The 57,025-nt window shown below is 68.8% G+C and carries 50 protein-coding genes and 1 pseudogene (2 of these 51 only partly in view); 24 read left to right on the top strand and 27 right to left on the bottom strand.

What is annotated here, in order from left to right:
• Both ACLIVD_RS06985 and ACLIVD_RS06980 read left to right on the top strand, forming a co-directional pair.
• Positions 1–2,508, top strand: partial view of an ATP-binding protein gene (locus ACLIVD_RS06985; RefSeq protein ID WP_491932162.1) — the 3' portion only. The gene continues 777 nt to the left of window position 1, outside the view; the window shows 2,508 of its 3,285 coding nt (coding positions 778–3,285); its start codon lies beyond the left edge, outside the window; it ends in the stop codon at positions 2,506–2,508.
• 57 nt (positions 2,509–2,565) lie between these two features.
• On the top strand, positions 2,566–4,671 hold the full coding sequence (locus ACLIVD_RS06980; protein ID WP_491932161.1) for an MMPL family transporter: 2,106 nt from the start codon (positions 2,566–2,568) through the stop codon (positions 4,669–4,671).
• Here ACLIVD_RS06980 and ACLIVD_RS06975 read toward each other — a convergent pair.
• Together ACLIVD_RS06975 and ACLIVD_RS06970 are read right to left on the bottom strand one after the other, a co-directional pair.
• Positions 4,631–5,002, bottom strand: a complete 372-nt coding sequence (locus tag ACLIVD_RS06975; RefSeq protein WP_283330767.1) for a tail fiber domain-containing protein — start codon at positions 5,000–5,002, stop codon at positions 4,631–4,633. The genes ACLIVD_RS06980 and ACLIVD_RS06975 overlap by 41 nt on opposite strands.
• A 4-nt stretch (positions 5,003–5,006) precedes the next feature.
• Positions 5,007–5,135 carry a hypothetical protein gene (locus tag ACLIVD_RS06970; protein WP_009478066.1) on the bottom strand — a complete coding sequence of 43 codons (129 nt, stop codon included), beginning with the start codon at positions 5,133–5,135 and terminating at the stop codon, positions 5,007–5,009.
• Positions 5,136–5,287: 152 nt separating this feature from the next.
• Here ACLIVD_RS06970 and ACLIVD_RS06965 point away from each other — a divergent pair, with 152 nt between their 5' ends.
• Positions 5,288–5,728 (top strand): cupin domain-containing protein, encoded by a 441-nt coding sequence (locus ACLIVD_RS06965; RefSeq protein ID WP_105414350.1) that lies wholly within the window; start codon positions 5,288–5,290, stop codon positions 5,726–5,728.
• A 68-nt stretch (positions 5,729–5,796) separates the two neighbouring features.
• Here the strand turns inward: ACLIVD_RS06965 and ACLIVD_RS06960 are convergent, their stop codons facing one another.
• Complete coding sequence (locus ACLIVD_RS06960) at positions 5,797–6,645, bottom strand: aldo/keto reductase (RefSeq protein WP_283330766.1); 849 nt, start codon at positions 6,643–6,645, stop codon at positions 5,797–5,799.
• Positions 6,646–6,782: 137 nt separating this feature from the next.
• Between ACLIVD_RS06960 and ACLIVD_RS06955 the strand changes: the two genes are divergently transcribed.
• Together ACLIVD_RS06955 and ACLIVD_RS06950 are read left to right on the top strand one after the other, a co-directional pair.
• Positions 6,783–7,376, top strand: a complete 594-nt coding sequence (locus ACLIVD_RS06955; protein WP_005260540.1) for a class I SAM-dependent methyltransferase — start codon at positions 6,783–6,785, stop codon at positions 7,374–7,376.
• A gap of 15 nt (positions 7,377–7,391) precedes the next feature.
• On the top strand, positions 7,392–9,032 hold the full coding sequence (locus tag ACLIVD_RS06950; RefSeq protein WP_317570947.1) for an ABC-F family ATP-binding cassette domain-containing protein: 1,641 nt from the start codon (positions 7,392–7,394) through the stop codon (positions 9,030–9,032).
• On the opposite strand, the gene fdxA is transcribed toward ACLIVD_RS06950, so the two are convergent.
• A complete protein-coding gene (fdxA, locus tag ACLIVD_RS06945) occupies positions 9,033–9,359 on the bottom strand; it encodes a ferredoxin (RefSeq protein ID WP_005244047.1) in 327 nt (108 codons plus the stop codon). It lies immediately after the preceding gene.
• Positions 9,360–9,537: 178 nt separating this feature from the next.
• Here fdxA and ACLIVD_RS06940 point away from each other — a divergent pair, with 178 nt between their 5' ends.
• From ACLIVD_RS06940 to ACLIVD_RS06920, 5 genes are all read left to right on the top strand, one after another.
• Positions 9,538–9,840 (top strand): helix-turn-helix transcriptional regulator, encoded by a 303-nt coding sequence (locus ACLIVD_RS06940; RefSeq protein WP_280778572.1) that lies wholly within the window; start codon positions 9,538–9,540, stop codon positions 9,838–9,840.
• A complete protein-coding gene (locus ACLIVD_RS06935; protein WP_283330764.1) occupies positions 9,833–10,372 on the top strand; it encodes a hypothetical protein in 540 nt (179 codons plus the stop codon). Before ACLIVD_RS06940 ends, ACLIVD_RS06935 begins: the two co-directional genes overlap by 8 nt.
• A gap of 31 nt (positions 10,373–10,403) precedes the next feature.
• A complete protein-coding gene (locus ACLIVD_RS06930; RefSeq protein ID WP_491932160.1) occupies positions 10,404–11,300 on the top strand; it encodes an ABC transporter ATP-binding protein in 897 nt (298 codons plus the stop codon).
• Positions 11,297–12,490, top strand: coding sequence for an ABC transporter permease (locus ACLIVD_RS06925; RefSeq protein WP_283330762.1), 1,194 nt, complete (start codon positions 11,297–11,299; stop codon positions 12,488–12,490). The genes ACLIVD_RS06930 and ACLIVD_RS06925 overlap by 4 nt, the downstream gene beginning before the upstream one ends.
• A gap of 90 nt (positions 12,491–12,580) precedes the next feature.
• Positions 12,581–15,760 (top strand): multicopper oxidase family protein, encoded by a 3,180-nt coding sequence (locus ACLIVD_RS06920; RefSeq protein WP_491932158.1) that lies wholly within the window; start codon positions 12,581–12,583, stop codon positions 15,758–15,760.
• Between the two features lie 10 nt (positions 15,761–15,770).
• Here ACLIVD_RS06920 and ACLIVD_RS06915 read toward each other — a convergent pair whose 3' ends face one another.
• Genes ACLIVD_RS06915 through ACLIVD_RS06900 form a run of 4 tightly spaced genes read right to left on the bottom strand, consistent with a single transcriptional unit; the run spans position 15,771 to position 20,802 of the window.
• Positions 15,771–16,238: an SRPBCC family protein gene (locus ACLIVD_RS06915; RefSeq protein WP_144285353.1), complete on the bottom strand. Its 468-nt coding sequence runs from the start codon at positions 16,236–16,238 to the stop codon at positions 15,771–15,773.
• Between the two features lie 21 nt (positions 16,239–16,259).
• On the bottom strand, positions 16,260–17,243 hold the full coding sequence (locus tag ACLIVD_RS06910) for an antibiotic biosynthesis monooxygenase (protein ID WP_280778577.1): 984 nt from the start codon (positions 17,241–17,243) through the stop codon (positions 16,260–16,262).
• 17 nt (positions 17,244–17,260) lie between these two features.
• Entirely contained in the window at positions 17,261–19,978 is a 2,718-nt protein-coding gene (locus ACLIVD_RS06905; protein WP_283351521.1) for a molybdopterin-dependent oxidoreductase, read from the bottom strand.
• Positions 19,975–20,802 carry an FAD binding domain-containing protein gene (locus tag ACLIVD_RS06900; RefSeq protein ID WP_283330760.1) on the bottom strand — a complete coding sequence of 276 codons (828 nt, stop codon included), beginning with the start codon at positions 20,800–20,802 and terminating at the stop codon, positions 19,975–19,977. The genes ACLIVD_RS06905 and ACLIVD_RS06900 overlap by 4 nt, the downstream gene beginning before the upstream one ends.
• 216 nt (positions 20,803–21,018) lie before the next feature.
• Between ACLIVD_RS06900 and ACLIVD_RS06895 the strand changes: the two genes are divergently transcribed.
• Positions 21,019–22,515: an acetyl-coenzyme A carboxylase carboxyl transferase subunits beta/alpha gene (locus tag ACLIVD_RS06895; RefSeq protein WP_280778580.1), complete on the top strand. Its 1,497-nt coding sequence runs from the start codon at positions 21,019–21,021 to the stop codon at positions 22,513–22,515.
• Here ACLIVD_RS06895 and asnB read toward each other — a convergent pair.
• The 3 genes from asnB to ACLIVD_RS06880 form a co-directional block, all read right to left on the bottom strand.
• Positions 22,512–24,353, bottom strand: a complete 1,842-nt coding sequence (asnB, locus tag ACLIVD_RS06890) for an asparagine synthase (glutamine-hydrolyzing) (protein ID WP_283330759.1) — start codon at positions 24,351–24,353, stop codon at positions 22,512–22,514. The genes ACLIVD_RS06895 and asnB overlap by 4 nt on opposite strands.
• Before the next feature lie 171 nt (positions 24,354–24,524).
• Positions 24,525–25,994 (bottom strand): HNH endonuclease signature motif containing protein, encoded by a 1,470-nt coding sequence (locus ACLIVD_RS06885; RefSeq protein ID WP_491932157.1) that lies wholly within the window; start codon positions 25,992–25,994, stop codon positions 24,525–24,527.
• Between the two features lie 59 nt (positions 25,995–26,053).
• The gene (locus tag ACLIVD_RS06880) at positions 26,054–26,728 is read right to left on the bottom strand and encodes a GOLPH3/VPS74 family protein (RefSeq protein ID WP_283330757.1); all 675 of its coding nucleotides are present in this window, start codon (positions 26,726–26,728) and stop codon (positions 26,054–26,056) included.
• A gap of 146 nt (positions 26,729–26,874) precedes the next feature.
• Here ACLIVD_RS06880 and ACLIVD_RS06875 point away from each other — a divergent pair, with 146 nt between their 5' ends.
• Both ACLIVD_RS06875 and ACLIVD_RS06870 read left to right on the top strand, forming a co-directional pair.
• Positions 26,875–27,912 carry an alpha/beta hydrolase gene (locus ACLIVD_RS06875; protein WP_283330756.1) on the top strand — a complete coding sequence of 346 codons (1,038 nt, stop codon included), beginning with the start codon at positions 26,875–26,877 and terminating at the stop codon, positions 27,910–27,912.
• A gap of 68 nt (positions 27,913–27,980) precedes the next feature.
• Positions 27,981–29,915 carry a propionyl-CoA synthetase gene (locus ACLIVD_RS06870; protein ID WP_491932156.1) on the top strand — a complete coding sequence of 645 codons (1,935 nt, stop codon included), beginning with the start codon at positions 27,981–27,983 and terminating at the stop codon, positions 29,913–29,915.
• Between the two features lie 4 nt (positions 29,916–29,919).
• On the opposite strand, the gene ACLIVD_RS06865 is transcribed toward ACLIVD_RS06870, so the two are convergent.
• The gene (locus ACLIVD_RS06865; RefSeq protein WP_317571030.1) at positions 29,920–30,495 is read right to left on the bottom strand and encodes a TetR/AcrR family transcriptional regulator; all 576 of its coding nucleotides are present in this window, start codon (positions 30,493–30,495) and stop codon (positions 29,920–29,922) included.
• A gap of 96 nt (positions 30,496–30,591) precedes the next feature.
• Between ACLIVD_RS06865 and ACLIVD_RS06860 the strand changes: the two genes are divergently transcribed.
• On the top strand, positions 30,592–31,815 hold the full coding sequence (locus ACLIVD_RS06860; protein WP_477954220.1) for an MFS transporter: 1,224 nt from the start codon (positions 30,592–30,594) through the stop codon (positions 31,813–31,815).
• Between the two features lie 21 nt (positions 31,816–31,836).
• Here the strand turns inward: ACLIVD_RS06860 and ACLIVD_RS06855 are convergent, their stop codons facing one another.
• Entirely contained in the window at positions 31,837–33,177 is a 1,341-nt protein-coding gene (locus ACLIVD_RS06855) for a cryptochrome/photolyase family protein (protein WP_491932155.1), read from the bottom strand.
• Between the two features lie 29 nt (positions 33,178–33,206).
• Positions 33,207–34,124, bottom strand: coding sequence for a mechanosensitive ion channel family protein (locus ACLIVD_RS06850; protein ID WP_105414289.1), 918 nt, complete (start codon positions 34,122–34,124; stop codon positions 33,207–33,209).
• Between the two features lie 82 nt (positions 34,125–34,206).
• Here ACLIVD_RS06850 and ACLIVD_RS06845 point away from each other — a divergent pair, with 82 nt between their 5' ends.
• Both ACLIVD_RS06845 and ACLIVD_RS06840 read left to right on the top strand, forming a co-directional pair.
• The gene (locus ACLIVD_RS06845; protein ID WP_005263316.1) at positions 34,207–34,923 is read left to right on the top strand and encodes a response regulator transcription factor; all 717 of its coding nucleotides are present in this window, start codon (positions 34,207–34,209) and stop codon (positions 34,921–34,923) included.
• A complete protein-coding gene (locus tag ACLIVD_RS06840) occupies positions 34,920–36,284 on the top strand; it encodes a sensor histidine kinase (protein ID WP_491932154.1) in 1,365 nt (454 codons plus the stop codon). The genes ACLIVD_RS06845 and ACLIVD_RS06840 overlap by 4 nt, the downstream gene beginning before the upstream one ends.
• Positions 36,285–36,314: 30 nt before the next feature.
• Here ACLIVD_RS06840 and ACLIVD_RS06835 read toward each other — a convergent pair whose 3' ends face one another.
• The 5 genes from ACLIVD_RS06835 to pdxH form a co-directional block, all read right to left on the bottom strand.
• Entirely contained in the window at positions 36,315–36,677 is a 363-nt protein-coding gene (locus ACLIVD_RS06835; protein WP_280778592.1) for an FKBP-type peptidyl-prolyl cis-trans isomerase, read from the bottom strand.
• 47 nt (positions 36,678–36,724) lie between these two features.
• Positions 36,725–38,020, bottom strand: a complete 1,296-nt coding sequence (locus ACLIVD_RS06830; RefSeq protein WP_005244092.1) for a citrate synthase — start codon at positions 38,018–38,020, stop codon at positions 36,725–36,727.
• A 428-nt stretch (positions 38,021–38,448) separates the two neighbouring features.
• Positions 38,449–39,408: an aldose 1-epimerase family protein gene (locus ACLIVD_RS06825; RefSeq protein WP_280778593.1), complete on the bottom strand. Its 960-nt coding sequence runs from the start codon at positions 39,406–39,408 to the stop codon at positions 38,449–38,451.
• A gap of 52 nt (positions 39,409–39,460) precedes the next feature.
• A complete protein-coding gene (locus ACLIVD_RS06820; protein ID WP_283330749.1) occupies positions 39,461–40,747 on the bottom strand; it encodes an MFS transporter in 1,287 nt (428 codons plus the stop codon).
• A 42-nt stretch (positions 40,748–40,789) separates the two neighbouring features.
• A complete protein-coding gene (gene pdxH / locus ACLIVD_RS06815; protein ID WP_477954227.1) occupies positions 40,790–41,461 on the bottom strand; it encodes a pyridoxamine 5'-phosphate oxidase in 672 nt (223 codons plus the stop codon).
• Positions 41,462–41,731: 270 nt separating this feature from the next.
• On the opposite strand from pdxH, the gene ACLIVD_RS06810 reads away from it, so the two are divergent.
• Complete coding sequence (locus ACLIVD_RS06810) at positions 41,732–42,862, top strand: citrate synthase 2 (RefSeq protein WP_280778595.1); 1,131 nt, start codon at positions 41,732–41,734, stop codon at positions 42,860–42,862.
• A 41-nt stretch (positions 42,863–42,903) separates the two neighbouring features.
• A complete protein-coding gene (gene serC / locus ACLIVD_RS06805; protein WP_280778596.1) occupies positions 42,904–44,025 on the top strand; it encodes a phosphoserine transaminase in 1,122 nt (373 codons plus the stop codon).
• Between the two features lie 64 nt (positions 44,026–44,089).
• On the opposite strand, the gene ACLIVD_RS06800 is transcribed toward serC, so the two are convergent.
• From ACLIVD_RS06800 to ACLIVD_RS06775, 6 genes are read right to left on the bottom strand one after another with little or no spacing between them, the layout of a single operon-like run.
• Positions 44,090–44,575: a nucleoside deaminase gene (locus ACLIVD_RS06800; RefSeq protein WP_280778597.1), complete on the bottom strand. Its 486-nt coding sequence runs from the start codon at positions 44,573–44,575 to the stop codon at positions 44,090–44,092.
• Positions 44,572–45,552, bottom strand: a complete 981-nt coding sequence (locus ACLIVD_RS06795; RefSeq protein WP_283330747.1) for an ornithine cyclodeaminase family protein — start codon at positions 45,550–45,552, stop codon at positions 44,572–44,574. Before ACLIVD_RS06795 ends, ACLIVD_RS06800 begins: the two co-directional genes overlap by 4 nt.
• Before the next feature lie 23 nt (positions 45,553–45,575).
• Positions 45,576–46,499, bottom strand: coding sequence for an ABC transporter permease (locus ACLIVD_RS06790; RefSeq protein WP_491932153.1), 924 nt, complete (start codon positions 46,497–46,499; stop codon positions 45,576–45,578).
• Complete coding sequence (locus ACLIVD_RS06785) at positions 46,496–47,614, bottom strand: ABC transporter permease (protein ID WP_491932152.1); 1,119 nt, start codon at positions 47,612–47,614, stop codon at positions 46,496–46,498. The genes ACLIVD_RS06790 and ACLIVD_RS06785 overlap by 4 nt, the downstream gene beginning before the upstream one ends.
• The gene (locus ACLIVD_RS06780; protein WP_491932151.1) at positions 47,611–49,158 is read right to left on the bottom strand and encodes an ABC transporter ATP-binding protein; all 1,548 of its coding nucleotides are present in this window, start codon (positions 49,156–49,158) and stop codon (positions 47,611–47,613) included. Before ACLIVD_RS06780 ends, ACLIVD_RS06785 begins: the two co-directional genes overlap by 4 nt.
• A gap of 1 nt (position 49,159) precedes the next feature.
• On the bottom strand, positions 49,160–50,176 hold the full coding sequence (locus ACLIVD_RS06775; protein WP_317571025.1) for a BMP family protein: 1,017 nt from the start codon (positions 50,174–50,176) through the stop codon (positions 49,160–49,162).
• Between the two features lie 176 nt (positions 50,177–50,352).
• Between ACLIVD_RS06775 and ACLIVD_RS06770 the strand changes: the two genes are divergently transcribed.
• From ACLIVD_RS06770 to ACLIVD_RS06760, 3 genes are all read left to right on the top strand, one after another.
• The gene (locus tag ACLIVD_RS06770; RefSeq protein ID WP_317571038.1) at positions 50,353–51,099 is read left to right on the top strand and encodes a GntR family transcriptional regulator; all 747 of its coding nucleotides are present in this window, start codon (positions 50,353–50,355) and stop codon (positions 51,097–51,099) included.
• Between the two features lie 117 nt (positions 51,100–51,216).
• Positions 51,217–52,074, top strand: a complete 858-nt coding sequence (gene sepH / locus ACLIVD_RS06765) for a septation protein SepH (RefSeq protein WP_009478031.1) — start codon at positions 51,217–51,219, stop codon at positions 52,072–52,074.
• 72 nt (positions 52,075–52,146) lie between these two features.
• Positions 52,147–52,938, top strand: coding sequence for a DUF6928 family protein (locus tag ACLIVD_RS06760; protein WP_317571024.1), 792 nt, complete (start codon positions 52,147–52,149; stop codon positions 52,936–52,938).
• 25 nt (positions 52,939–52,963) lie between these two features.
• On the opposite strand, the gene ACLIVD_RS06755 is transcribed toward ACLIVD_RS06760, so the two are convergent.
• Positions 52,964–53,254, bottom strand: a complete 291-nt coding sequence (locus ACLIVD_RS06755; RefSeq protein ID WP_491932150.1) for a DUF2537 domain-containing protein — start codon at positions 53,252–53,254, stop codon at positions 52,964–52,966.
• A gap of 2 nt (positions 53,255–53,256) precedes the next feature.
• Positions 53,257–54,063, bottom strand: coding sequence for a TrmH family RNA methyltransferase (locus tag ACLIVD_RS06750; RefSeq protein WP_317571023.1), 807 nt, complete (start codon positions 54,061–54,063; stop codon positions 53,257–53,259).
• A 70-nt stretch (positions 54,064–54,133) separates the two neighbouring features.
• Here ACLIVD_RS06750 and ACLIVD_RS06745 point away from each other — a divergent pair.
• From ACLIVD_RS06745 to ACLIVD_RS06735, 3 genes and pseudogenes are all read left to right on the top strand, one after another.
• Positions 54,134–54,972: pseudogene (locus ACLIVD_RS06745) on the top strand (SDR family NAD(P)-dependent oxidoreductase).
• A gap of 61 nt (positions 54,973–55,033) precedes the next feature.
• Positions 55,034–55,927, top strand: a complete 894-nt coding sequence (locus tag ACLIVD_RS06740) for an AAA family ATPase (RefSeq protein ID WP_283330738.1) — start codon at positions 55,034–55,036, stop codon at positions 55,925–55,927.
• Positions 55,924–57,025, top strand: the 5' portion of a protein-coding gene (locus ACLIVD_RS06735; RefSeq protein ID WP_491932149.1) for a vWA domain-containing protein. Its footprint extends 23 nt past the window's final position; only the first 1,102 of its 1,125 coding nucleotides appear in the window; the start codon lies at positions 55,924–55,926; its stop codon lies beyond the right edge, outside the window. The genes ACLIVD_RS06740 and ACLIVD_RS06735 overlap by 4 nt, the downstream gene beginning before the upstream one ends.

The following is a 57,025-nucleotide window of genomic DNA, read 5'->3' as shown; positions in this document are numbered from 1 at the left end:
ACGCCGGACCCCTGGTTCCTCGGCCGCAGCGAGGAATTGGCGACCCTGACCGACCTGATGACCGACCCCGGCACCCCCGTGGTCCTCCTCGGAGGCGACGCCGGATCCGGGAAGTCGTCCCTGCTGCGCCGGTTCCGTCGAACACTGCACGACGCGGGGTGGCAGGTGGCGGTGGGTCGCTGCCCCGAAGTGGACGGCGCCCCACCCGCCTGGGCGTGGGTGGAGATCCTGCGCGCACTGCGCGAAACGGTCGACCCCGGCGCCGAGACCGACGCGCTGGCACCCCTGCTCTCCGACGACCGTTCGCACGCGGCGCGACCGGACGATCCGAGCGGACGGTTCCTGCTGCACCGCGCCGTCGCCGACTACATCGGGACCGTCCGCGAGCACGGCCCTCTCGCCGTCGTCCTCGACGACATCCACCGCGCCGACGAGGACACCCTGTCGATCCTCGTGCGGCTCGCGCAGCAGCGGTCGCCGATCCTGCTGCTCCTCGCGTTCCGCCCGGACGAGGTGGACCCGAACCTGGAGAGCTGCTTCGCCGATCTCGCGGCGCTGCAACCGACCCGCATCCGCCTCGGCGGACTCGGACCCGACGATTCGGCGGAGCTGATCCGGCAGGTGGCGGGACGCGACCCCGATCCCGACACCCTCCGCGCGCTCGCCGATCGGACCGGCGGAAACCCGTTCTACCTGCAGGAGAGCGCGCGGCTCCTGGCCAGCGAGGGCGACCTGGTGGCCACGTGGGAGGTGCCGGAGGGGGTCCGGGACGTCCTGCGCCGGCGGATCGCCCGTCTCCCCGAACTCGCCGTCTCCGTCCTGCGGCTGGCCGCGGTCGTGGGCCGCGAATCCGACATCGACGTCCTCACCCGCGCCGCCGAGGTCGACGAGGACACCGTGTTCGACGCCCTCGAGTCGGGCGTGATCGCCGGTCTTCTCGGCGAGCCGCGCGCCGGGACGGTCCGGTTCACGCACGCCCTCGTCCGCGACACGCTCTACTCCGACCTCACCCGGCTGCGCAGGAGCCGCTGGCACGCGCGGGTCGGGACGGCACTCGCGGAGTTGCGGCCGCACGATGTCGCGGCTCTCGCCCACCACTTCACCGAGGCGCTGTCCGCCGCCACCGCACGGCAGGCCCTCGACCACAATGTCGCGGCCGCGGCGCAGGCCGCCGACCGCTATGCCCACGACGCGGAGATCGGCTTCCTCGACAACGCCCTTCGAGCGGCCGACCGGTTGCCGCCGGACGCGGCGGCGTCCGTGGACGAGCGCGTCGAAATCCTCACCGAGCTGAGTCGCACGCAACTCGCCGCCGGCATCGGACTGGCGGGATCCCGCTCACGGAACCGGGCTCTCGCGCTCGCCCGGGACGCGGGACGCACCGACCTGGCGATCCGGGCGCTCGCGTTCGTCGACACCCCGACGCCGTGGATCAATCGGCGATACGGCGAAGTGGACACGGCCGTCGTCGATCAGATCGAGGCGTTGCTGCGGGACGAGGAACTGGAACCGGCGGTGCGGTGCCGGCTGCTGGTCACCCTCGTCCACGAGATCGGGGCGGAGGACCACGAGCGCACCGGTTCCGCGGTCCGGGAGGCCGAGACTCTCGCCCGTGACCTGGACGATCCGGTGCTGCTCGGGCTGGTGCTCTGCGCCGTCCACGCCGGCACCGGTTCCCCGACCAGCACGCTCGGCCACCACGTCATCGGCGACGAGCTGCTCCGGATCGGTGACCGGACGCAGCTTCCCGTATTCACCATGCTCGGCCACCACCTGCTGGCCGAGATCGCGTCCGGCAACGGTGACATCCCGGCGATCGAACATCACATGGGCATCCAGTCGGAGCTGGCGGACCGGTATCAGTTCCAGCAGGCGCAGGCGACCCGGGAGATGAGCCGCGCAATGGTCGCACACCTCACCGGCGATCTGGCCACGGCGGAACGACACTACGGGCGCGGCCACGAGTTGATGACCCGGGCGGGCCTCGACGCGGACAGCGTCTTCGCCCTCGCCCTGTTCACGCTCCGGCTCACCGAGGGACGCGCCGGAGAACTGGAGGCTGTGATCGAGACCGTCGACAGTGCCGCGATGGACGTGATCGCCGATCTGCACGCCCTCGCACTACTCGGCAACGGCAAACCGGACCGGGCGCGGCAGGTCCGGCGTCACCTCCGCCCCGTCCGCCGCGACTTCTTCCATTCCCTGATGATGTCGCTGCGGGGCATCGTCGTCGCGGGGCTGGGTGAGCGGGACGAGGCTGCCGCGGTGCACGCGGAGCTGAGCCCGTACAGCGGCCAGATCGGCGGCGGCGACACGGCGGCGTTCGCGGTCGGCCCCGTCGACACCATTCTCGGCGACCTCGAGATGCTCCTCGGCCGCCCCGAGGACGCCCGCAGGCACTACGCGGCGGCACTCGAACTGGCCGAACGCTGCGGTTGCCCGGCGTGGGTGGAGGCCGCGCGCACCCGGGTGACCACCCGCCCAAGCGAGTTCCAAGTGGGCCACTAGCCGCCGGGCGCAGAGTCGGAGGCGACAGAACCAACCGGCTTTCCTGGAGGCTCCCCCATGAGTTCCCTGCTCGCGCGCCTCGGCTCGGCTGCCGCCACCCGTCCTTGGCGGGTGATCGCCACGTGGCTGACGCTGCTCGTCCTGGTGCTTGCCGCCGCGTCCGCGTTCGGCGGAACCAACCACGACGACTACAACGTGCCCGGTCTGCCGTCGCAGCAGGGGACGAATCTGCTGACCGAGCGATTCCCGGAGATGTCGGGAGCGGACGCGCGGGTGGTCGTGCACTCCGAGAAAGGCCCGCTCGACCCCGTGGTCCTCGCCGATCTCGGCACCAGGCTGGCGGAGGTGACCGGCGTGAGTTCCGTGTCGCCGCCCCGCCTGTCCCAGGATTCCGACACCGCGGTGATCAGCCTCAACTACCGCATCCCGGTCACCGACTTCCACGGCAGCGAAGGGGTCGACGCCCTCGACGCCGCGGTGGCCGACACTCAGGCGCAGGGACTTCAGGTGGAACTGGGCGGGCAGGTCCCGGAGAACATCTCCAAGCCGTCGGGTACCGCCGAGGCGGTGGGCATGGTCCTGGCGCTGATCATCCTGGTGTTCGCGTTCGGTTCCGTGGTGGCCGCCGGACTGCCCCTGGCCGTCGCGCTCGTCGGCGTGGGCATCGGGTCGGGGCTCATCGCGATCATGGCCGGGTTCACCAGCATCAGCACCATCGCCCCGACCATCGCCACGATGGTCGGCATCGGCGTCGGGATCGACTACGCGTTGCTGCTCGTCACCCGGTACACCGATGGCCTGCGGTCCGGGATGTCGGTGCGGGACGCCGTCGCCGCGGCCAACTCCACGGCCGGGACGTCGGTGATCTTCGCCGGCACCACAGTCCTCGTCTCCCTGTTCGGGCTGCGACTGTCCGGGCTGCCGATGTACGCGTCGTTCGGCTACGCCACGTTCGCGATGGTCGGCATCGTCATGCTCACCTCGGTCACGCTGGTGCCCGCACTGTGCGGGCTGGCGGGCACGCGGGTGCTGGGCAAGCGGTCCCGTGCCCGGGCCGAACGTCGCCCGACGTCGCCGCTGACGGAACGGTGGGCGATCCGGGTGAGCCGCCGCCCGTGGCTGTGGGCCCTGACGGCGCTCGGCGTGCTGCTGCTCCTGGCCGCTCCGGTTCTGGGCATGCGGACGTGGCCGCAGGACGCAGGTAGCGCACCGGCCGCCAACACGATCCGTCAGGCGTACGACCTGATCGACACCGAGTTCGGGCCCGGCGCCAACGGACCCCTGATGGTGGCGGTCGACCTGAACAAGATTCCGGCAGCCGAACTTCCGGCCCTCGCGCGTGAACTGGCAGCCGAACCGGGGGTGGCGTCGGTGACGCCCGTCCTGACGAACGCCGACGCGACGGCCGCGCTGATCTCGGTGCAGCCGACCACCGGTCCCAGCGACCCCCGCAGCACCGAACTGCTGCAGCGGATCCGATCCGACGCCGCCGACGGCGTCCACGTCACCGGACTCACCGCGACGTTCGCCGACATCTCCGCCCGCCTCGCCGAACGGCTGTGGCTGGTGATCGCGTTCGTCGTCGCACTGTCCGTCGTGCTGCTCACGTTCGTGTTCCGCGCGCCGGTGGTCGCGGTGAAGGCGGCCGTGATGAACCTGCTGTCGGTGGCCGCCGCCTACGGCGTGATGGTGATGGTGTTCCAATGGGGTTGGGGCGCGCAGCTACTCGGCCTTCCGCATGCGCTTCCCGTGTCGAGTTGGGTACCGATCCTGATGTTCACCATCCTGTTCGGACTGTCGATGGACTACGAGGTGTTCCTGCTCTCCCGGATACGGGAGCGCTGGCTCGACACGGGCGACTCGCACCGGAGCGTCGTCGAGGGACTGGCATCCACGGGCCGGGTGATCACGAGCGCGGCGGCGATCATGGTGGCGGTGTTCGCCGGGTTCGCACTCGACGGCGACGTGACCGTGAAGATGATGGGCGTCGGCCTCGCGACGGCGGTCCTCATCGACGCGACGATCGTGCGGATGGTGCTGGTTCCCGCGACGATGTATCTGCTGGGCAACGCCAACTGGTGGCGGCCGGGCGGACGCCGGGATGCGGCACCGGACGGGGACGCTACCTCCGCAGGCGTTCCACTTCCGCTTCGAGCGCGATGACCCGCCGGTACAGGGCCTGGATGCTCGCCATGCACACCCCGTTCGCGTCGACCATCGCGATCCGTCGGTCGTTGGAACCGAGACCGAATGCGGTGGCGAAATCCTGCGCCATCGGGCCCAGGTGCCGCACCGAATCGTGATCGAAACCGTAGGTCCAGACGCTGACCGGCATGTCGGCGAGGCGTTCGAGCACCTCCCCGGCACTGGCAGGCGGCGTCTGGACGGCAACACCGCGTTTGCGGGTCAGAACCGAGTGAAACCACGCCAGCGGGTGGCGGGTACGGGCCGCTGTTCGCGCCCGCACCCGCCCCCGACGGGTGTCGACCCACATGGAGTCAGTCGGGGAGTTCGCCGACATCGTGCTTGATCGTCGCGTCACTGAGAAGGAGTCCGACCCCGAGGGCCATGACGCCGATTCCGAGTCCGATTGCGGCTCCGCCGAGTCCGAGCATGATTCCGAGCATGTTGTCTCCTGTTCGTCGCTGGTGTGCGGGATTTCGTGCCCCCGCTTTCTGAACACCTACGACTCTCGCGGCTCCGGCCCTCCGAGATAAGACACCCCAGGGTGGTGCAACCGCACCCCCGGACGCGGCGCCGGGGCGGCAGAATGGCCGCCATGACGGAATTGCCGGAATGGGCCCGCACCCTCGACCTCGCACCGCACCCCGAAGGCGGCTGGTACCGCGAGACGTGGCGCAGCGACGTCACGATCCCGGAGGGGAGCCTGCCCGGCGACTACCCGGGACCGAGGGCGGCCGGTACCGCAATCCTGTTCCTGCTGATGCCCGGACAGCAGTCGGAATGGCACAGCGTGCGCAGCGCCGAGATCTGGCTGTACCACCGGGGAAGCCCCCTGCGGCTCGAACTCGGCGGGGACGGAAGCGAACCCGCGAATCCGGACGCGCAGATCCTCGGCGCAGACGTCGCGGCGGGCCAGCAACCACAGTTGCTGGTCCCGCCGCGGCACTGGCAACGAGCGAAGCCCGAGGGCGACGAACCGACTCTCGTCAGTTGCGTCGTCACCCCGGGCTTCGACTTCGCGGACTTCCGGCTCTAGGCCCTCCGGGCCCGTGCGCCTTTTTGGTAGCTGCAGCAACCAGAAAGGCGCACGGGCGGCGGAGCCGCCTACGAGCCCAGCGTGTCCGGGTCGGGGCCGATGCGCCCGTCGGCCCGGGTCAGCGACCCGACCGTGTTGATCTCGTCTGGGGTCAGCTCGAAGTCGAAGACGTCGAAGTTGGCGGCGATGCGCTCCGGCGTCACCGACTTGGGGATGACCACGTTGCCGATCTGCAGGTGCCAGCGAATGATCACCTGTGCGGTCGTCTTACCGTGCGCTGCAGCGATCTTCGCGATGGACTCGTCCTCGAGGACGGTGCCCTGCCCGAGCGGGCTCCATGCCTCGGTCGCGATGCCCTTTCCGGTGTGGAAGGCGCGCAGGTCGGCCTGGTTGAACCGCGGGTGCAGCTCGACCTGGTTGATTGCGGGCACCTCGCCCGTCTCGGCGATCAGCCGGTCGAGGGTCTCGGGGGTGAAGTTGGAGACACCGATCGACCGCGCACGCCCGTCGGCCTTGATCTTCTGGAAGGCCTTGAACGTGTCCACGTAGCGGTCCGCGGACGGCACCGGCCAGTGGATGAGGTAGAGGTCGACGTAGTCGAGCCCGAGGCGGTTCAGGCTGGCGTCGAACGCGCGGAGCGTGGAGTCGTACCCCTGGTCCTCGTTCCACAGCTTGGTCGTGACGAACAGCTCGTCGCGGGCAATTCCGGAGTCCGCGAGCGCGCGGCCCACTCCGGTTTCGTTCTCGTAGATCTTGGCGGTGTCGATGCTGCGGTACCCGGCCTTCAGCGCCTCGGTGACCGCGGCGTGGCTCTCGTCGTCCGGCACCTGCCACACGCCGAAGCCGAGGGCAGGAATGCTGTTCCCGTCGTTGAGCGTGACCGTAGGTACAGGACTCTGTGCATTGTTGAAACCCATGAGATTGTCCAACCGGGGACCCGGACCAGATGTTCCCGCGTCTCAGGATGTGGACTTTCGCGTGTCGTTTCGGTGCGACCGGGTAATCCGACGGCATCGGCGTTCAGGTGGTGACGCGCCCGGTGGAAGGGGCGGACATGGGCCTCGGATACACATTGGCCTATCGGTTCAAGATCACGCCCTGGGTGAAAGCGGGCCGCGTGTTCGGAAGCCAGATCGAGACGTTGCTCGATCCCTTCGACGCCCCACCGGGAGAGGTCCTCGACATCGGATGCGGCACCGGCGACCATGCCATCGAGATGGCCCGGCGGGGGTGGCAGGTGACGGGGATCGACACCGTCCAGCTGGCCCTCGACAAGGCACGGTCCAAGGCGCGGAAGGCGGGCGTCGACGTGCGTTTCATGCACGCGGACGCCACCGACCTCGAGCACGCCGTCGGTCGCGGGTACCACCTGATCCTGGATGTGGGGTGCTACCACGGGCTCAGCGACCACGACCGGGTCGCGTACGCCGAGAACGTCACGACCGTGAGCGAACCGCACGCCACCCTGCTGATGTTCGCGTTCGGGCCGGGGCATCGCGGCCCGCTGCCGCGCGGGGTCTCCCGCTCCGACGTGGAGCGGACGTTCGAGAAGTGGAAACTCGTGTCGGACGTCGACGCGGACACGACCGGCATGCCGGGACCGCTCAAGAAGGCCGACCCCCGCTGGTTCCGCCTCGTCAAGCGCTGAGTGGATAATCGCCGGGTGACTGCAACACTGCGCATCAGCGGACTGTCGGCTTCGCGCGGTGAGCGCACCCTCTTCTCCGGCCTCGATCTGACCGTCGCACCGGGCGACGTGACCGGACTCGTGGGGGCGAACGGTGCCGGCAAGTCGACGCTGTTGACTGCGCTCGCGGGGGTCGGCTCGGCGGACGTCGAGGGCAGTATCGTGCTGAGCCCGCCCGACGCGGCCGTCGGCTACCTCGCCCAGGAACCCGACCGGATCTCCGGCGAGACGGTGCTCGACTTCCTCGGTCGCAGGACCGGCGTCACCGAGGCCGAGCACACCATGAATGCGGCCGCGGAAACGCTCGGCGAGTCGGATGAGGATCTCTACTCCCCCGCCCTGGAACGCTGGCTGGCGCTGGGCGGCGCCGATCTCGCCGAGCGCGCGGAGAAGGTCGTGAGCGAACTCGGGCTGGGAGTGCCGCTCGACGCGCACATGACGTCGCTGTCCGGTGGGCAGGCCGCGCGCGCCGGATTGGCGTCGCTGCTGCTGTCCCGGTACGACGTGCTGCTGCTCGACGAGCCGACCAACGACCTCGACCTCGTGGGGCTCGAGCAGCTCGAGCGTTTCGTCGCCGAGAGCCGGGCTGCGATGGTGGTGGTGAGTCACGATCGAGAATTCCTGGCGCGCACCGTGACCGGCATCGTGGAACTCGACCTGGTACAGCAGCAGATCGCGGTCTACGACGGCAGCTACGACTCGTACCTCGCCGAACGGGAGATCGCGCGCAGGCATGCGCGGGAGGCGTACGAGGAGTACGCGGGGACCCGTTCGGACCTCGAGGACCGCGCGCAGATGCAGCGGAACTGGATGGAGCACGGCGTCCGGAACGCGCGGCGTAAGGCGAAGGACAACGACAAGATCGGCAAGGGCCTGCGCACCGAGTCCACCGAGAAGCAGGCCGCGAAGGCCCGGCAGACGCAACGCCGGATCGAGCGGCTCGAGGTGGTCGAGGAGCCGCGCAAGGAGTGGGAGCTGCGGATGGAGATCGCAGCAGCCCCACGCAGCGGATCGGTCGTGGCGACGGCGAACGGTGCCACCGTCGCATGGGGCGGGGACCGCGAATTCACGTTCGGTCCGGTCACCACTCAGGTGGACTGGGGTGACCGGATCCTCATCACCGGCGCCAACGGGTCCGGCAAGACGACCCTGCTGAAGGTGCTGCTCGGCAAGATCGCCCTGGACGCGGGCACCGCGTCACTCGGTTCGGGTGTGGCGATCGGCGAGATCGATCAGGCCCGCGGCCTGTTCGAGGGCGGCGAGAAGGCGGCCGACGCGTTCGCGGCGCAGATCCCGGACTGGCCGGACGCCGACGTGCGGACACTGCTCGCGAAGTTCGGGCTCAAGGGACACCACGTGCTGCGGCCGGCGGCGTCGCTGTCACCGGGCGAACGCACCCGCGCCGCCCTGGCCCTGCTGCAGGCGCGGGGCGTCAACCTGCTGGTGCTCGACGAGCCCACCAACCACCTGGACCTCCCCGCGATCGAACAGCTCGAGCAGGCCATGGAGAACTTCGACGGCACGCTGCTACTCGTCACCCACGACCGGCGGATGCTGGATTCGACTCGCAGCACGCGCCGGTGGCGGATGGACGGCGGCCGGCTGTCCGAGGAGTAGTCAGTCGCCTTCGGCCATCGGCGGCAACGCCTTGACGAACGGCGGGTCGTAGTCGACCTTGCCCAGCTTCGCCGCGCCTCCGGGGGAACCGAGGTCGTCGAAGAAGTCGGCGTTCGCCTTGGTGTACTCCACCCACTGGTCCGGGACGTCGTCCTCGTAGAAGATCGCCTCGACGGGGCAGACCGGCTCACAGGCGCCGCAATCGACGCATTCGTCGGGGTGGATGTAGAGCATCCGACCGCCCTCGTAAATGCAGTCGACAGGACATTCTTCGATGCATGCCTTGTCCAGAACGTCGACACAAGGCTCTGCGATGGTGTAGGTCACGTCAGTAATCCTGTCCTTTCCTGCCGTCCCGCGCGAATCGCCTCCACTCTGCCACTCAATTTCCCGAGGTCAACTTGTCGGCGTGCGGCCGGCGGCGAGTGGGGTGGACGGTGGTCTGCGACACCCACTCCGTTGTATCCCATTGACAAACTGTTGGGTTTTCACAACACTTTGTTGCATGAGCCCAGTACGGCGGGGGGACGCCCTCCCCATCTACAACCGCATCGGCGTCCTTCGCGCCGAACGCGGGATGAGCCGGGCTCAGCTGGCGGGACTCATCGACGTCAATCCCCAGACCGTCGGCGCGCTCGAACGGGGCGACCACTACCCCAGCCTCGACCTGGCGTTCCGTATCTCGTGGGTGTTCGAACTGCCCGTGGAGGCCATCTTCTCCCGCACCGAGTTCGGACCCCTGTCCACCGAGCTCTACCGCACCGACCGACCGCCGTCTACGACAGGAAACGGGGAGAGCCATGCCTGAGACCAATCTGATCGAGCGGTACCAGGGGTTCCGGACGCGCAGATTCCTCCAGAACGAACGCCGGTACCGGACGTGGCTACCGAGGTGGCGGACGCGCAGCCGCAGACGAATCCTGGTGATCGCTCTCGGGGTGACGTTCGTGTTCATGACCGCCGTCGGCATCGTGTGCCATTTCGACATGGTCGTCGGGCCGCTGCTGTGGTTGCCCGCGTGCCTGCTGTTCTTCCCGCTGTGGACGATGCTCCAGATCGTGTCCGGGCGGCAGGGCGACGCTCCGCGCGACGCTCTCGACGAGTGGGAGATCCAGCAGCGCAACAGTGCCCGGTCGATCGGACTCACGGTCACCCAGCTACTGACGCTCGTTCCCGCGCTCTACCTGATCTTCGTCGGCGCGCTGGACGGCGATCACGGCAACGTGCCGTACGCCGCGGGACTGCTCGTCGTCACCGCGCTGATGGTCGGGGGGTGCACGCCCGCCATGATCCTCGGCTGGACGCAACCCGATCCCGACCCCGACGACCTCGCTTCGTAGGAACACCCGCACTCGAGAACGGGAAGGACCCATGTCTCACACCCTCACGATCGACGGCATCTCCAAACGGTACGGCGAGGTCGTCGCACTCGACGACCTGTCCTTCGAAGTCCGCCCCGGTGAAATCTTCGGTTTCGTCGGCAGCAACGGTGCCGGCAAGACCACCACCATGCGCATCGCGCTGGGCGTCCTGTCCGCCGATTCCGGTGAGGTCCGGCTCGGCGGCAAGCCGGTGGACCTGGATGTGCGGCGCACCATCGGGTACATGCCGGAGGAACGCGGGCTGTACCCGAAGATGAAGGTGGGCAAGCAACTCGAATACCTCGCCGAGCTGCACGGCATTTCCCGCTCGGCGGCGCGGGAGGCGGTCGGCCGCTGGACCGAACGCCTCGGCATCGCGGACCGTGTCGGCGACACCGTCGACGCACTCTCGCTCGGCAATCAGCAACGCGTCCAGCTGGCCGCCGCGCTCGTCCACGATCCGGCGGTGCTGGTCCTCGACGAACCCTTCTCCGGGCTCGACCCCGTCGCGGTGGACGTCATGAGCGAGGTGCTGGTGGAGAAGGCGAACACCGGGGTGCCGGTGATCTTCTCGAGCCATCAGCTCGAACTCGTCCAGCGCCTGTGCCACCGCGTCGGCATCATCAGCCACGGCCGGATGCGTGCCATCGGCACCGTCGACGAACTCCGCGGCGGCGGCAACGCCCAACTCGAAGTCCACGCTCCGGAGGCGCCGGTCGGCTGGGCCCATCACCTCGAGGGCGTCACCACGATCAGTCACCTCGACGGCCGGACCCTGCTGTCGCTCGACACTGACGTGGACGACCAGCTGATCCTGCACACCGCCCTGAAGACCGGACCGGTGCACGAATTCTCGCTGCACCGGCCGACACTGACCGATCTGTTCCGAGAGGTGGTCACGGCATGAGTGCCCCACTGAGCCCCGCCCGCGCGATCGGCCTCGTGGCCCGCCGCGAATTCCTGACACAGGTGGCGAAGAAGAGCTTCGTCATCAGCAACGTGATCATCCTGCTGGCCATCGTGGGCGGCATCGTCGCGTACTCGCTGTTCTCGGGCGGCGACGACGAACGCGCCACCATCGGACTCGTCGGCGACCAGTCGCTCGCGCCGGCTCTCGTCGCCACCGGTGACGCGGTCGGGACGCCGGTCGACGTCGTCCCGACCACGGACGAACAGGCCGCGCGGGACGAGGTGGGGAACGGTGACCTGGACGTCGCCCTGATTCCCGGCACCAACGGATCCGTCACGGCCGTCACCGAATCCGAGATCGGCTCCGGGCTTCGCACCGTGATCGACGCGGCCGTGGTGCAGCAGGCTCAGTCCGGTGCGCTCGCCGCGCAGGGCGTGGATCCCGCGCAACTCGCCGAAGCGACCGGCCGGGCGGTGGTCACCGTCGACGCACTCGATCCGCCCGACCCGGAGAAGGGCCAGCGCGTGGCCCTCTCCATCGCCGTGGTCGTCCTGCTGTACATGCAGATCATGATGTTCGGCATGTACGTGGCGATGGGTGTGGTGGAGGAGAAGTCGAGCCGCGTCGTGGAACTGCTCCTGTCGACCCTTCGTCCGCTGCAACTGCTCTGGGGCAAGGTGATCGGCATCGGCGCGGTCGGTCTCGTCCAGTTGACCGCCTACGGTGTGGCCGGTGTCGCGGCCGGGCTCGCGACGGGCGTGCTCACCGTGACGGGGACGGCGATCGGGGTGCTGGCCGGAACGCTCGGCTGGTTCGTGCTCGGATTCGCGTTCTTCGCGGTCCTCTACGCCGCGGCCGGGTCGATGGTGTCGCGGCAGGAGGACGTCAACGCCACCGCGTCACCGCTGATGGTGCTGATCGTCATCATGTTCTTCAGCGCCTTCTCCTCGGTGAGCAACCCGGACGGCACCCTCAGCAACGTCCTCAGCTGGATTCCGCCGTTCTCGGCGATCCTGATGCCGCTGCGCATCGCCGCCGGCGTGGCGTCCCCGGTCCAGGTGGTCGTCACGGTCGCTCTGATGCTCGCGGTGACCGCCGCACTCAGCGTGCTGGCCGCGAAGATCTACCAGCGCTCGATCCTGCGGATCGGCAAGGTCGTGTCGTGGAAGGAGGCGCTCGGCAGGTAGTGAATTCCCAGCGCACGGCCAAGTTCCCTGTGTAGTCTTCGAATCGTCGATCGATGCTGCTCAGCTGCCGTCGTGGAACGGGGAACACCCATGGTCGTCCGTCGCGGGAAGCCGATCGCCGCCCTCGCCGTCGCCGTGGTCGCGTCCATGACGTTGATGCTGACGGCCTGCACGTCCGACGAGCCGGCCACTGCGCGCGGTGGCAACGCCGGCCCCGACGGCACCCCGGTGGCCTACCAGGAGCCGGTGAAGCTGTCGAGCGAGAACGGGGTGCTCGAGGTTCGACTGTCGGCCCATCAGGGCACGGTCGACCTCGACACCGTCTCGGAGCCGGTGTCGGGCTTCCTGGTCTTCGGATACGAGGTTCTGCGGGGCACGAGTTCGGACGGTTCGACCACGGGCGACGACGTCTACCCGGCACCGACGTTGCGCGTCGATCCGGGTGAGCGCCTGATCATCCACTACGACAACGATCTCCGGAACCTGACGATCGAGGACTTCTACGACCCCGCGTTCACGCCGGCGGGCGGGGAGGTCCCGATCTATCCCCCGGCCCTCGACTCGGCGCCGCTGAACCTGCACACCCACGGTCTTCACGTGAGCCCGGACGGCAACGCCGACAACGTGCTGCTCGACATCCCCGCCGGGATGGGCAACGTCTACGACTACGCGGTGCCGAAGGACATGCCGAACGGCCTGTACTGGTACCACAGTCACCGTCACACGATGACGGCGCAGCAGACGTATGCGGGGCTCGCGGGACTGCTGGAGATCGGCAGGTCCGACGGCAACCTTCCGCTGGTGACGCAGAACGACGTTCCCATCCGTGACATGGCGTTGCAGTACAACTTCGTCTTCGACCGTAAAGGCAACGGCCACCAGCTGAACGACCCGAACTGGCCACAGTTCGTGAGCACATTGAAGCCGCCGGAGGGGACTCAGCTCGCCGACGGAACGTACGAGCCGAGCCTGGCGCCCGTGAACTTCTCGGAAACTACGGAGGGCTCCCAGTACGTCACCAACTGGTATTCCGGGCCGCTGTCGCCGGCGAATCATCGCGGGCAGAACCAGTTCGTGCCGGGCAATCTCCAGAGCTTCAGCAGTGATTCGACGAACATTCCCGCCGACCCGTCGCTGCCGGACAACGAACGCGACGTGCAGTACACCGTCAACGGGCAGTTCCAGCCGGAGCTGAAACTGAAGCCGGGCCAGACGGAGATCTGGTCGCTGGCGAACATCAGCGATTTCGCCTACATGCCGCTCAGGCTCACCGAGACCGCGACGGGCAACCACCCGAAGTTCGCCGTCGTCGGCCAGGACGGAAACCCCTTCACCCAGGTGCAGTTGCCCGTCGGTGGTGACGGCACCCGGCTCGTCATCCCGCCGGGGTCGCGGTACGCGATCGCCGTGACGATGCCGGACACCGGCGATCTGGTGCTCGACATGCCACCGCTGGACGGGGCGAAACCCGTCACCAATCCCGGCGTGCTCTACACCAACAACGGCACCGACAATCCGCCGGCCGAGCTGGGCACGGTGACGGTCGACCCGTCGGTGATCAGTTACGCCGACGGCTTCTTCACCTTCCCCACCCAGACCCTCCTCCACGTCACACCCGACAGCGGTGAAGGCCGGACCACGCCGTTCGAGCCCGGTCAGAACCTCGACGCGTACACATCGTTCGTGGACACGTCGGTGATGACACCGGACGTGAAGCGCACCCTCACGGTCTCGGGCGGATTCGGCAACGAGAAGGCCAGCAACAGCGACCCGAAGGCCTTCACCTACGAGTTCGACGACAACACGTTCCCGAACATCCCGCTGATCCAGCCGCGCCTCAATTCGGTCGAGGAATGGTTGATCACGAACCTCAACAACGACGAACATCCGATGCACATCCACGTCAACGACTTCCAGGTGATGGAGATCGTCGATCCGATCGCGGGCACCCGGACCGGGGTGCAACCGTGGGGCGAGGACAACGTGAACGTGCCGGCGCCCGTCACCGACGCGAACGAGAACCCGCTCGTGCCCGCATCGGTGACGCTGCGCACGAAATTCACCGAGTACACGGGCACTTTCGTGATCCACTGCCATCGCCTCAACCACGAGGACAACGGACTGATGGCCACCGTCAACGTCATCCCCGAGATGTCGACTTACGCGGTGGCGGTGCCGGGTTCGGCGGGCACCCCCGCGACCGTGCAGGTCCACGACGGCAACGGCGACAAGGTGATCGCCGCAGTCGCACCGTTCCCGTCGTTCGAGGGCACCCCGACGGTGGCGATGGCTGACGTCAACGGCGACATGATCCTCGACCTCGTCGCCGGGACCGGTGCGGGTGTGTCGCCGGAGGTCGTCGCGTACGACGGCAACGATGTCGGCTCCGGCCCGTTCACCGCCGAGCTGACCCGGTTCGCCCCGTTCGACGACGGCTTCCGCGGGGGCGTGAACGTCGCGGGTGCGGACATCGACGGAAACGCACTGGCCGACAACATCATCGCCGGAACCGGCCCCGGCACCGAATCGCAGGTGAAGGTGTTCTCGTCAACCCTGCCCACGGAGAAGGGCACGGCACCCGAGGTCTTCTCGAGCTTCACCCCCTACCCCGGGTCGCAGTCCGGGGTCACCGTCGCGACGGGCCTGGTCGACGCCGCCTCGGGCCGGGCAAGCATCGTCACCGCCCCCGGGCCGGGAGAAGCGCCTCGTGTGAAGACGTTCCGCTACGACCTGTTCGAGCCGACCGCCGCCGCGACTGCCGACGGCACCGCGGACGAGCACGCCGGCCACACCGACGGACCGCGGACGACGTCGGAGTTCCTGGCCTTCGACGAGAGCTACCTCGGCGGTGTCTCACTCTCGACGGGATGGGTGGCCGGTGCCGAAGGCGGAGCGAAGAGCATCGTCACCGGCATGCTGGGCGGCGACGGCACCGTTCGTGTGTGGTCGAGTGGGTCACGCCTCGACGGTGAACCGGCCATGTATCTCGAGAGCCCGAACCACCACTCCGGCGACGTCGTGTTCACTCAGATCGCGTCGTTCGCACCGTTCGCCGGCGGCCCTCCCGGCAGCGGGGTTCAGGTGGCCACCACCAGCACCACAAGCGGCGCCGACCTGCTCGTCAGCGGCCCCGGGCCGGGCGGCACCGAGGTGCGCAAGTTCGGACTGGGCCGCGCCGAACCCCAATCCACCACGCTGGTGCCGCTGCCGTTGGGCGCCCTCCCCGCCCTCCCCGCAGCGCACGGGTCCGTGCCACTCGGCGGGCGGTAGGTGCAGTCGGTCAGCCGGCCCGCTTCTCGGCGGCGTCGGCGATGTCGTCGAGATCGCGCCGGATCGCCTTGGTGGTGGCCTTCAGCGCGAAGGAGCCGAACACTTTCATCATGAACTTCGACACTGCGCCGAGCCCAGTTGCTTCCGCTGAGAAGTGGAACGTGAGGGTGGTGCCGTCACCGGCAGGCTCCAAGGTGAACACCGTCGTGTAGTCCGCGCCGTGGGACGACGCCTTCACGACGGTGCGCTTCTCCGGGTCGATCTCCGTGACCCACATTTCCTCGGTCGACGACTTGCCGAACAGCACCCGGGTCTCGCGCCACCGCGTGCCGACTTCGTATTTCGTCGAGTCCAGCCTCTCGAGCTTCTCCACACCGCTCAGCACCGATTCCGCGTTGTCCAGATCGGTGACGACCGCCCAGACCGCGCCGACGGGCGCATCGATCGTTCGGCTCACGCGGATCTCCGAGGCTGACATGGGGCACCCATTTCTTTCTTCTCAGGGCAGGGTCCAGAATTGGCGGGTCATCAGGTAGAAGACGATGACCCAGAACACCATAACCCCGGCGACGATCGCGAGCCCTCGACGGTTCGTTGTCGCTTCCGGAACGTCCGGGGGTGGCCGCAGCCAGCGCCCCAGCACCCGGTTCACGTAGTACGGCATCGTCACGAAGCTCATGATGAAGCTGGACAGCAGGTTTCCGACGAGCAGACCGAGCCACAGCGGCATCTTCAGCGGCGACAACGCGAGGGTGAGAATCACGACGGTGGGATAGAGACCGACCCACACCGCGATCGACGTCTTGGTTTCGGACGGCGGCGGCGCCTCGTTGCCGTTTTCGTCGAACGCGAACCAGCTCCCGAAGGAGTTGTCGATGGTGCGCAATTCGAAGTCGTGGAACTTCTCCCCCTCGGCGAGAAGTTCCTGACGCTTCGCCGAGGTGAGCCACCTGTCGAGGTCGGCGGCGTTGTCGTAGCGGTACAGCGCTGTCCACTCGTCCTGGATTCCCTCGATGGGCCGGAAGAGTTCGCTGCCGCGGAAGCCGTCGAACTTGCTCTCTTCCAATCGCAGTCGATCCTGCCACGCGAGGAAATCGTCGACGTGCTCCGGGCCGACACGGTGCGTCACGACGACCGTCACGAGCGGATCCGACTCGCGTGCGCCCCCGCTGATGACCTGCTGGGTGGCGGGGCCGTCGAAGTACTGCTGCCCCTCGTCCAGCCGCTGCTGCCGGGTGGCGCTGTTGATCCAGGCCTGCACGTGGGCGACGGAGTCGAAGCGGTAGACCACGACCCAGTCGGGTTGCACGGCGGTGGGCGCGGAGATCTCGGCGCCCAGGAACCCGGGGTAGTGGGACGCGGCGGTGTTCATGTCCTGCTGCCAGGCCTCGAACGCCTCCTCGGCTCCGGCGCGCACCTTCTGGCCGATGATGACCGTCGCGGCGTTGCCGGTGGATTTCTCGGTGGGCTTCTCGGTGTCCATCGCCCTCTCCTCACGGCTCAGGTCGTCGGAACCGATCGGTTCTCGCCGATTCGGTGGTAGATCCGCTCGGGGGTGAGCGGCAACTCGCGAAAACGCACGCCCGTCGCGTTTTCCAGGGCGTTGGCCAGCGCGGGCGCCACCGGGTTGATGCAGCACTCCGCCATTCCCTTCGCACGCATCGGTCCGACGGAATCCATCGAATCGACCAGCAGCACTTCGGTGCGGGGAATGTCGGCGTAGGTGGGGATGCGGTAGTTGCGCAGGCTGGGGTTGATCATCACGCCGTTGTCGTCGACGTGGAAGTTCTCGGTCAGCGCGAAGCCGATGCCCTGGGCGACGCCGCCCTCGATCTGGCCGCGGACCTGCACCGGGTTGATGATTACCCCGGCGTCCGTGGCGTGGACGCTGTAGAGGATGCGGATCTCGCCCGTCACGCGGTGGACGGCGATGCGGAAACCGTGGGTGTTGGAGACGACGCTGCGCGGCGACCCGTACGCCTTGCGCGCCTCGGTGAACCGGATGCCGCGCCGGCGGGCGGCGTCGAGGAGTTCGGTCAGCGGCACGCGCGTGCCGTCGCAGAGCACCCCGTCGTCGTCCATCGAGCAGGACGCGACGTCGACCCCGGTGTGCGCGGCGGCGAAGGCCAGGATGCGGTCGCGCAGGGCCTCCGACGCCCGCGACACGGCGTTGCCCGCGACGAAGAGGCCGGCGCTGGCGAACGCCCCCGTGTCGAAGCCCGTACGGTCGGTGTCGGACTGCACGAGACGCACCCGCGACGGGGTGGTGCCGAGGTGGGTGGCCGCGATCTGCACGTGTGCGGTCGACGTCCCCTCACCGAATTCGACGGTGCCGACGGCGAGTTCGTACACGCCGTCGTCGCCGAGCGTCGCCCACGCCTCGGAGATATGTTCGGTCGGGGGCGCCGTCTCGTGCAGCGAGCTCGCGGTGCCCTCGCCGACGAGCCAGTCGTCGCCCAGCACCTGCCCGTTCGCGGTCCGCCTCAGTGCGGCGTCGACGAGGTCGATGCACTGCCCGAGCCCGTCCTCCGCGAACACGACGTCGTCGGGACCGTCGTCGATCGCGACGAGTGAGTCACCGGGGCGGACGATGTTGCGGCGCCGCAACTCGAGCGGGTCGATGTCGAGCGCGACTGCCAGCTCGTGCATGGCGGACTCCACCGCGAAGGCGGGCTGGGTCATGCCGTACCCGCGCAGCGCTCCGCTGGGCACGCTGTTCGTGTAGACGGAATACCCATCGAACTTCTTGTTGAGACACCGGTACGCCGAGATGGCGGCACCGGCGGCGAACAACGTCTCGCCGCCGTGGTTGCCGTACGCGCCCGTGTTCGACACGTTGCGCACCCGGAACGCCGTGAGTGTGCCGTCGGCCCGGGCGCCGAGCGTGATCGTCAGCTTCATCGGGTGCCGCGGCGACGCCGTCGTGAACTCTTCCTCCCGAGTGAACTCGAAGCAGACGGGCCTGCCCGTGTCGAGGGTGGCGAGCGCGACCAGATCCTCCGAGATCACCTCCTGTTTGCCGCCGAAACCACCCCCGACGCGCATACAGAACACGCGCAACTGGTCGGGGCGCAGGTCGAACAGGTGAGCCAGCTTGACCTTCGCGATCGACGGCGACTGCGAACTCGTGCGCACGTGCAGGCGGCCGTCCTCCATCCAGGCGATCGACCCGTGCGTCTCGAGATGAGCGTGCTGCACGCGCGGGGTGAAGTAGGTGCCCTCGTGGATCACGTCGGCCTCGGCGAACCCCGCCTCGATGTCACCCACCTCCCCGTGGAGCTCGAGCAGGATGTTGTGCACGGGATCCCGCACGAACGGGTCGTCCGAACCGTGCAACTGCGGTGCACCGTCGGCCATCGCCTCCTCCGGGTCGAACACCGCGGGCAGCACGTCGTATTCGACCACCACCCTGCGACACCCCTCCTCCGCGGCGCCGACCGTGTCGGCCAGCACCGCGACCACCCGCTGACCGGCGAAGCGGACCGTGTCGTCGAGGATGTACGTGTCGTCGGGGTCGACGAGATGATCGGTGTGGATGGCGGTCGTGAACCGCTTCCGGGGCACGTCCTCCCACGTGTACACGCGGTGCACGCCGGGGACGGCGAGCGCCGCCGTCGTGTCGATCGACACGATGCGGGCGTGCGCATGCGGAGAATGCAGCACCTCGAGGTGCAGCATGCCCTCGATCTCGGTGTCCATGGTGAACTCGGCGCGGCCGGTCACCACATCGGTGGCCGCGGGTGCCCCGACGCTGGTGCCGACCGCGCGCCCCGGCTCGGCGACCTCCACCGCGGCGACACCGTTCACGGCATCTTCGATGGCCCGATAGCCGGTGCAGCGGCAGAGATTGCCCTTCAGCGCGCGTGGCAGGTCTTCCTTCTGGGCGTCGGTGAACGTCGCCGACGTCATGATCATGCCCGCGGTGCAAAATCCGCACTGGAACCCGGGGGCGTCACGGAACTGCCGCTGCAGCGGATGCAGGTCGTCCGGCGAACCGAGGCCCTCGATGGTGGTCACCTCCCGCCCCTCCGCGCGGAACGCGGGCGTGATGCAACTGTGCACGGGATCGCCGTCGAGCCACACCGTGCAGGCTCCGCAATCGCCTGCGTCGCAACCCTTCTTGACGCCGTGATGACCGAGCGACCGCACGAACGTGCGCAGACACTGCCCGGGATTCGGTTCCTCGTCGAACGCCCTGCCGTTCACGGTGTACGTCATTGCCGGTCTCCTGCGGTGAACTCGGTCCGGATCTCCTCGGCGAAGTGCTTCGTCAGGTGGCGACGGTGGTCGGGGGTGCCGTTGGGATCGTCGAACCACACGTCGTCGGGTATCGCGTCGATGCTCTGCTGGAGCGAGCCGGCGTCGGGTACGGCGTCGAAGGCCAGCCGGATCGGACGGGTGGTGCCCGCCGTGATCGTGAGCAGCAGGTCGTCGCCGCCGGGCGCCTGGGTGCCGATCATGAACACCGTCGAACGGCCGAGGCGCGTGAGGGTGAAGCGCCGATGCGTGTGACGCTTGCGGAGGGCACCGATCGGGATGTCGATGCGGCGCAGGATCTCACCCGGTGTGAGCACGTTCTCGCGGTTGCCCGTGACGAAGTCGGCGGCGTCGACGGTGCGCTCGGACCCGTCGGCGGCCCACAGTGTGTACGTCGCCTCGAGCGCGACCGCCATCGTGATCATCGGGCCCGCGGGAAGCGACATGCAGATGTTGCCGCCCACCGTCGCCGAATTCCAGACCTTGAACGACGCCAGGAAGGCCTCGCAACTCGTTCCGAACAGCGAGGCGGCTCTCCAGTCGTCCGGCGGCGCAAGCGCATACAGCTCACGGATCGTGCACGTCGCGCCGATCTCGAGGCCCGCGTCGCTCGGCAGCAGGGTCTCCCAGCCGAGCGTCGTGAGATCGACGAGACGGCGCAGGTCGGGCTGCGGCTCGGAGAACAGCCACGTTCCCCCGGCCAGCCACGCGTCGCCTTCCCGCCACGCCGCACCCGGGTGGTCGGCTGGACGCCGAACGACATCGGTGATGGTGTTGAGGTCCATATGACTGCTCCACTCGGGAAATGTGTCGTCGTTCTCGTACCCGACCTGCGTCAACCCATCTGACTTTAGACACCGCGACAGCGGTCTCGGTGTTAATTGCCGGGTTCCACCCGGGCGCTGTTTGCGGTGTTCCGGCTGTGTGGGCGGCCGGGTGGGCGACCGTCACCCGCCGTAGCAGACATCTGCCGCCCCGGACCGACCGCTACTCTCAGGGCCATGGCCGCCAAGATTTCCGCCCACGACGTGCTCGAGTTGGTACTGGACGCAGGCAGCTTCGTCTCCTGGGACACCACACCCGTCGATGCGCGGCCGAACGAGAAGTACCGCGCCGACCTGCAGAAGGCCGCCGAGAAGTCGGGTGTCGACGAATCGGTGATCACCGGCGTCGGCACCGTTCGCGGGCGCCCGGTCGCGGTGATCGCGTGCGAGTTCGCGTTCCTGGCCGGTTCGATCGGCGTAGCCGCCGCCGAGCGGATCGTCTCCGCCATCGAACGCGCCACCCGTGAGGGTCTCCCCCTGCTCGCCTCGCCCACATCGGGCGGCACGCGCATGCAGGAGGGCACCGTCGCCTTCGTGCAGATGGTGAAGATCGCGGCGGCCGTCGCCACTCACAAGGCCGCCCATCTCCCCTACCTGGTGTACCTGCGGAACCCGACCACCGGCGGCGTGTTCGCGTCCTGGGGTTCCCTCGGGCACATCACGGTGGCCGAACCCGGTGCACTCGTGGGGTTCCTCGGACCCCGCGTCTACGAGGCCCTTTACGGCGAGAAGTTCCCCGAGGGCGTGCAGACGTCCGAGAACCTGTACCGCAACGGCGTCATCGACGGCGTCGTCCCCGCCACGCGCCTGCGCCGGCTCGTCCACCGGGCGTTGCGGGTGCTGATCGATCCGCCGACGTCGACCGCCACCGTCACCGAACCGGCGCCGGACGTCGACATTCCCGACGTGCCCGCGTGGCAGTCGGTGATGCTGTCGCGGCGCGCCGACCGGCCCGGCATCCGACACCTGCTACGGCACGCGGCCACCGAGCAGGTGCCCCTCAGCGGCACCGGTCAGGGCGAAACCGAGGGGACGGTGCTGCTGTCGCTGGCTCGTTTCCGGGGCGCACCGTGCGTGTTGCTGGGCCAGGACCGCGCCGGGCAGTCCGCCCTGAACACGATGGGGCCCGCCGCCCTCCGCGAGGCCCGCCGCGGCATGCGGTTGGCCGAGGAGCTGCAGATCCCCCTGGTCCTGGTGATCGACACCCTCGGTGCAGCGCTGTCTCAGGAAGCGGAGGAACGCGGCCTGGCCCCTGAGATCGCCCGCTGCATCTCCGACCTCGTGACGTTGAAGACGCCGACCGTGTCCGTCCTGCTCGGTCAGGGCACGGGCGGCGGGGCGCTCGCCTTCCTCCCTGCCGACCGGGTGCTCGCCGCGCAGAACGGGTGGCTGGCCCCGCTTCCTCCCGAAGGCGCCAGCGCGATCGTCCACCGCGATACCTCGCACGCCCCCGAGATGGCGGCCGCGCAGGGCATCCGTTCGCTCGACCTGCTGCGCGACGGCGTCATCGACGCCATCATCCCCGAGCATCCGGACGCCGCCGACGAGGCCGTCGATTTCTCCAAGCGGGTCGGCGAGGCCATCTCCCGGGAACTCCGTGCCCTGACCGGGGTTCCCGAGAGCGAACGCTTCGCGGCCCGGCTCGCCCGCTACCGGAACCTCGGCCTGGACTAAGACAGTTTGATCGTCGGGTTGTACATGTCCATCCACAGCGCGAGGTCGAGCGTGCGCTCGAGTCCGCGACGCGACACCTGATTGATCTGCGGGGTGTCGACGGAGACCGCCCGGGACAGCCAGTCCGCACTGACCAGGCCGAACACCGGGTTCGAGGGATCGCTGAGCAGGTCCTTGCCGTGCTGCTGCAACGCCACCGCATACTTCGGGTCCTGGGTGGACGGGTACGGCGACTTCACCCGGTCGATCACCGACTGCGGCAGCACATCCCTGGTCGCCGCCCGCAGCAACGATTTCTCCTTGCCGTCGAACGTCTTCAGCGACCACGGCGTGTTGTAGACATACTCGACCAGCCGGTGATCGCAGAACGGCACCCGGACCTCGAGTCCGACGGCCATGCTCGCGCGGTCCTTGCGGTCGAGCAGGACGCGGACGAATCGCGTCAGATGGAGGTGACAGATCTTGCGCATGCGCCATTCGAAGTCGGATTCGCCGTCCAGCCGGTCGATCCCGGACACGGCTGCGTCGTACGAGTCCTGCACGTAGTCGTCCATGTTCAGCCCCGCCGTGACCTCCGGGGTGAAGATGTTGCTCTCGTCGCCGAAGTGCTCGGCGAACTGCACTAGCCACGGGAAGGTGTTCGCTTGCTGCGCCTTCGGGTCGAAGAACTGCTTGTATCCGCCGAACACCTCGTCGGCCGACTCACCCGACAGCGCCACCGTGGAGTGCTGACGGATCGCCTTGAACAGCAGATACAGCGACGCGTCCATGTCGCCGAGGCCCATGGGGATGTCGCGTGCCCGGATGACCTTCGCGCGCACGGCGGGGTCCGCGAGTGCGTCGGAGTCGAGGACGATGTCCTGGTGCGCGGTCCGGGACCGCCGGGCCACGTCGTGCACGTACGGAGTGTCCGGGGTGCCCCGCAGTTCGTCGGCGACGAAATGTTCGGTCTGACCGACGAAGTCGACGGCGAACGTGCGGACCGTCTCACCGACCTCGGCGAGCTGCTCGGCGGCGATGCCGGTCATCGCGGACGAGTCGAGACCACCGGACAGCAGGGTGCAGCGCGGCACGTCGGCGACCAGTTGCCTGCGCACGATGTCGTCGAGGAGTTCACGGACGTGCGCGACGGAGGTGTCCCGGTCGTCGGTGTGCGGACGGGTCTGCAGGGTCCAGTACCTGTGCGCCCGCAGTCCGGTGCGCGAGACGGTGACCACCGTGCCCGGTTCCACCTCACGCATGCCGTCCCACACGGCGTGTCCCGGTGTCTTCACGAACGCGAACAGTTCCCGGATCCCGTCCATCGTGACGGTCGACTCGGCGATCGGATTGGCAAGGATCGCTTTGGGTTCCGAACCGAACAGGACACCGTCTCGGGTCTCGTAGTAGTAGAACGGCTTGATGCCCATCCGGTCGCGGATCATCAGGAGGGTGTCGGTCCGCGAATCCCAGATGGCGAAGGCATACATGCCGTTGAGCCGCTCCGCGACGGCCTCTCCCCACTCCAGGTATCCGTGGAGCACCACCTCGGTGTCGGAGTCGGTGGCGAATCGGTGACCGCGCCCGTACAGCTCCTCGCGCAGTTCACCGAAGTTGTACACCTCACCGGAGTAGACCATCGCAACGGTCCCGCCGGGGGTGTCCACGCTCATCGGCTGATGCCCACCCGGCAGATCGATGATCGCGAGCCTTCGATGCCCGAGCGCGGCGTGTTCGACGACCCAGGTGCCGCGATCGTCCGGCCCCCGGCAGTTCATCGTCTCGGCCATGACATCCACGGTGGACTGTTCGACGCGTAGATCGCGTTCGAACGAGATCCATCCGGCGATTCCGCACATGTGTTCCTCCGGCTGTCGCTGGCGCCTTCCTTCAGCGCGTGGTCAGTTGCGAGGTGGCGAACCGAGTCGGAACCGTAGCAATCACATTGACAGTTCTTTACTCTTGCTAACCACCTACATTCCACGGTAACCCTTTTCGGCGCGCAGGCGGTGGGCCCGGAGCACCGCCGGTCAGAACGGCGCGGGTTCGTCGGTCGCGTAGGCCTCGGATGCACGTGCACCGGGCGACCGGTGCCGCACCGCATCCAGGTGTGCCTGCCGTCGGCGGCGCTCCGCCCGAATCCGGGCAGCGGTGTTCTGCGCACGGGTGCGGCGGCGGGCCGCGGTCTTGGCATGGCCACTCGCGGCCGCGGCCGGGTCACTTCCGGCACCCAGGAGCCCCGACGGCCGCGGTCGGTATCGGTGACCGGTGGGCGCGACCAACCCGATTCCACCGCCAGCGGTCACCCTCCAGTGACCGGAATGTTTGAGCCGGTGGTGATTTCGACAGTAAGCAGTCATGTTCCCGGCCACTGTCGGACCTCCGGCCGCGGGATCGGAATGGTCGAACGGCCGATGATGATCGAGGTCCGTGTTCCAGGCCGCTACATCGCAGTGCAACCATTCGCACCCGCCGGCCACCACCCGCATCCAGGTGTCGAGCACGGTGCCGGGACGGTACGTGGTCGGGACGACAGAGCTCGGTGCCCGCACCGGTTCGACTTCCGCGACGGCCGCGATCTCGCGTGCGTGCGCCGCGTCGACGATTCCGTAGCCGTCGAGGTAGGCCGGTTCGTCGTCGCCCGCAAGTGTGGAGTCGAGCATGATCAGGTGCACGAGGGGCTTGCGCGCGGTCGTCGCGATGCGGGAGTCCTGGCCGCAATCGACCCGCCCGCATTCACAGTGCACGAACCCGACCCCGTCGATGAGCGCGGACAATCCGTCGGCCCGCCTCTGTTCGTACGTTCGAAGGTCGTTCGGGCACACAGTGTTTGCCAGTTCACGCAATCTCGCGTCGAATGCGCGACCCTGCGCCGCAGGGATGGATCCGAGGATTCGGCACATGCCGTCCTCGGCCGCGCTGACTCGGACGAACCGGTCTGCCTGCGCCTTCTCCCGCTTGGCCCGCACCCCTGCCGGGTCGAGCCTTGCGATGATGCGGTTGGCGGCATTCGTCAGCCTGCGGCCGGTCAACCCGGTTCCACCGGAGCGCGGTGGGACCAGAACCTGTTCGAGGAGTTGATGTTCGACCTCGCCGATCTGGTCATCGCTGACGTTTGCCGTCGCGTCCTCGATCAGGCGCACCCGGTACATGTCGAGATCACCGCGTGCCATGGCCTCGCGTGTGGCGTGCAACCGGGTGCGTAGCGACATACCCAGACCGATCAGCCGACCCGCCGCCGCACGGCCCATGGTGAGCGCGGCACCGATCTCGGCCTCGACGACTTCGTGCGCGGTCGACGTCCACGCCCCGTCGGACTCGACCTCGGCAGTGCGGCGCACGAAAAGCTCGGCGATGACCGCCAGCTTCCGTTCGGCCACCACCGATTCACTGCGATGCAGGTCGGTCATCAACTCGACCAGACCCACATCGGATTCCCCGTCGACGAGACAGCAGACTGTCTCGCGAACCCCCCGATCGAATACCCCCGTATCGAACATGTGTTCTACCCTAGCGAAATCCCTTGCGCTCCACAAGACCCCGAAGAATAGCCCAACGCCTAGCCACTCCCCGCCACGATGACAGGCACGGTGGCGGCGACGATGATTGCGGCGTTGACGGCCTCGACCGACTTGCGCACGGCAGTGCCTGCCCAGTCCCCTTCGGCGATCTCCTTCGCCCGTTTCTTCACGGCGCGACGATCGGCGTCCGGGAACAGCTTCGGGGCCGCGTCGACGGCGGACAGCAGCGAGACGAGCGCGGCGGTGCGTGGAGTGGGGGCGACCCCGTCGAGGAGTGCGGCGCTCAGTTCGGACCGCAGCGCGCGTTCGTGGCTGCCGTCGACCTCCGGCCACCGCGTGGTGGGGAAGATGCCCAGCACCTTGCCCTTCTCCTCGCGGACCCCTCCCGCGTCGACGATGCGCTTCACGAGTTCGTCGCGCAGGTTCTTGGCGAGCTTCTCGATGGCTGCTTCCGGTTTCATCGGCTTGGACGTACCGATGAGGTCGACGGCCCGCGCGAGCAGCGGATCCTGCGGCCACGCTCCGTCCCGGACGACGAGACGCCCCTTCTTCACGTCCTCGCCGGGTTCGGCCGGGGTGACGACGTCGCCCAGAGCCAGTTCCAGAAGAACGGCGCCGGCGAGGACGCGCGGCATCCGGGTCCCGTCGACGACGGGCTTTCCCGACGTGTCGTCGAGCAGCAGCAACAGCAGGTCTTCGGCGAGCAGCGTCATGCTTCCACGATAGGGCCGACGTCGCGACGAAGTCCGGTGTCCGTTCAGCCGCCCCGGGGAATGTTTGCCGGTTACCGTGAAGGGGCAATGTTCTGAGTATTCACCGGACGGTTGTCGGGCACCGCAGAAAAGCACGAGGAGCGGCTATGAGCGCGATCGGACACTGTCGGGCACTCCTGGCGGTTGCCGTCGTTGCGTCGTCGGCCATGTTCGGTCAGGTGGCAGCGGCGTCGGCGGACGAGTGGCGGGCCCTTCCCGCCGACAAGCCGGCGTCGGCAGACGGATCCGTCCTCGACCACATCGAGGAGATCGACGACCGTCAACTGAACATGTACGTCTACTCGGCGGCGATGGAGAAAGTGATTCTCCTCGAGGTGATCCGCCCCGCCGACACGAGCGTGCCCCGGCCGACCCTGTATCTGCTCAACGGCGCCGGCGGCGGCGAGGATTCGGCAACCTGGCAGGCGAGGACCGACGTGGTCGACTTCTTCGCCGACAAGAACGTCAACGTCGTCACTCCCGTCGGCGGGGCGTACAGCTACTACACCGACTGGGAGAAGCCCGATCCCGTCCTCGGCGTGAACAAGTGGACCACCTTCCTCACCGAGGAACTTCCCCCGATCGTCGACGCCACACTCGGAACGAACGGTGAGAATGCCATCGCGGGTCTGTCGATGTCGGGCACATCCGTCCTGAGCCTGGCCGAGGCGGCCCCGTCGCTGTATCGCGCCGTCGGCGCGTTCAGCGGGTGCGCCGAGACGAGCACCAAACCGGGCCGGGACTACGTCACCTTCGTCGTCAGCTTCCGAGGCGGCGACGTCGAGAACATGTGGGGACCGCCCGACGACCCCGCGTGGGTGGCCAACGACCCCGTCGTCAACGCCGAGAAGCTGCGTGGCATCGACCTGTACATCAGCAACGCCACCGGGCTGCCCGGCGTCCACGAGAACCTCAACGGCCCGGACATCAACGGAGATGTGGGCACGCTGGCTAACCAGGTGATCATCGGCGGCATCATCGAGGCCGGAACCAACGAGTGCACCCATCGGCTGGCCGACAGACTGAACGCGCTGGGAATCCCGGCCACGTACGACTTCCGGCCCACCGGCACCCACTCGTGGGGTTACTGGCAGGACGACCTGCACAACTCCTGGCCGATGATCGCCGGTTCCCTCGGCCTCTGACCGCATCATCGCGCGCCGACGTCGCATAGGGTGTTGCGGGTCACACGACGACGAGAGGATGTGCATCGATGAGCTCCCCGGGGACTCCGCCTTCGAGCGACAACCATGGCCAGAACTACGCCGAGGTGTACCGCCGGAGCACCGACAGTCCCGAGGACTTCTGGCTCGCCGCCGCCGAGGCCGTCGAGTGGGTGACGCCGCCGACGCAGGCGCTCGACGACTCCGCCGCCCCGATGTACCGGTGGTTTCCGGACGCGACGCTGAACACCTGCTTCAACGCCCTCGACCGGCACGTGCGGGACGGCAACGGGGACCGGGCGGCGTTGATCTACGACTCGGCGATGGCCCCCGCTGCGTCTCGCACCTACACCTACGCAGAACTTCTCGACGAGGTGTCCCGGTTCGCCGGCGTCCTGAAGGACCAGGGTGTGGTGGCCGGTGACCGGGTGATCGTTTACATGCCGATGATCCCCGAGGCGGCGATCGCGATGCTGGCCTGCGCCCGCATCGGCGCCGTGCACTCGGTGGTGTTCGGTGGTTTCGCTGCGAAGGAACTCGCGACCCGCATCGACGACGCCGGGCCGGTGGTGCTGGTGACGGCGTCGGGCGGCCTCGAGCCGGGGCGCACCGTCGACTACCTGCCGATGGTGGCGAAGGCGCTGGAGTTGTCCGGAACCCCTCCGCACACGGTGATCGTCAAGGACCGGGAGCAGGTCCCCGGTTCGGCCGCCGACTACCGGGGTGACGGGGCTGCGTGGTTCGACTGGGACGCGCTGATGGCGGATGCGGCACCCGTGGAACCGGTTCCGGTGACCGCGACGGACCCGCTGTACATCCTCTACACGTCCGGCACCACCGGGAAGCCGAAGGGCGTGATCCGCGACAACGGCGGGCACGCCGTCGCGCTCACGTGGTCGATGCGCAACATCTACGATATCGGCGCGGGCGACGTGTGGTGGACCGCGTCCGACGTGGGCTGGGTGGTCGGGCACTCGTACATCGTCTACGGGCCGCTGCTGGCCGGTGCCACGTCCGTGCTCTACGAGGGCAAGCCGGTCGGGACCCCGGATGCGGGCGCGTTCTGGCGGGTGATCTCCGATCACGGTGTGTCGGCACTGTTCACCGCCCCGACCGCGATCCGGGCCGTCCGCAAGGCCGATCCCGACGCGAAGGAGATCGAGAAGTACGACATCTCCTCGCTGAAGACGCTGTTCGCGGCGGGCGAGCGCCTCGACCCCGACACGTACGCGTGGGCCACCCGCGTCCTCGGCCGGCCCGTCGTCGACCACTGGTGGCAGACCGAGACCGGCTGGGCGATCTGCTCCAACCTGCGCGGGCTCGAACCGATGCCGCTGAAGGCCGGCTCCCCCACCGTCCCGGTGCCCGGGTACCGGGTCCAGGTGGTCGACGCGGAAGGGAACACGGTTCCCGCCGGGGCCGAGGGCAACATCGTGATCGGACTGCCGCTGCCCCCGGGCACTCTGGCCGGGTTGTGGCGCGACCCGGAGCGGTACGTACGGTCGTATCTCGCCACGTTCGACGGCTACTACCTGACCGGCGACTCCGGTTACATCGACGAGGACGGGTACGTGTTCGTCCTCGGCCGCAGCGACGACGTCATCAACGTTGCCGGACATCGTCTTTCGACGGGCAGCATGGAGGCGGTGGTCGCGGGACACCCCGCGGTCGCCGAGTGCGCGGTGGTCGGGATCCGCGACGAACTCAAGGGCCAGCGGCCCAGCGGTTACGTGGTACTCAAGGCCGGGGTCGAGATCGACCCGGAGACACTCCGCAACGAACTGGTCGCGATGGTGCGCGAGCAGATCGGCGCCGTCGCCACGTTCCGCGACGTGACGGTCGTGCAGGCGCTGCCCAAGACCCGCTCGGGCAAGATCCTGCGCAAGACGATGCGGCAGATCGCCGACCACGAGGAGTACACGGTGCCTTCCACCATCGAGGACGTCGCCGTGCTCGACGCGCTGAAGAAGCAGCTGGGCGGCTGACCTCTCAGACCCGGACGGCCGCGTCGAGTGCGTGATCCACCAGTTCCTCGACGCGGTCCGGTTCGAGGGGGTCGAGGTCGAACAGGATGCGGTAGATGATCGGCGCCACGACATGGTCGATCACGTGCTCGACCACGCCCTGCACGGGTTCGCCGCGTCCGAGGATCGTCTCGATCTGGGTGCGGCAGAACGTCGCGCACTTGAACTGATTGGTGCCGTCCTCGGACCTGAGGGTGTCGGCGCTCATCACGACGTCGCGCAGTGCCGCCCGCCCCACCGGCGAGGACATCTCCTCGAGGTAGTCCTGCGCCCAGGCGACGAGGTCGCCTCGCACACTGCCGGTTTCACGTGGGGACGCGTCGGGATGCAGACGTTCGAGCGCGACGTCCGCGAACAATTCGGTGATGTCGCCCCAGCGCCGGTAGATGGTCGACGGGGTGACCCCGGCGTCGGCGGCGATCATCGGGACGGTGATGTCCGCACGGCCGCGCTCGTCGAGAAGTTTGCGCGTGGACGCGTGCACCGCCTGCTGGATGCGGGCGCTGCGACCACCGGGGCGCGGACCTGGAGCCGGACTCATGCCCCCATGCTAACGCAAAGACGTTGCATTAAGAATGGTGGCGGCGTAGCGTCCACTAACGCAAACCTTTTGCATTAATGTTTCCGGGAGTACGCCATGACGACGCTTGCCGCGCCCGAAGCACCACCGACGTCTCGACCCGCACTGCGCCGAGGAGCCGCCTTCACGCTCGTCGCGGTCGTGATCGCCACCCTGCTCGGCGCGTCTGCCGCACCCACCCCGCTGTACGAGGTGTACCAGTCGAACTGGGGTTTCTCGTCGCTGCAGTCGACCCTGGTCTTCGGCATCTACGCCGTGAGTCTGCTGCTGGCGCTGCTCACCGTCGGGTCGCTCTCGGACTACGTCGGCCGTCGGCCCGTGCTGATCACGGCACTCGTGGTCGAAGCCGCCTCGATGATCATGTTCGCGACGGCCGAAGGCATCGGCCTCCTGCTGTTCGCCCGGGTCGTGCAGGGTTTCGCCACCGGCGCCGCGATCAGCGCACTCGGTTCCACACTCCTCGACCTCGAACGCACGCCCGGACGCGGCGCCACCGTCAACAGCATCGCGCCCACCGTCGGCCTCGCACTGGGCGCCATCGGATCGAGCCTGATCAGCGAGCACCTTCCCCGGCCCACCAGCACCGTGTTCCTGGTGTTCTTCGCGCTGTTCCTCCTCGAGATCCTCGGCATCTGGGCCGCACCCGAGACAGCGGTCCGGCAGAGGGGGGCTCTGGCATCGATGCGGCCGACACTCGCAGTCCCGTCCACCGCACTGGGCATGCTCGTCCTCACCGGACCCTGCCTGGTCGCCGTGTGGGCGCTGGGCGGCTTCTACCTGTCACTCGGACCTTCGCTCGCCCGCAACGCGCTCGACGTCCACACGTCGCTGATCGGCGCCGTCATGGTCGCGACGCTCACCGGGACCGGCGCATTCGCGGTGTTCCTGCTGCGTAACGTGGCGGCACGCCGCATCCTGTACGTCGGCGCGTCCGCCCTCGTCGCCGGCGTCGCCGTCACCCTGATCGGCGCCGAAACGTCCTCGGCGCTGTGGATTCTCGCGGGAACGGCGGTGGCGGGCATCGGGTTCGGCGCCGGCTTCCAGGGCACCATCCGCACCGTCATGCCGCTCGCCGAACCGCACGAGCGCGCGGGCCTGCTGTCGAGCATCTACGTGATCGCCTACCTCGCCAACAGCGTTCCGGCACTGATCGCCGGATATCTCGTCGGAAAGGTCGGACTCGTCGACACCACCCGCATCTACGGCGGACTCGTCATCGTCCTCGCCGCGGCAGCGTTCCTCGGGCTCCTCATGCGCAAAGCGCCTGTGAGTACTTGTTAACCGCCCGCGGTTAACAAGTACTCACGGGGCCTTGATCTCGCCGTAGCGGGCGAGGGCCTCCTGCCGTTCATGGGCGTGGTCGACGATCGGCGGCGGATAATCCTCGGGGCGAACGTCTTTCAGAGCGTGAACGGCCTTGCCGGGGATGCCACGCAGTTCGGGCACCCACCGCCGCACGTACTCGCCGTCGGGGTCGAACTTCTCCCCCTGCGTCGTCGGGTTGAACACCCGGAAGTACGGCGACGCGTCCGTCCCCGATCCCGCGGTCCACTGCCAGCCGTGCTGATTGTTCGCCAGATCCCCGTCGACGAGCTGGTTCATGAAGTAGCGGGCACCCCGCCACCACGGCAGGTGCAGATCCTTGACGAAGAACGACGCGACGATCATCCGCACCCGATTGTGCATCCAGGCTTCGGCCTTCAGCTGACGCATCCCGGCGTCGACGATCGGGAACCCTGTGCGGCCCTCGCACCACGCCGTGTACGCCTCCTCGGCGTCGGGACCGCTGTCGTAGCGGATGTGGTCGAAGCGGCGATCGTAGTTTCCGCGGGCGCTGTCGGGACGCTGGAAGAGGATGTCGGCGTAGAAGTCCCGCCACGCGAGCTGCCGCCGGTACTGCTCGGCGCTCTTGCTACGGCGGCGCGCGAGATCGCGGAGCATCGTCCGCGGATGAATGTTGCCGTACTTCAGGTACACCGACATCCGACTGGTCGCGTCGAGACCGGGACGATCCCGCGCATCCTCGTAACCGGCGAGGTCGTCCTCGCAGAACTCCGCCCACCGCTGCAGCGCCGCCGCCTCACCCGCGGCGCACCCGTCGGATTCCGGTTCGGGGATCGTCACCCGCCGCGCCTTCACGTCGTCCGGGTCGACCCACTCCACCGTCGCAGGCCCAGTGTCGATCGGCGCGCGCCACCCGTGTTCGAGCCACTGCCGGAAGTACGGGGTGAACACCCGGTACGGCTCCCCGTCCGTCTTCGCCACCCGGCCGGGCGCCACCGCGTACGGCGAACCGGTGGCCACCAGATCGACATGCTCGGCGACGGCGGCATCGCGCTCGCGACCGTAGGGCCCGTAGTCCGCGCTCACGTGCACTTGTTCAGCGGATACCTTCTTCGCGACCCTCGGAACCACGTCGACGGGATCGCCCTTCACCACCAGCAACCGGCCGTCGAGTTGGTCGTCCAGTGCGGCGAGACTGCGGAACAGGAAGTCCCGGCGAGCACCGCCCGATGTTTTCAGCAGCCGGTCGTCGAGGACGAACAGCCCGAGCCCCCGCGCCCCCGACTCGGCCACCGTGTGGAGCGTCGGCAGATCACCGAGCCGGAGGTCGCGCCGGAACCAGACGAGTGCGGTGTCCATACCTGCCACGGTAACGAAACGCGGGCCGATCAGTTCATGGAGCGAGCCGAGGACAGCACCGACAGGTACGGCGCGTCGATGTCGTAGTGCTCGAACGCCGACAGCGCCGCGCGGGCGAACGCCCGCTGCACCGCCCACTGCCTACCCGGCTTGGTCCGCGCGGTGATCCGCAGAGTGACCGATTCCGCGGTCACCGAGTTGACGCCCAGCAGTTCCGGGGGTTCGAGTACGTCGGCCGCGATCGCGTCACCCTTCGCCGCCTCGGTGACGGCCTCCAGCGCCACCTCGCACGCCCGCTGCACGTTGGCGGCGTGCGCGATCGGCAGATCGACCACCGCGACCGCGTAACCCTGGCTCATGTTGCCGACGCGGACGATCTCACCGTTGCGGCAGTACCAGAGGGTGCCGTTGACGTCGCGGATCGTGGTGACCCGCAGACCCACCGTCTCGACCGTTCCCACGGCCTCGCCGAGGTCCACGACGTCCCCGACCCCGTACTGGTCCTCGAGCAGCATGAAGATGCCCGACAGGAAGTCCCGGACGAGGTTCTGCGCACCGAAACCGAGTGCGACACCGATCACACCGGCCGACGCGATGAACGGGGCCACGTTGACGCCGAGGACGGCGAGGACCTGGAGCACCACCCAGATGAGCACCACGATCGACACGGTCGATTTGAGGACGGACCCGATCGTCCGGGCGCGTTGCGCGCGGCGCTCGTTGACCATTGCCTCCTTGACGCCGCGCGGGGCGCGTTCCCGCAGGGGTCGGAGCATGGCCGGTTTGTCGGAAGGCTCCCGGGGCCGCGTCATCCGGTCGATCATCCGGTGCAACGCGAAACGCAGCACGAGCGCCAGGACGACGTAGGTCGCGATCTCGGCCGGGCGGTGAATCAGCCAGTCACGGTTGGTTTCGGTCAGTTCGAATGCCTGCAGCGAAGAAAACATCTCCAACGAGTGTACGGACGAGACACGCTCTCACAACTGCCATCCGCACGCTCAGTGGTCGCGCTCACGGCACAATGCAGGAGTGACCGTCACCGACTCAGCCAGTGTCCTCGTGGTCGACGACGACGAGGACGTGCGGACGTCCCTCGAACGCGGCCTGCGGCTGTCCGGATTCACCGTCCTCACGGCCGTCGACGGCGCCGACGCGCTCCGGGTGGTCAGCGAACGACGTCCGGACGCGATGGTGCTCGACATGAACATGCCGGTCATCGACGGCACCGGCGTGGTGACCGCCCTGCGCGCGATGAACAACGACATCCCGATCTGCGTGCTCAGCGCCCGCGACACCGTCGACGACCGCATCTCCGGCCTCGAGTCGGGCGCCGACGACTACCTGGTCAAGCCGTTCGTCCTCGCCGAACTGATCGCTCGGATCCGGGCGATGCTGCGGCGGCACGGAACGACGGCCGCCGCGCCGGCCGACTCGCCCGCGACCCCACCGATCCGCGTCGGTGCGCTGGAGATCCGGACGTCCGCACGCAGGGTCTTCATGGCGGGCGAGGAGGTCACGCTGACCAAACGGGAATTCGAACTCCTCGAGGTTCTCGCCCGCAACGTCGGCATCGTCCTGAGCCGTGAGCGACTCCTCGAACTGGTGTGGGGGTACGACTTCGTCGCCGACACCAACGTGGTGGACGTGTTCGTCGGCTACCTGCGTCGCAAGTTCGAAGTCGGTGGTCAACCGCGCATCCTGCACACGGTCCGCGGAGTCGGGTTCGTGCTCCGGGAACCGTCGTGAAACGGTCGTTCTCCCTCCGGACCCGCGTGGCCGCCGCGACCGCACTGGGGGCGACGATCATCGTCGTGGCCCTCGGCATCCTGGTGTCGCTGGCGATCAATCGGAACAACCTGTCGCAACTCGACCGGCGGCTGGAGACGGCGTCGGACGTCCTGGTTCCCAACGCGGCCACCGCGGGACTGTTCCTCGGGGCACTGGGCGACAAGGGTGCGTTCGCCATCACCATCCGTTCGGCCGACGGCGACACCGTGCTCGTCAGCACCCCCACCCAGCTGCCCGAACTCGACCCGGGCCAGCAGACCGTCGAGGTCGGTGACACGAAGTACCGGGCGTACACCGCGACCGTTCCGCTCCTCGGCACCCGGATCTCCCTGGCCGTGCCGTACGCCGAAGCCCAGGACGTGACGTCGGAGCAGCAACGACAGGTGGCCCTCGTCGGAGTGCTCGCCATCGCCGCGGCCAGCGGTCTCGGCTGGTTGTTCGGCGGTCGGGCCGTGCGACCGCTGGTCGACTTGACCGGCCGCATCGTGCGCCGCGAACCGAAGCTGACACCCACGACCTCCGGTGTCCGGGAGGCGGACGAACTGGCCTCCGCCGCGGAATCGATGCTGCGCGACGTCGCGGAGGCGCAGGACGCGACCACCGCCGCGCTCGCCACCGCACGCGACTTCGCGGCCGTCTCGGCACACGAACTCCGGACCCCGCTCACCGCGATGCGCACCGACCTCGAGGTCCTCACCACTCTCGACCTGACGCCGGAACAGCAGCACGAGATCCTCCGCGACCTCGCCCGCTCACAAGACCGGGTGGAATCGACGCTGTCCGATCTCGAACGCCTCGCCCGCGGCGAACTGTCCACCGACAAGGACTTCGTGGACTGCGACCTCGTCGACATCAGCGACCTCGCCGCCGAGGAGGCGATGCGTCACAATCCGGGACTGCAGGTGACCGTCGACGCGACCCCGGTGACGGTTCGGGGCATGCCCGGTGGGCTGCGGCTCACCCTGGACAACGCCATCAAGAACGCGGTCCGGCACGGCGGCGCCACCGCGGTGACGATCACGCTGAGAGCGGCCGACGGCATCACCACCGTCATCGTCGACGACAACGGGTCGGGGGTGCCCGAGGCCGAACGGGCCGTAGTGTTCGAACGGTTCCACCGCGGTTCCAACGCAACGAAGAGCGGGTCGGGCCTCGGCCTCGCGCTCGTCGCGCAGCAGGCGGCACTGCACAACGGCAGCGCACGTTTCGAGGTCAGCCCGCTCGGTGGCGCGCGCCTCGTCGTCGAACTCCACACCGACACCACACACCAGCCCCCGAAAGCGGAAGCAGGAAAAGCGGAAAGCCCCGCGTCACCGTGAGGTGATGCGGGGCTTTCGGTGCTGGGGAGACTATTCCTTCACGTCCAGCAGGTCGATCATGAAGACCAGCGTCTTACCGGACAGCTGATGTCCGGCGCCGGCGGGACCGTAGGCCAGCTCCGGCGGGATCGTGAGCTGACGACGTCCGCCCACCTTCATGCCGGGGATGCCGTCCTGCCAGCCCTTGATGAGGCCGCGCAGCGGGAACTGGATGGACTCGCCGCGGCTCCAGGAAGAGTCGAACTCCTCGCCGGACTCGAACTCGACGCCGACGTAGTGCACCTCGACGGTGCCCCCGGGTACGGCCTCGGCGCCCTCTCCGACCACCACGTCCTTGATGACCAGGTCGGTCGGGGCAGGTCCGTCTTGGAACTCGATCTCGGGCTTGGTCATATGTCCTCCTCGGTGAGGCCTCTATGGTTCGGCACAGGAATTCGCGATCAGCGACCTGTGACGTCCTTGTAGTCACGCTCGGTGTAACCGGTGTAGATCTGGCGCGGACGGCCGATCTTCGTAGCGGGATCTTCGTGCATCTCGCGCCAGTGTGCAATCCACCCGGGCAAGCGGCCCATGGCGAACAGAACGGTGAACATGCGCGTGGGGAAACCCATCGCGCGGTAGATCAGACCCGTGTAGAAGTCGACGTTCGGGTACAGCTTGCGCTCGACGAAGTAGTCGTCGGTGAGCGCCGCCTCTTCGAGCGCCATCGCGATGTCGAGCAGCTCGTCGTCGCCGCCGAGCTTCTCGAGGATGGTGTGTGCCGTCTGCTTGACGATCGCCGCGCGCGGGTCGTAGTTGCGGTAGACGCGGTGCCCGAAGCCCATGAGCTTCACACCGTCTTCCTTGTTCTTGACCTTGCGGACGAAGTCGTCCGCGTTGCTGCCGCTGGCCTTGATCTCGTCGAGCATCTCCAGCACGGCCTGGTTGGCGCCGCCGTGCAGCGGGCCCCAGAGTGCGTTGATGCCACCGGAGATCGAGGTGAACAGGTTGGCGTCGGACGAGCCGACCAGCCGCACCGTCGACGTCGAGCAGTTCTGCTCGTGGTCGGCGTGCAGGATCAGCAGCATGTCGAGAGCCTTGGCGATCTCGGGATCGATCTCGTAGGGCTCCGCGGGGAAGCCGAACGTCATCCGGAGGAAGTTCTCGACCAGGTTCAGGGAGTTGTCCGGGTACAGGAACGGCTGCCCGACGGACTTCTTGTACGCGTAGGCCGCGATGGTCGGCAGCTTCGCGAGAAGTCGGATGGTCGACAGCTCGACCTGTTCCGGGTCGGCCGGGTCCAGGGAGTCCTGGTAGTACGCGGACAGCGCGTTGACGGCGCTGGACAGGACCGGCATCGGGTGTGCGTTCCGCGGGAATCCGTCGAAGAACCTCTTGAGGTCCTCGTGCAGCAGTGTGTGGCGCCGGATCCGGTCGGTGAACGACTCGAGCTGCGCCGTGGTGGGCAGCTCACCGTAGATCAGCAGATAGCTGACCTCGATGAAGGTCGACTTCCCGGCCAGCTGTTCGATCGGGTACCCGCGGTAGCGGAGAATCCCGTGCTCACCGTCGATGTAGGTGATCGCGGAGCTGGTGGAGGCGGTATTGACGAAACCCGGGTCCAGGGTGGTGTACCCGGTGCTGGCGAGCAGCTTGCCCAGTTCGATACCGTCATTGCCCTCGGTTGCCCTGGCAATGGACATCGTGTGCTCACCACCAGGGTAGGTAAGCGTGGGCTTTGTGTCATTGTCAGGCACGAAGCATCCCTCTCAAGCTCAAACCAATGAGTAACAACTTCATTCAGGTAGAAACTAGTCCCACTCTGGCCTGCGTGCCGAAGGCGGGTCCGCTCAGAGCCCGCGATCCGGGTCCGCCGCGGGATGCGCGGCGACCACCGGGAAGGGTCGCCGAACGGGATCGGCGAGTGTCCGATTTGCCCGCACGGCACGGGAGTGGAATCGGTGAGGGCCAGTTGCCCGAGACTGGACTGGCCGCGTTACCTGCACAGATACCGAAGACTGCGGAGAACGCACACCGCGATGCGCGACGCGGTGAGGGAAGAACAGAGGGTGACACAAAGCGCCGCAGCCGCGACAGAAGAACCCCCGCCCGACGTATCGGCCGGACCGCGACCGGTGTTACACCGTCTCACCAAGTGGGCACTCGATGCTCGAAAGTTGAACCGCTACGCCACCGCGGACATGCCCCACACACCCGTCCACTGCTGCCCCGGAGCGAGCACCAACTGATCGATCCCGGAGTTGAACGCGTCCGGCGGGCACGTCATCGGTTCGAGCGCCAGCGCCCGCCCGCGGCCCGGGTACGACTTCCCGGCGTCCGGATCCGCGACGAACGCCTGCAGCCAGCCGAACTCACGAGCCGCCCACAGGATCGTTCCGGTGCCGTCCGGCGCCCGCAATTCGTGCCGCGACCTGCCGTCCGCGTCGACGTCCAGTGCACTGAACGGGGTGTCGAGCGCAACGCCCGCCAACGTGCGCGGGCTGGTGAAGTCGTATTCGGTGCCTGCCACGGGCTGCGAACCCCCACTCGGCAGCATGCGCTCGTCGAGAGGCAGCCGGGTGCCGGCGGACAGTCGCAGCGTGCACTCGTCGAGCGGGAAGTCGCCGGCGCGGACGTAGGAGTGGAAGCCCATCCCGAACGGTGCCGGGATGGCTCCCGTGTTGGTGGCGGTGTGCGTCACGGTCAGGCCGTCGTCGCCCACGACGTAGGCAACGGTGAGCCGCAGCGGGTACGGCCACCCCTTGTGCAGGCCGACGTCGATCGACAACTCGATGCGGTCGTCGGCGTGATTCACGACACGCCAGTCCCGGCGTCGGACGAATCCGTGACTGGCATTGCCGAATGTCGGTTCCGTGATCTCGAGCTGATGGTCGATGCCGTCGAAGACGAACTGGCCGTCGCGGATCCGGTTGGGCCACGGGGCGAGGATCAACCCCGCCGACAACGGTGGCCGGGTTCCGATGTCCCACGTCTCGGTGAGCGCCATCGGCCCGTCCGGACCGTCCCATTCGAGTAGCCGTAGTCCGGCGCCGGTGGCCGCGATACCGGCCCGGTAGCCGCCTCCCCGGATCTCGAATCCGGCCGTGGCAGGCCTGTCCGTCTTCGAAGACTGCGGTTCACCCATGCACTTCAGTGTGCCCGAGATGGGCACGAGATATGTGATGGCGCACAGGAACCTAGCGGGTGACCTTGTACCGCACCAGTGCCGGGAACGCGAGCGCGGCGATCACCACACCGACGACGACGAGGACGCCGCCGCCCGCGGCCGCCACACTCGTCCCGACCGCCGCCGCGGCCGCGCCGTGCACGACGTCACCGATCCGTGGGCCCCCGGCCACGACGACGATGAAGACGCCCTGGAGTCGTCCGCGCATCTCGTCCGTGGCGACCTGCTGGAGCATGGTGCTGCGGAACGCGGCGGAGACCATGTCGACGGCACCACCGAATGCGAGGAACGCGAGAGCGATCCACAACAGGACCGGACTGTCGCCGGGCGACGCGAGCCCCACCACGACGCCGAAGCCGACCATCGCGAGACCCCACAACACGATGCACACGATCACGGCGAGGCCCTGGCGCCGGACCCTCGGCAGCCAACCGGAGAACACCCCACCGGCCACCGCGCCGAAGGACATCGCCGCGAACAGCAGTCCGAGCGCCACACCGCCCGATGCCGGGTCGCCGAACGTGTCGTGCGCGATCTGCGGGAACAATGCCCGCGGCATGCCGAACACCATGGCGATGATGTCGACGACGAACGACGCGAGCAGGACCTTCTGCGTCGCGAGGTAGGCGAACCCGTCGAACACCTCCCGCAGCCCGGCCCGGCGCGACTCCCCCGTCGGCGGAATGGCAGGCAGCCGGAGCACCGCCCACAGCGTGGCCAGCAGGGCGATCGAATCGACGAGATACAGCGTCGACAGCCCGACCGTCGGAATCATCACGCCGGCGAGCAGCGGTCCGGCGATGGCGCCGAACTGCATGACCGTCATGTTGAGCGAGTTGGCGGCGGCCAGCTGTTCCGCGGGGATGAGCCGCGGGATGATCGCACTGCGGGTGGGCTGGTTGACCGCGAAGAACGCCTGTTGCAACCCCAGCAGTCCGAGCACCAGCCACACGTTGTCCAGGCCCAGCGCCGCCTGCACCCAGAACAGCACGGACGTCACACCGAGTCCGACGGTGGTGATCGTCAGCAGTTTCCGCCGGTCCATGACGTCGGCCAGCGCGCCGCCCCACAACCCGAACACGATCAGCGGTACCAGCGCGAAGACACCGGTCAGACCCACGTACGCCGAGCTGCGGGTGATCTCGTACACCTGCTGCGGCACGGCGACGACACTGAGCTGCCCGCCGATCACCGTCACGATCCCGGCCGCCCACAGGCGGCGGTAGTCCCGGTTCTGCAGCGGCGCCGTGTCGGCGAGCAGCCGCCGCTTCTTCTTCTCGGTGACGGTCTCGGTCATTCTTCCCTTAGCTCGTTTCCCATGCTCACTATTCCCAGGCCGTCACGGCTGCAGTCGCTCCACCGTCCACGAGCCGTCGACCAGCGACGTCCGGATTCGGTTGTGCATCCGGTTGGCGCGGCCCTGCCAGAACTCCACGACCGTGGGGCGGATCAGGATTCCCCCCCAGTCCGGCCGGACCGGGATGTCGACGTCGACGGGGAAACGCTCCGCCGCGTGCAGCAGCGCGGCGTCCAGTTCGGCCCGCGAACCGATCGGCTTCGACTGCTCGGAGGCCCACGCCCCCAGCCGGGATCCGCGGGGCCTGCTGTGCCAGTACTCGTCCGTGACCTCGGCGCTCACGCGCTCGACTGGACCGCGGACGGTGATCTGCCGGGCGACGGGCACCCAGGTGAACGTCACCGACGCGTAGGGCACCGCCTCCAGCTGGCGGCCCTTGTCCGAGTCGTAGTTGGTGAAGAACAGCACACCGTCGGCACTCAATCCCTTGCAGAGGACGGTGCGGGTGCACGGATGTCCGTGCTCGTCGACGGTTCCGAGTGTCATCGCGTTGGGTTCGGGAACCCCGGCCTCCACGGCGTCCTCGAGCCACAGGCGCATCAGGGGAAGCCAGCCGTCGCTCAGCTGGTCGGCGTCCAGATCGGAGTCGACGTACCGTCCGTCAGCGCCCTGGTGTGCGTAACCGACGCGCATGGCCGCGAGGTTCTTGTTCACCGGTTTCGGCTGTTCTGCATCTGGAGACACAGCCGAGAACGCTACTCCCGGGTATGCACTGATCAACTCTCCGGTGACACCGGCTAAAGTTTTGGGGACCGAACCCGTCCCCTCGGATTGCAGCCGCGATCGTGCGATGCCCGGGGAAGGGAAGTCGATTGCGCGGACGAAGGTGCCTGCCCATCCCGCATGCACGCCGAGCGCAATTGTCGAACGCCGAGACAGTGCCGCTCTGACCGGGGGCACTCGAACGAGGAGAGTCCACGAGCTATGTCAGCTAGCGCGGCAATACCGGACGATTTCGTCAGCGGACTGGAAGGCGTGGTCGCGTTCACCAGCGACATCGCCGAACCCGACAAGGACGGCGGCGCCCTGCGCTACCGCGGCGTCGACATCGAAGAACTCGTCTCCAAGCACGTCACGTTCGGCAACGTGTGGGCCCTGCTCGTCGACGGCCGCTTCGGCCCCGGACTACCCCCTGCCGAACCGTTCCCGCTGCCCGTGCACACCGGCGACGTCCGCGTCGACGTCCAGGCCGGCCTCGCCATGCTCGCCCCCATCTGGGGATACCAGCCCCTCCTCGACATCGACGACGACACCGCCCGCGAACAACTCGCCCGCGCCTCCGTCATGGCCCTGTCCTACGTCGCCCAGTCCGCCCGCGGCATCTACCAGCCCGCCGTCCCGCAGAAACGCATCGACGAGGCCAAGACCGTCACCGAACGGTTCATGGTCCGCTGGAAAGGCGACCCCGACCCCGCCCACGTCGCCGCCATCGACGCCTACTGGGTCTCCGCCGCCGAACACGGCATGAACGCCTCCACCTTCACCGCCCGCGTCATCGCCTCCACCGGCGCCGACGTCGCCGCCTCCCTGTCCGGGGCGATCGGCGCGATGTCCGGCCCCCTGCACGGCGGCGCCCCCGCCCGCGTCCTGCCGATGATCGAGGACACCGAAAAGTCCGGCGACGCCCGCGCCCTGGTCAAGGGCATCCTCGACCGCAAGGAAAAGCTGATGGGCTTCGGGCACCGCGTCTACCGCGCCGAAGACCCCCGCGCCCGGGTGCTCCGCGCCACCGCCAAACGCCTGAACGCCCCCCGCTACGAGGCCGCCGCCGCCCTCGAGCAGGCCGCCCTCGCCGAACTGCGTGAACGCCGCCCCGACCGGGCCATCGAAACCAACGTCGAATTCTGGGCCGCGGTCATCCTCGACTTCGCCGAGGTCCCCGCGCACATGATGCCCGCGATGTTCACCTGCGGCCGCACCGCCGGCTGGTGCGCCCACATCCTCGAGCAGAAGCGCCTCGGCAAGCTCGTCCGCCCCGCCGCCATCTACACCGGACCCGCACCCCGCACCCCCGAATCCGTCGAGGGCTGGGACCAGATCGCCCACACCAGCTGACCGTCTCCCCCGCCAGAACCAGTAAGGAACAGAAAGTAGCGATGACCTCCACACCGATCATCCCCGCAGACCTCCTGCCCGCCGACGGACGTTTCGGCTGCGGACCGTCGAAGGTTCGGCCCGAACAGCTGCAGTCGCTGGTCGAGGTGGGCTCCTCGGTGTTCGGCACCAGCCACCGCCAGAAGCCTGTCAAGGACGTCGTCGCCAGCGTGCGGTCCGGCCTCGCCGATCTGTTCTCCCTGCCCGAGGGCTACGAGGTGGTGCTCGGCAACGGCGGCACCACCGCGTTCTGGGATGCGGCCGCGTTCGGCCTGATCCGGGAGAAGTCGCTGCACCTCACGAACGGTGAGTTCAGCTCCAAGTTCGCGTCGGTCGCGAAGAACAACCCGTTCATCGGCGACCCGATCGTCGTCTCCGCCGACCCGGGCAGTGCGCCCGAGCCGGTCTCGGATCCGTCCGTCGACCTCATCGGCTGGGCGCACAACGAAACGTCCACCGGTGTCGCGATCCCCGTCTCGCGTCCCGCGGGCTCGGAGAATGCGCTCATCGCCATCGACGCCACGTCCGGCGCCGGCGGACTGCCGGTGAACGTCGCCGACGCCGACGTGTACTACTTCGCACCGCAGAAGTGCTTCGCCGCCGACGGCGGACTGTGGATCGCGCTGATGAGCCCGAAGGCGCTCGAGCGCGTCGCGGAGATCAAGGATTCGGGTCGCTGGACCCCCGACTTCCTGTCGCTGCCCATCGCCGTGGACAACAGCTCCAAGGACCAGACGTACAACACCCCGGCGGTCGCGACGCTGCTGCTGCTCGCCAACCAGATCGACTGGCTGAACGGAAAGGGTGGCCTCGACTGGGCCACCTCGCGTACCGCCGATTCGTCCTCGCGCCTGTACCAGTGGGCCGAGGCCAGCGACTACGCCACCCCGTTCGTCACCGATCCCGCTCACCGCTCGCAGGTGGTCGGCACCATCGACTTCGACGACAAGATCGACGCGGCTCAGGTGGCGAAGATCCTGCGCGCCAACGGCGTCGTCGACACGGAGCCGTACCGCAAGCTGGGCCGCAACCAGCTGCGTGTCGGAATGTTCCCGGCGATCGATCCCGAGGACGTCTCGCAGCTCACGAAGAGCATCGACTGGGTCGTCTCGCAGCTCGGCTGAGTCCCGGCACCCACGTCCGTCAGCCTCCGGCACCTCGGTGCCGGGGGCTGACGGCGTTCGGGGGTCAGTCCGTGTCGAGGAAACGGTGGAACGGTGCGAGCGCCTCGTCGCCGAGATGCGGTCCGCTGACCTCGATCTCGACGCTCGCGGATTCGAGCACGTCGGAGCAGCCCAGCGTGAACCGGGGACCGTCCGGGAGTATCCGGGAGAAGTCCGCGGACGACGCCGCGTAGACCACCCGCGTGATGCCGGCCCACACCATCGCCGCGCTGCACATCGGGCACGGCTCACCGCTGGCATACATGGTGGCGCCGACGAGGTCGCCGGTGCGTCCCTCACCGCAGGCGGTGGTGATCGCGTCGAGTTCCGCGTGCTCGGTGACGTCGGCGGACGTCGCGACGGAGTTGGCGCCCTCGCTGATCACGTGACCGTCGGCCCCGACCGCCACCGCACCGAACGGTCTGTTGCCCGCGTCGCCCGTCTCGTCGGCGAGTTCGATGGCTCGCCGCAGGTGCGCAAGGTCCGCGTCGTCGACATCGCTCTGGCTCATCGACTCAGATCCACTTCTGTTCCGACGCCCCGTTCCCGGGCTCTGTCGATCAGTATGCGCGCCGCGGCGAGGTCCTGGAGGCCGATCCCGACGGAGTTGTACAGCGTGATGTCCCGATCGGAGGTGCGGGCGACGGTGCGGCCCGCGATCACGTCGCCCAGCTCCACCGCGACGTCGTCCTCGGTGATCGCTCCCTCGGCGAGCGCCAGCAGCGTCTCCCCCGATTTGGTCATGGTGGTGGCCACCGAGTCGACGACCACCCGGGCACGCCGCATGCCCTCGCCGTCGATCTCCCGGTGGTCCGCGCGCGGGGGCGCACCGACGGCGTTGACGTGCAAGCCTTCGCCGAACCAGGCTCCCCGCACGATCGGGTCCCTCGACGGCGTGAGTGTGCAGAGGACGTCGGAAGACCGGGTGACCGCCTCGGGCGAGTCCATCGGCTTGACCGAGATTCCGAGATCCTCTGTTCGGCTGCGGAATTCCTCGACCGTCGCGTCCGAGCGCGACCACACCAGCACCGTCTCGACGTCCGACACCCGGGTGATCGCCTGGGCGTGTTCGACGGCGAGGGTCCCGGCGCCCACCAATCCCAGCACCCGGCTGCCTCGGCGGGCGAGGTGTTTCGTGGCCACGGCGCTGGCGGCGGCGGTGCGCACGGCGGTGATCAGGCGGCCGTCGAGCAGGGCCTCGCACTCGCCGGTGTCCGCGGACGTCACGAGCACGGCCGAGCGTTGGACGGGCAGACCGCGGGCGGCGTTGCCGGGAAGATCGACGAGCATCTTCACCGCGGCCGCGCCGGCCGACTGAGCCGCCGCGACCATCGGGACGAAGGCCGCGGACTGCAGGGTCATGGCGGGTGGGGCGGGTGCGGACGCCGTCCCGGCGGCCAGGTCGGCGTGCGCCCGTTCCACAGCGGCGAACACCTCGGCGCGGTCGATGAGGCCGGCCACGTCGGAATGGGAAAGGATCAGTGTCACAAGGGTTTCCTCGCTGAGATCGATCAGGACGCGCGCGCGAACGCGACGGTCAGGTTTGCGGGTGAGCGGCTGTTGCGGATGAATCCACTGACCGCGACGATCGCGATCACGTAGGGCAGCATGACGAGCAGGGCGAACGGGACGCTGACACCGAGCGCGGGCAACGCGAACTGGAGCGCCTGCGCGATCCCGAAGAACACGGACGCCCAGATCACGCCGAGCGCGCGCCACCTGCCCGCGATCACGGCCACGACGGCCAGGTACCCGATTCCGGCGGTCATGTTGTCGCTGAACGACCGCACCTCGGAAAGCGCGAGCTGCGCGCCGGCCAATCCCGCCGTCAGTCCCGCGACGAGCACGCACAGGTAGCGGATCTTCCGCACCGGCAGTCCACTCCAGTCGGCCGACTTCGCGTCCTCCCCGACCGCGTCGACGACGAGACCTGCCCGCGTCCGGCGCGACAGCGTGACGACCAACAGCCCGACCACCGCGAAGCAGAAGTAGCCGAGAGCCGTCTGGGAGAAGAGAGCCGGTCCGAGGATCGGGATCCGGTGCAGCAGCGGGATCTCGAGTGCCGCGAAACCTGGGGCATTCTGCCCCTTGCCGTCCGCGAGCAGCAGCCGGGCGCCGTAGGTGGTGGCACCGAGCGCGAGGGCGTTGCTCGCGATGCCCACCACGATCTGGTCGGCCCGCAGCGTGACGCTCAGCAGTGCCTGCAGCAGTCCGAACAGCACCCCGGCCGCCAGTCCGGCCGCGAGACCGCCCACCGCGGATCCGGTGGCGACGGCGCCGAGCACGCTGGCGAACGCCCCGGTCAGCATCATGCCCTCGAGGCTGAGGTTCAGTACGCCTGCCCGCTCGCTCACCAGTTCCCCGCTCGCGGCCACCAGGATCGGGAGTGCGAATCCCACGCCGCTGACGGCGATGTCCGACACCGTGTTCATCATTGCTTCGCTCCAGCCAGGTCGGGGACGTCGTGGGTCTTCGCCGTCGTCGCGGCCGCGGATCTCGATCTCCCGCCGGTCGCGGTCCACAGCACCGCTCCCGCGATCAGGATGATCATGAGCGATTCCACGATCGACACGGTCGAGGCCGGAACACCGGCTGCGAGTTGAAGATTGATTCCACCGGACACGAGGAAGCCGAGCAGTAGCGACACGGCGCCGACGGCGAGCATGGAACCGCGCGCCAGGAGTCCGACGACCAGACCGGAGAACCCGTAGCCGGAGGAGAATCCTTCGACGAGCACGAACGGCGCCGTCGCGACGAGGATCCCGCCCGCGAGCCCGGAGAACGCGCCTGCCGAGGACAGGCTGAGAAATCGCAGCCCTCCGACCGGCAGTCCCAGCCGCGCCGACGCGTCCGGGTTCAGGCCGACGGAGCGCAGTCGCACGCCGACCGCCGTCCGGCGCAGGATCACGCCGACGATCAGCACCGCGACCACGGCGATCCACAGCGCGATCGTCCCCGGCGAACGCTCGATCCCCAGCAACGGCAGGTGCGCGGTTTCGATCAGCGGCGCGGACTGCGGCAGTGTCTCCGACGACGTGACGGGCTGGCGGAGGAGGCTGGGCTCGTGCACCATCAGCAGCACCAGCGCGAGGCCGACGAAGTTCAGCAGCAGCGTCGTGATGATCTCGCTCGTGCCCCGGCGGACCCGCAGGTACGCGGCGATCGCGGCCCATGCCCACCCGGCGCCGGCCGCGGCGAGGAGTACCGCGGTGACGGCGATCGGGGCGGGGGTGTCCTCCCCGAGAGCGGTGCCGACCGCGGTCGCGGCGATGCCCCCGACGCACAGCTGGCCCTCGCCACCGACGTTCACCAGTCCGGCCCTGTGTGCGACGGTGAACCCGGCCGCGACGAGAGCCAGCACCGCGGCAGTGTTGAGCGAGACTCCGATCGCGTAGCTGCTGCCGAACACCCCCTCGGACAGCGCCTCGACGGTCTCGGGCACGGTGGCACCCGCGGCCGCGGCGAGGAGCAGTCCGACGAGTCCCGCGACCGCGATCGCGGCGATTGCCACCGGAAGTGGGTGATGCACCCAGATTCGACGTCGAGTCATGCCGCCGTTCCCGTCATCAGTTCACCGATGCGCTGCCCCGCAGTGGCCGACGCAGTGTCGACGGGCCCGAGCAGGGCCCCGCGGTAGCTGACGAAGATGCGGTCGCAGAGCGCGAGCAGTTCGGGGATCTCGCTGGACACGACCAGGACTCCGTTTCCCGCGGACGCGCAGCCGCGGAGTTGGTTCAGAACGAATTCGACCGCCCCGATGTCGAGTCCGCGGGTGGGTTGCGCCGCGACCAGACACTGCAGGTTCTCCGTCGACAGTTCGCGGGCGAGGACGACCTTCTGCTGATTGCCTCCCGATAACGCACCCATGGAGGTTCCCGGTCCGGGTGTCCGTACCGAGAACTGCTCGATCAGGTCGCGGGCCGCGGCATCCATCCGGCGGCGGTCGAGCAGACCCATCCTGCGGAAGCGGTGCAGGCGGCCGAGGAAGAGGTTCTCCGACAGGGACAGTTCCGCCACCATCGCCTCCCGGTGGCGGTCTTCCGGCACCAGCCCGAGACCGAGCCGGGTGCGTTGGGCCGGGGACGCCGACGTGATGTCGGCGTCGCCGAGCGTGACCGTGCCGGACTCGGGTCGGGTGGCACCGGAGAGCACGGCGACCAGTTCGCTCTGCCCGTTCCCCTCGACGCCCGCGATCCCGACGATCTCACCGGCCCGCACGTCGAGCCCCACGCCGGACAGGGCGACGCTGCCGTCCGCCCGGGTGGCGCGGACGCCGCGGAGCCCGAGGACGACGGGGCCGGTCGCCCGCCGCTCGGGCATCGCGCCGCCGTCGCTCTCCGCGCCGACTCCCGCGGCGAGCACCGGACCGAGTTCGGACACCGGTCTTCCGACCATCGCCGTCGTCAGCTGGGGGATCGTCAGCTCCGACATGCGGCCCCCGCCTGCCACCTCACCCCCGCGCAATACGGTCGCGGCGTCCGCGACGCGGGCCACCTCACCGAGTTTGTGGGTGACGAGGACGACGGCCTTGCCCGCCGCCGCGACGGCCTGGCACGTCTCGATCAGGGCGTCGATCTCGCCGGGGTCGAGTACCCCGGTCGGCTCGTCCAGCAGGATCAACGCGGGGTCGGTGAGCAGGGCCTTCACGATCTCGACCTTCTGCCGCGCACCGATCGGCATGGCGGAGACCAGCGCGTCCGGGTCGATCCTCAGGTGATAGTCGTCGGCGAGTCGATCGAGGCGGGTCCGCAGTTCCGCGCGGCGCAGTCGCAGTCCCCGTCCGGTGAGCAGCAGGTTCTCGGCGACGGTCATCGTGCCGATGAGACTGAAGTGCTGGTGCACCATCGCCACGCCGTCCGCCATCGCGGCCGCGGGCGAACCGGGCGCGTATCGGCGACCGGCCAGGGTCATCGTTCCGGTGTCCGGCCGCAGACCGCCGTACACCACGTTGCAGAGCGTCGACTTCCCGGCACCGTTCTCCCCGAGGATGCAGTGCACCGTGCCGGGTTGCACCGACAGGTCGACACCGCGGAGGGCCAGGACGTCGCCGAAGCTCTTCCCGATTCCGGTGAGTTGCAGTGCTGGTGTGCTCATGTCAGCCCGCTCGGTAGGGCTCGACGGCACCGGTGGCCAGGGCGGTCTTCGCCTTGCCGAGTGCGTCGGCGACGGCGGGGTCGGCGCTGCAGAGCAGGAAGTCGGTGCCGCCGTTCGGTGACGTCAGGCCGAACGCCACGTTCTCGGCCTCCCACGTTCCGTCCAGGGTGGACTGGACGGCGTACTCCACTTCCTTGCCGATGTCGGTGTGCACGTAGCCGACGTAGGCGGGGTTCGAGCAGTCGCCGGGAATCGGGCCGCCCACCATCAGCGCGCCCGACTGCGCGGCGGCCTGTTCCAGCCCGGACTTGCCGAGGTTCACGATCTGCCCCACCGCGCCTGCGCCGGCGCCGTAGTTGGCGAGCGCGGCCTGCTTCGCCTTGGCCGGGTCGTTGAAGTCGCCCAGGTACTGCGGGGTGAGCACCTGGGTGCCGGGCCGCGCGAACTCGGCGCCGTTACCGAAGGCCTTCGCGGCGTTCACGATGGCGGGCAGTTCGACGCCGCCGACGAACGACACGGACGGGGTCTCGGACGCCGTCGCCGCGACCGCTCCGCTGAGGAACTCGGCCTCCGCCTGCTGCGGGTCGTAGTAGGCGAGGTTCGGCAGCGGGGACGCGTCGGCGGGTCCGCCGATCTCGACGAACTTCACGTCGGGGAACTGGGGTGCGACCTTGCGGACGTCGGCGTCCGTCTGACCGCCGAGCGACACGACGAGGTCGTTCGCGGTCGCGAACCGCACCAGGGCCTGCTGGTAGTCGGCGGCGGCGACCTGCTCGACGTAGCTCAGTTCCACCCGGTCACCGAGGGTTTCCTCGAGACGTTGGTAGCCGAGGTATCCCGATTCCATGAAGCCCGTGTCGGAGACGGAGCCGGGGAAGAACACTCCGACGCGGAGGGTGTCACCGGAGGCGGTGCCTGCGTCCGACGACCCACAGGCCGTCAGGGTCGCCGCGAGAGCCGCGGCCGCGCACAGCGCGGGGACGAGGGTTCGGGCTCGGGCGGAGAGGGTCGTGTTCACGCGCTGGACTCCTTGACTCAGGAACCGCCACAGTTAGCGGTATACCGTTATTTGAATCTTGGAGGCGCGGCATTTCCGCCGTGTTACACAGACGTAAGGACCCGCATCCACCCGAGGGCGGCGCATGGGTGCGTTCTACGGTGGCGGACGTGGCCACCACGACGACAGGAGACCGGGTGAACGGTGCAACCGACGCGTCGGCGCCGAAGTCACTGCGCGAGACCGCGTACGAAGAACTGCGCAGGCGCATCGTCAACCTGCAGCTCGCGCCGGGCCAGCGCCTGATCGAACGCGACCTCGCCGCGGAACTGCAGGTGTCCCGGATCCCGCTGCGCGAGGCCCTGCAACAGCTCCAGACCGACGGACTCGTCGTGATCGTCCCGCGGCGCGGAGCGATCGTCGCCCCGTTCGGCGTCGACGAGGTCCGCGACCTCTTCGACGTCCGCGAAAGCCTCGAGGTGCTCGCGGCCCGGCTCGCCGCGCAGCGAGCGGACGACTCCCATCTCACGGCACTGCGCGACCAACTCACCGCGGCGCGTTCGGCCACAGCGCGCGACGACAAGCCCGCCATCGCCGCCGCGAACGCCGCATTCCACGCCGTCATCGTGGAGATGTCCGGCAGTCCCCTGCTGCAGTCGATGCTGCAACCGCTCGCGACGCGCGTGCAGTGGTTGTTCCACCTCACCAAGGAACGCGATCCCGGACAGCAATGTGACGAGCACGCCGAGTTGTACGACGCGATCGCGGCGGGCGACGCCGACCGCGCCGCCGAGATCGCGTACCGGCACGTCGCGTCGGGCCGCGAACCCAGCCTCGAGCTGGCCGAACACTGGTCTGCACCCGCGATCGACCCGGTCGAGGCCACCCGCACGAGGCAGCGCACACCCCGCAGGAAGGACCGATCACGAAACGAGGAAGCGTAACGCGCACGCGACGCCGGGACGGGATTTACCCGCGCGTGTCCTGCCGCGCGGGCTGTCACGAATGAATTACAGTTGCCCAGGTGCAAAGTCGCGAGCCGGCGCGATAAGGAGGTCAACGTGCGAGAGCTTCGAGTGATCGGTCTCGAGCCAGATGGATCGCACGTCGTGTGCGCAGATGCCAGTACCGGCGAAAAATTCCGGCTTCCCGCCGATGACAAACTCCGCGCCGCATCCCGCGGGGACATCGCTCGACTCGGCCAGATTGAGATCGAAATGGACAGTCAGCTCAGGCCCCGCGAAATCCAGGCCCGCATCCGTGCCGGCGCCTCCGTCGAACAGGTGGCCGACGAGGCCGGTATCCCCCTGGCGAAGGTGGAGCGGTTCGCCTATCCGGTCCTGCTCGAACGTTCCCGTGCGGCCGAGATGGCGCAGGGCGGACACCCGGTCCGCGACAACGGCCCCGCCGTTCCCACTCTCGCCGAGATCGTCACGCAGGCGTTCCGTGCTCGGGGACACAACATCGACGACGCCACGTGGGACGCGTGGCGCGACGAGGACAATCACTGGGTCGCCCAGCTGCAGTGGCAGGCCGGTCGGACCACCAACGCGGCGCACTGGCGGTACCAGCCGGACGCGCACGGTGGCACCATCGTCGCGCTCGACGACACCGCGTTCGACCTGATCGATCCCGACTTCGGCCGTCCGCTCCGCGGATTGGCGCCGGTGGCGTCCGACGAGCCGGAGCAACTCGAACTCGCCGAGTTCCCCACCGAGGTGGAGGTGCCGACGATCGAGCCCGAGGAGATCATCGAGGCCGACGTCACCGAGGAACCCGAGGACGAGCCCGCCCCGTCCGAGGAACCCGCCGCACCCAAGATCGCCCCGCACCAGACGAACAACAAGGACAAGCGCGGCAAACCCGCCCTCCCGTCCTGGGACGACGTCCTGCTCGGTGTCCGCAGCAGCGGACGCTGACCGTCTGCGCGGTGAGCAGGCCGGAAACACGGTCGGGGTCGTACTCTTTCAGGAAGACACCGGAAGAGAGGGATGACCGTGGGGGCCAAGGTATCAACGATCTGGTACGTCGAAGTCCCCGACCCTGCGGCTGTGCTGCGCGGCCACCCGGAGCCTGATCCGGGCGCGGCGCAGCAGCTCGCCTCTCGTCTCTATCCCGACCTGGTGGCCACCCCCACCGGCCCGGTTCCGCTGGCCGAGGCCGCACGGCTCGACGCCGCCGGGACCGTGCACATCGGTTCCTACCCCGGCGTCACCGTCGTGTGCGGGCCCGATCTGGCCGTCCCCCGACCGTCGACGCTGCCCGAAACACGCGTCCGGCCCACCGAATTCGCGAAGACGTACTACGTGGCGTCCAAGCCCGACATCGCGTGGGGCTCGTTCGCGATGTGGGAGGACGGGCACCTGACTCGATCGTTCAGCGCGACACCGGTCCACATCCACGAGGACCTCGGCCTCCCCCTGGTGTGGGAGAGGCCGTTCTGGGCGGGCGACTTTCCGCTGAAACATCCGGCGGGTGTCCTGCCCGACCCGCAGTCGCTGCCGTTCCACCCGCAGCAGTTCGCCGAGGGCGCCAACCGGGAATGGCTGGGCTTCCGGTACACGGGCGCCCCCGAGGGCACCGAGATCGACCCGAAGACGCTCACCGTGCTCGGCTTCACCGTTCACCCGGCCGGCGAGGGTCCCGAAATCGAGCCTCCCGCCGAGGTGGAACAAGCCGAGGTGGAACAACCTGCCCCCGCACCCGTCCCCGGCCCGGTGGCCACGCCTGCTCCGCCGCCGGCCCGGAAAGGCGGACTCCTCCGCCGTTACTTCGGTTTCTGACCACTCCGGCCGGAGTCAGGCGCAGTCAGGCGGCACCGACGAGCAGCGCCGTCCAGCCGGCGACAACTCCGGTCGCAGCCCCGTAGACCAGCCACCGCCAGACCGGCGTCCGGCGCAGCCGCCACACCGACGGCGCGACCCCGGTGACCACGACGAGTTCGAGGACCACCGCCAGGACGAGGTTGATCCGGGCGAGCTGCGAGCCGAAGGCCATGATCGCGACCGCCACAACGGCTGCGGCGAACCCCGCCACGAGAAGTCCCGTGAACCACGGTGTTCCCGTCGGCTGCGGATACGGGGAATGAGGGTGCAGCATTCTCACCGACCCGTGCGGACGCGCTCGTAGAACGCCATCGCCGCCGCCGTCGCGACATTGAGCGAGTCCGTTCCGGGTGCCATCGGGATGCGGGCACGAATGTCCGTGGCCCGCATGGCGTGTTCGGTGAGGCCGGGGCCTTCCGCACCCAGCAGCAACGCCACCTTCTCCCCCGTCATCGCCTCGGCGAGCGTCACCGCCTCGGGGTTCGGGGTCAACGAGATCAGCTGGAAACCCCGCTCCCGCAGGGCGTCCAGGTCATGCGGCCACTTCGTGACGTGCGCGAACGGGACCCGGAGAACGTGCCCCATCGACACCCGGACCGCCCGGCGGTACAGCGGGTCGGCGCAGCCCTTGCCGAACACCACGGCGTCGACGCCGAGGCCCGCCGCGTTGCGGAACATCGAACCCAGGTTCTCGTGATCGTTGACGCCCTCGAGCACTGCGACCGTCCGGGCGTGCTCGAGCACGTCCGGCAGGTCGAGCGGCGCGGGGCGGCGCGCCGCCGCGAGCACCCCCCGGTTGAGGTGGAACCCGACGACCTCGGCCATGACATCCGCCGTCGTCCGGTAGAACGGCACGTCCACGTCTGCGAGGTCGTCCGTGAGTTCCTCCAGCCGCCGGTCGACGCCGAGCAGCGCGATCGGGTCGAACCGGGACGTGAGCAGGCGCTGCGCCACCAGCACGCCCTCCGCGATCACAAGGCCCTTGCCCTCGGGAAGGTCGGGACGCCGGTCCGAGGAATTGAGATCGCGGAAGTCGTCCAGCCTGGTGTCGGCCGGATCTGTTATGTCGATGACGTGTACCACCGGTCCATCGTGCCGTATGCGGGGCGTCACAGCGTTGACTCCCCTCCACCGAGCGCGAAAGCTCGGAGGAATGAAGCAACTGCAGGGACGCACGGCTCTGGTGACCGGCGCCTCCGGCGGTCTCGGCCGCGTCGTCGCCCGGTCCCTCGCGCGGGAGGGCGTCGCCGTCGCGGTGTCCGGCCGGCGTGAGGACCGACTCGCGGAAGTCGTCGGAGAACTGCGTGCGTTGGGTGTGCGCGCCGAGGCCGTGGCCGCGGACCTGAACCGACTCGATCAGCTCGATTCGCTGATCGAACGCGCCGAGACGGCGGTCGGCCCCCTCGACCTGCTGGTGAACAACGCCGGCGTGGAGAACGTCTCGGCCTTCACCCGACTCGACCCCGGCGAGCTCACCGCGATGGTCGACGTGAATCTCACCGCGCCACTGCTTCTCACGCGCCGAGTGGTGCCCGGGATGCTGGGCCGCGGTCGTGGTCACGTGGTGTTCATCTCGTCGCTGGCCGCGAAGATCGGTCCGGCGTACTGCGCGCCGTACGCCGGACGAAGGCCGGGCTGATCGGTCTCACCCAGTCGCTGCGCGCGGAGTACGCGGGCTCGCCCGTCGGTTTCTCCGTCGTGTGCCCCGGATTCATCGCGGGCGACGGCATGTACCAGCGGATGACGGAACGCGGAATCAGGGCCGGCCGGATCACGGGCGAGACCAGCACCGACAAGGTCGCCGCCGCCGTGATCCGGGCGATCCAGCGTGACCGGCCCGAGATCGTCGAGAGCGGAGCGCCGATCCGCCCGCTGCTCGCGCTGGCGCAGATCGCGCCGGGACTCGTCGAACGGGCGGCCGCGAGGTTCGGCGCCGCCGCGATGTTCCGGCGGTTGAGCGAGGACCGCGGCAGGGTGGAGCCGGACGGTTGACCGCCGGCGGGGTTGTCCGAGTCGCGTGTCCGGGGGCGGGCACTCACCTAGGCTCGCGGGCGTGAGTGATTCCACGCCGACGGTCGGTTCGCCTGCGGAACTGGCGCGGGCGCTCGACGCCACCGGCTACCTCGCCGACGACGGCGTCGCGATGGCCGCGTTCCTCGCCATACGTATGGGACGTCCGCTGTTCTGCGAGGGCGAACCCGGCACCGGCAAGACGTCGCTCGCGGCCGCGTTGTCGGAGGCGTTCGGTCTGCCGCTGATCCGCCTGCAATGCCATGAGGGCATCGACGCCGCGCAGGCCCTGTACGACTGGGACTTCCCGCGGCAGTTGCTGCACCTGCGGACGCTGGAGGCGGCGAGCGACGGCACGCTCGAGGCCGACACGGTCGAACGTTCGCTGTACACCGAGCGGTTCCTGCTGGCGCGCCCCTTGCTGCGGGCGCTCACCGAAGCCCCGTGCGTGCTGCTCGTCGACGAGATCGACCGCGCCGACGACGAGTTCGAGGCATTCCTGCTGCAGGTGCTCGACGAGAATGCCGTCACCATCCCCGAACTGGGCGAGGTGCGGGCGGCGACACCACCGCTGGTGGTGCTCACCTCCAACCGCACCCGCGAGGTGCACGACGCCCTCAAACGCCGCTGCCTCTACCACTGGCTCGAACACCCCGATCTGGCGCGGGAGGTCGCGATCCTGCGCCGCCGCATCCCCGGCATCGGGGCCGAACTCGCCGGCCAGGTCGCCCGGGCCGTCCACTCCCTGCGCGAGATGGAACTGCTCAAGCCGCCGGGGGTGGCCGAGTCGCTGGACTGGGCCCGCGCACTCCGGGAACTCGATCGGGACGTGCTGGACGCGGAGACCGCCGCCGCGACGCTCGGCGCGGTCCTCAAGTACCGCGAGGACCTCGAACGGGTGGCCCGTGCCGGACTGGACCGGCTCCTGGCGGGATGAGAGGCATGTCCACGAACCCGGACATCGGTGACCCGCTCGTGGGCATCGCCGGGTTCGCGCACGCCCTCGCGGCGGCGGGACTGTCGGTCGCGTCGGACGCCGTCGCCGCGTTCGCACGGGCCCTCCGCCAGGTGGATGTGGGCGATCCGAGTCAGGTGTACTGGGCGGGTCGCGCGACGCTGTGCCGCGGTCCCGACGACATCCCGCGGTACGACTCGGCGTTCTCGGCCTGGTTCGGCGGTACCGTCCCGGCGCGCACGCCGCGGTCCGGGGAGCAGCCGCGCCACGCCGCAACAGCGGCGCTGACCACGACGGACGGCGGCGACACCGGTGGGAACGCGCCGCATCTGCGGGTCGCCGCGGACGACACCGAGGTGTTGCGCCACCGGGACATCGCCGACCTCACCGCGGCCGAGCGCGCGCACCTCGCCGAACTGATCGCCGCCCTGCGCCCGCGGCCCCCGACCCGCCCGGCCATCCGGATGCGCCCGGCCCGCCGGGGCGCCGTGGACCCGCGGCGCACCGTGCGGGGCATGCTCGCGGCGGGTGGCGAACCGGTGCGGCCGAGCCACCACCGCAAGGCCACCCGGCCACGCCGGATGGTGCTGCTGATCGACGTGTCCGGATCGATGAGCCCGTACGCCGATGCGCTGCTGCGCTTCGCGCACGTCGTCGCCCGCGGAAACCCCGCAGGCACCGAGGTGTTCTCACTGGGCACTCGGCTGACGCGGCTCTCCCGGGCGCTGCGGGTCCGCGACCCGGAAGTGGCGCTCGCCGCCGCGGGCCGGGCCGTGCCGGACTGGGCGGGCGGCACCCGCCTCGGCGAGACGCTGCGCGCGTTCCTGGACCGCTGGGGAAGGCGCGGCGTCGCGCGCGGCGCCGTCGTGGTGATCTTCTCCGACGGCTGGGAGCGCGGTGACCCGGCCCTGCTCGCGGAGCAGATGGCTCAGCTGCGCCGGCTCGCGCGCACCGTGCTATGGGTGAATCCGCACGCCGGCGCTGACGGATACGAGCCGGTGCAGTCCGGGATCGCGGCCGCCCTGCCGTTCGTCGATCGTCTGCTCGCCGGCCACAGTCTCGCGACACTGCAGGAACTGC

It is taken from the genome of Rhodococcus sp. G6(2025), assembly GCF_058628105.1.
The sequence above is the reverse complement of the archived record's forward strand: the minus strand, read 5'-3'. Positions and strand labels throughout refer to the sequence as shown.

Excerpts from the sequence above, each read along its gene's own strand:
- ACLIVD_RS06980 (WP_491932161.1), top strand. The coding sequence starts at position 2,566 with ATGAGTTCCCTGCTCGCGCGCCTCGGCTCGGCTGCCGCCACCCGTCCT.
- ACLIVD_RS06920 (WP_491932158.1), top strand. The coding sequence starts at position 12,581 with ATGGTCGTCCGTCGCGGGAAGCCGATCGCCGCCCTCGCCGTCGCCGTG.
- ACLIVD_RS06865 (WP_317571030.1), bottom strand. The coding sequence starts at position 30,495 with ATGAGTCCGGCTCCAGGTCCGCGCCCCGGTGGTCGCAGCGCCCGCATC.
- ACLIVD_RS06915 (WP_144285353.1), bottom strand. The coding sequence starts at position 16,238 with ATGTCAGCCTCGGAGATCCGCGTGAGCCGAACGATCGATGCGCCCGTC.
- ACLIVD_RS06955 (WP_005260540.1), top strand. The coding sequence starts at position 6,783 with ATGGGCCTCGGATACACATTGGCCTATCGGTTCAAGATCACGCCCTGG.
- ACLIVD_RS06780 (WP_491932151.1), bottom strand. The coding sequence starts at position 49,158 with ATGAGCACACCAGCACTGCAACTCACCGGAATCGGGAAGAGCTTCGGC.
- ACLIVD_RS06800 (WP_280778597.1), bottom strand. The coding sequence starts at position 44,575 with ATGAGCCAGAGCGATGTCGACGACGCGGACCTTGCGCACCTGCGGCGA.
- ACLIVD_RS06820 (WP_283330749.1), bottom strand. The coding sequence starts at position 40,747 with ATGACCGAGACCGTCACCGAGAAGAAGAAGCGGCGGCTGCTCGCCGAC.
- ACLIVD_RS06790 (WP_491932153.1), bottom strand. The coding sequence starts at position 46,499 with ATGATGAACACGGTGTCGGACATCGCCGTCAGCGGCGTGGGATTCGCA.
- ACLIVD_RS06755 (WP_491932150.1), bottom strand. The coding sequence starts at position 53,254 with ATGCTGCACCCTCATTCCCCGTATCCGCAGCCGACGGGAACACCGTGG.
- ACLIVD_RS06895 (WP_280778580.1), top strand. The coding sequence starts at position 21,019 with ATGGCCGCCAAGATTTCCGCCCACGACGTGCTCGAGTTGGTACTGGAC.
- ACLIVD_RS06760 (WP_317571024.1), top strand. The coding sequence starts at position 52,147 with ATGACCGTGGGGGCCAAGGTATCAACGATCTGGTACGTCGAAGTCCCC.
- ACLIVD_RS06810 (WP_280778595.1), top strand. The coding sequence starts at position 41,732 with ATGTCAGCTAGCGCGGCAATACCGGACGATTTCGTCAGCGGACTGGAA.
- ACLIVD_RS06835 (WP_280778592.1), bottom strand. The coding sequence starts at position 36,677 with ATGACCAAGCCCGAGATCGAGTTCCAAGACGGACCTGCCCCGACCGAC.
- ACLIVD_RS06855 (WP_491932155.1), bottom strand. The coding sequence starts at position 33,177 with ATGGACACCGCACTCGTCTGGTTCCGGCGCGACCTCCGGCTCGGTGAT.
- ACLIVD_RS06925 (WP_283330762.1), top strand. The coding sequence starts at position 11,297 with ATGAGTGCCCCACTGAGCCCCGCCCGCGCGATCGGCCTCGTGGCCCGC.
- asnB (WP_283330759.1), bottom strand. The coding sequence starts at position 24,353 with ATGTGCGGAATCGCCGGATGGATCTCGTTCGAACGCGATCTACGCGTC.
- ACLIVD_RS06850 (WP_105414289.1), bottom strand. The coding sequence starts at position 34,124 with ATGTTTTCTTCGCTGCAGGCATTCGAACTGACCGAAACCAACCGTGAC.
- ACLIVD_RS06935 (WP_283330764.1), top strand. The coding sequence starts at position 9,833 with ATGCCTGAGACCAATCTGATCGAGCGGTACCAGGGGTTCCGGACGCGC.
- ACLIVD_RS06970 (WP_009478066.1), bottom strand. The coding sequence starts at position 5,135 with ATGCTCGGAATCATGCTCGGACTCGGCGGAGCCGCAATCGGACTCGGA.
- ACLIVD_RS06785 (WP_491932152.1), bottom strand. The coding sequence starts at position 47,614 with ATGACTCGACGTCGAATCTGGGTGCATCACCCACTTCCGGTGGCAATC.
- ACLIVD_RS06905 (WP_283351521.1), bottom strand. The coding sequence starts at position 19,978 with ATGACGTACACCGTGAACGGCAGGGCGTTCGACGAGGAACCGAATCCC.
- ACLIVD_RS06885 (WP_491932157.1), bottom strand. The coding sequence starts at position 25,994 with ATGTTCGATACGGGGGTATTCGATCGGGGGGTTCGCGAGACAGTCTGC.
- ACLIVD_RS06910 (WP_280778577.1), bottom strand. The coding sequence starts at position 17,243 with ATGGACACCGAGAAGCCCACCGAGAAATCCACCGGCAACGCCGCGACG.
- ACLIVD_RS06975 (WP_283330767.1), bottom strand. The coding sequence starts at position 5,002 with ATGTGGGTCGACACCCGTCGGGGGCGGGTGCGGGCGCGAACAGCGGCC.
- ACLIVD_RS06860 (WP_477954220.1), top strand. The coding sequence starts at position 30,592 with ATGACGACGCTTGCCGCGCCCGAAGCACCACCGACGTCTCGACCCGCA.
- serC (WP_280778596.1), top strand. The coding sequence starts at position 42,904 with ATGACCTCCACACCGATCATCCCCGCAGACCTCCTGCCCGCCGACGGA.
- ACLIVD_RS06825 (WP_280778593.1), bottom strand. The coding sequence starts at position 39,408 with ATGGGTGAACCGCAGTCTTCGAAGACGGACAGGCCTGCCACGGCCGGA.
- ACLIVD_RS06940 (WP_280778572.1), top strand. The coding sequence starts at position 9,538 with ATGAGCCCAGTACGGCGGGGGGACGCCCTCCCCATCTACAACCGCATC.
- ACLIVD_RS06880 (WP_283330757.1), bottom strand. The coding sequence starts at position 26,728 with ATGACGCTGCTCGCCGAAGACCTGCTGTTGCTGCTGCTCGACGACACG.
- ACLIVD_RS06875 (WP_283330756.1), top strand. The coding sequence starts at position 26,875 with ATGAGCGCGATCGGACACTGTCGGGCACTCCTGGCGGTTGCCGTCGTT.
- ACLIVD_RS06900 (WP_283330760.1), bottom strand. The coding sequence starts at position 20,802 with ATGGACCTCAACACCATCACCGATGTCGTTCGGCGTCCAGCCGACCAC.
- ACLIVD_RS06870 (WP_491932156.1), top strand. The coding sequence starts at position 27,981 with ATGAGCTCCCCGGGGACTCCGCCTTCGAGCGACAACCATGGCCAGAAC.
- ACLIVD_RS06965 (WP_105414350.1), top strand. The coding sequence starts at position 5,288 with ATGACGGAATTGCCGGAATGGGCCCGCACCCTCGACCTCGCACCGCAC.
- ACLIVD_RS06960 (WP_283330766.1), bottom strand. The coding sequence starts at position 6,645 with ATGGGTTTCAACAATGCACAGAGTCCTGTACCTACGGTCACGCTCAAC.
- ACLIVD_RS06930 (WP_491932160.1), top strand. The coding sequence starts at position 10,404 with ATGTCTCACACCCTCACGATCGACGGCATCTCCAAACGGTACGGCGAG.